This is a genomic window from Pseudomonas sp. SM4 (genome assembly GCF_051913165.1).
Taxonomy (GTDB): Bacteria; Pseudomonadota; Gammaproteobacteria; order Pseudomonadales; family Pseudomonadaceae; genus Aquipseudomonas.
In genome coordinates this window covers 115,344-169,597 of record NZ_JBODOE010000007.1, presented here as the reverse complement: position 1 = coordinate 169,597, position 54,254 = coordinate 115,344, and the positions used below count along the sequence as shown (strand labels likewise).

At 57.2% G+C, this 54,254-nt stretch carries 56 protein-coding genes, 1 tRNA gene and 3 pseudogenes (2 of these 60 cut by a window edge); 31 read left to right on the top strand and 29 right to left on the bottom strand.

Features of this window, described 5'->3' with window-relative positions:
- From ACQ4MY_RS15170 to puuE, 7 genes are all read right to left on the bottom strand, one after another.
- Positions 1-537, bottom strand: partial view of an outer membrane protein OmpK gene (locus ACQ4MY_RS15170; protein ID WP_440095691.1) — the 5' portion only. The gene continues 249 nt to the left of window position 1, outside the view; the window shows 537 of its 786 coding nt (coding positions 1-537); it begins with the start codon at positions 535-537; the stop codon falls past the left edge of the window.
- A gap of 161 nt (positions 538-698) precedes the next feature.
- Positions 699-2,057, bottom strand: a complete 1,359-nt coding sequence (locus ACQ4MY_RS15165) for a nucleobase:cation symporter-2 family protein (protein ID WP_440095690.1) — start codon at positions 2,055-2,057, stop codon at positions 699-701.
- Between the two features lie 169 nt (positions 2,058-2,226).
- Positions 2,227-3,537: a urate hydroxylase PuuD gene (locus ACQ4MY_RS15160; RefSeq protein ID WP_008080894.1), complete on the bottom strand. Its 1,311-nt coding sequence runs from the start codon at positions 3,535-3,537 to the stop codon at positions 2,227-2,229.
- A 51-nt stretch (positions 3,538-3,588) separates the two neighbouring features.
- The gene (locus ACQ4MY_RS15155; protein WP_045123112.1) at positions 3,589-4,092 is read right to left on the bottom strand and encodes an ureidoglycolate lyase; all 504 of its coding nucleotides are present in this window, start codon (positions 4,090-4,092) and stop codon (positions 3,589-3,591) included.
- Positions 4,093-4,218: 126 nt separating this feature from the next.
- On the bottom strand, positions 4,219-5,214 hold the full coding sequence (gene alc, locus ACQ4MY_RS15150; protein ID WP_008080896.1) for an allantoicase: 996 nt from the start codon (positions 5,212-5,214) through the stop codon (positions 4,219-4,221).
- 87 nt (positions 5,215-5,301) lie between these two features.
- Positions 5,302-5,817, bottom strand: coding sequence for a 2-oxo-4-hydroxy-4-carboxy-5-ureidoimidazoline decarboxylase (gene uraD, locus ACQ4MY_RS15145; RefSeq protein ID WP_093441657.1), 516 nt, complete (start codon positions 5,815-5,817; stop codon positions 5,302-5,304).
- Positions 5,814-6,740, bottom strand: coding sequence for an allantoinase PuuE (gene puuE, locus ACQ4MY_RS15140; RefSeq protein WP_034151757.1), 927 nt, complete (start codon positions 6,738-6,740; stop codon positions 5,814-5,816). Before puuE ends, uraD begins: the two co-directional genes overlap by 4 nt.
- 421 nt (positions 6,741-7,161) lie before the next feature.
- Between puuE and uraH the strand changes: the two genes are divergently transcribed.
- Positions 7,162-7,515: a hydroxyisourate hydrolase gene (gene uraH / locus ACQ4MY_RS15135; RefSeq protein WP_008080901.1), complete on the top strand. Its 354-nt coding sequence runs from the start codon at positions 7,162-7,164 to the stop codon at positions 7,513-7,515.
- Positions 7,516-7,697: 182 nt separating this feature from the next.
- Here uraH and ACQ4MY_RS15130 read toward each other — a convergent pair whose 3' ends face one another.
- The 3 genes from ACQ4MY_RS15130 to ACQ4MY_RS15120 all read right to left on the bottom strand — a co-directional run bounded on the left by ACQ4MY_RS15130 (position 7,698) and on the right by ACQ4MY_RS15120 (position 10,508).
- Positions 7,698-8,324, bottom strand: a complete 627-nt coding sequence (locus ACQ4MY_RS15130) for a LysE family translocator (RefSeq protein WP_440095689.1) — start codon at positions 8,322-8,324, stop codon at positions 7,698-7,700.
- 89 nt (positions 8,325-8,413) lie between these two features.
- Positions 8,414-9,763: an NCS2 family permease gene (locus tag ACQ4MY_RS15125; protein WP_440095687.1), complete on the bottom strand. Its 1,350-nt coding sequence runs from the start codon at positions 9,761-9,763 to the stop codon at positions 8,414-8,416.
- Between the two features lie 298 nt (positions 9,764-10,061).
- Positions 10,062-10,508 (bottom strand): MarR family winged helix-turn-helix transcriptional regulator, encoded by a 447-nt coding sequence (locus tag ACQ4MY_RS15120; RefSeq protein WP_400648532.1) that lies wholly within the window; start codon positions 10,506-10,508, stop codon positions 10,062-10,064.
- 82 nt (positions 10,509-10,590) lie between these two features.
- On the opposite strand from ACQ4MY_RS15120, the gene ACQ4MY_RS15115 reads away from it, so the two are divergent.
- A complete protein-coding gene (locus tag ACQ4MY_RS15115; RefSeq protein WP_440095686.1) occupies positions 10,591-11,757 on the top strand; it encodes a PLP-dependent aminotransferase family protein in 1,167 nt (388 codons plus the stop codon).
- A 165-nt stretch (positions 11,758-11,922) separates the two neighbouring features.
- On the opposite strand, the gene ACQ4MY_RS15110 is transcribed toward ACQ4MY_RS15115, so the two are convergent.
- From ACQ4MY_RS15110 to ACQ4MY_RS15100, 3 genes and pseudogenes are all read right to left on the bottom strand, one after another.
- Positions 11,923-12,294 carry a glutathione S-transferase N-terminal domain-containing protein gene (locus tag ACQ4MY_RS15110; protein ID WP_440095685.1) on the bottom strand — a complete coding sequence of 124 codons (372 nt, stop codon included), beginning with the start codon at positions 12,292-12,294 and terminating at the stop codon, positions 11,923-11,925.
- A gap of 104 nt (positions 12,295-12,398) precedes the next feature.
- Entirely contained in the window at positions 12,399-12,944 is a 546-nt protein-coding gene (gene folE, locus ACQ4MY_RS15105; protein ID WP_010456659.1) for a GTP cyclohydrolase I FolE, read from the bottom strand.
- A gap of 22 nt (positions 12,945-12,966) precedes the next feature.
- Positions 12,967-13,224: pseudogene (locus ACQ4MY_RS15100) on the bottom strand (site-specific integrase); the annotation flags it as partial.
- Here ACQ4MY_RS15100 and ACQ4MY_RS15095 point away from each other — a divergent pair.
- Together ACQ4MY_RS15095 and ACQ4MY_RS15090 are read left to right on the top strand one after the other, a co-directional pair.
- A pseudogene (locus ACQ4MY_RS15095) lies at positions 13,207-13,317 on the top strand (DNA adenine methylase); the annotation flags it as partial. The pseudogenes ACQ4MY_RS15100 and ACQ4MY_RS15095 sit on opposite strands and share 18 nt — an antisense overlap.
- Before the next feature lie 288 nt (positions 13,318-13,605).
- On the top strand, positions 13,606-14,226 hold the full coding sequence (locus ACQ4MY_RS15090; protein ID WP_158830640.1) for a hypothetical protein: 621 nt from the start codon (positions 13,606-13,608) through the stop codon (positions 14,224-14,226).
- 166 nt (positions 14,227-14,392) lie between these two features.
- Here ACQ4MY_RS15090 and ACQ4MY_RS15085 read toward each other — a convergent pair whose 3' ends face one another.
- The 3 genes from ACQ4MY_RS15085 to ACQ4MY_RS15075 all read right to left on the bottom strand — a co-directional run bounded on the left by ACQ4MY_RS15085 (position 14,393) and on the right by ACQ4MY_RS15075 (position 16,066).
- Positions 14,393-14,950 carry a Smr/MutS family protein gene (locus ACQ4MY_RS15085; RefSeq protein ID WP_008080915.1) on the bottom strand — a complete coding sequence of 186 codons (558 nt, stop codon included), beginning with the start codon at positions 14,948-14,950 and terminating at the stop codon, positions 14,393-14,395.
- Positions 14,951-15,024: 74 nt separating this feature from the next.
- Complete coding sequence (locus ACQ4MY_RS15080) at positions 15,025-15,345, bottom strand: hypothetical protein (RefSeq protein WP_008080917.1); 321 nt, start codon at positions 15,343-15,345, stop codon at positions 15,025-15,027.
- A 130-nt stretch (positions 15,346-15,475) separates the two neighbouring features.
- Positions 15,476-16,066 (bottom strand): cysteine hydrolase family protein, encoded by a 591-nt coding sequence (locus tag ACQ4MY_RS15075; protein WP_007914026.1) that lies wholly within the window; start codon positions 16,064-16,066, stop codon positions 15,476-15,478.
- A 239-nt stretch (positions 16,067-16,305) separates the two neighbouring features.
- On the opposite strand from ACQ4MY_RS15075, the gene prmB reads away from it, so the two are divergent.
- Positions 16,306-17,214, top strand: coding sequence for a 50S ribosomal protein L3 N(5)-glutamine methyltransferase (prmB, locus tag ACQ4MY_RS15070; RefSeq protein ID WP_440095684.1), 909 nt, complete (start codon positions 16,306-16,308; stop codon positions 17,212-17,214).
- 125 nt (positions 17,215-17,339) lie between these two features.
- Here the strand turns inward: prmB and ACQ4MY_RS15065 are convergent, their stop codons facing one another.
- Positions 17,340-18,131: a hypothetical protein gene (locus ACQ4MY_RS15065; RefSeq protein WP_008080925.1), complete on the bottom strand. Its 792-nt coding sequence runs from the start codon at positions 18,129-18,131 to the stop codon at positions 17,340-17,342.
- Positions 18,132-18,230: 99 nt separating this feature from the next.
- Positions 18,231-19,184 carry an alpha/beta hydrolase gene (locus tag ACQ4MY_RS15060; RefSeq protein WP_440095683.1) on the bottom strand — a complete coding sequence of 318 codons (954 nt, stop codon included), beginning with the start codon at positions 19,182-19,184 and terminating at the stop codon, positions 18,231-18,233.
- Positions 19,185-19,314: 130 nt separating this feature from the next.
- On the opposite strand from ACQ4MY_RS15060, the gene aroC reads away from it, so the two are divergent.
- From aroC to mtnC, 5 genes are all read left to right on the top strand, one after another.
- Entirely contained in the window at positions 19,315-20,406 is a 1,092-nt protein-coding gene (gene aroC, locus ACQ4MY_RS15055; RefSeq protein ID WP_008080929.1) for a chorismate synthase, read from the top strand.
- A gap of 34 nt (positions 20,407-20,440) precedes the next feature.
- Positions 20,441-21,586 carry an MFS transporter gene (locus ACQ4MY_RS15050; RefSeq protein WP_400648562.1) on the top strand — a complete coding sequence of 382 codons (1,146 nt, stop codon included), beginning with the start codon at positions 20,441-20,443 and terminating at the stop codon, positions 21,584-21,586.
- Positions 21,583-22,209, top strand: a complete 627-nt coding sequence (locus ACQ4MY_RS15045) for a methylthioribulose 1-phosphate dehydratase (RefSeq protein WP_008080933.1) — start codon at positions 21,583-21,585, stop codon at positions 22,207-22,209. The genes ACQ4MY_RS15050 and ACQ4MY_RS15045 overlap by 4 nt, the downstream gene beginning before the upstream one ends.
- 94 nt (positions 22,210-22,303) lie before the next feature.
- A complete protein-coding gene (locus ACQ4MY_RS15040) occupies positions 22,304-22,849 on the top strand; it encodes a 1,2-dihydroxy-3-keto-5-methylthiopentene dioxygenase (protein WP_440095681.1) in 546 nt (181 codons plus the stop codon).
- 4 nt (positions 22,850-22,853) lie between these two features.
- Complete coding sequence (mtnC, locus tag ACQ4MY_RS15035; protein ID WP_440095679.1) at positions 22,854-23,537, top strand: acireductone synthase; 684 nt, start codon at positions 22,854-22,856, stop codon at positions 23,535-23,537.
- Between the two features lie 189 nt (positions 23,538-23,726).
- Here mtnC and ACQ4MY_RS15030 read toward each other — a convergent pair whose 3' ends face one another.
- Positions 23,727-24,005: a DUF3509 domain-containing protein gene (locus ACQ4MY_RS15030; protein ID WP_008080936.1), complete on the bottom strand. Its 279-nt coding sequence runs from the start codon at positions 24,003-24,005 to the stop codon at positions 23,727-23,729.
- Between the two features lie 388 nt (positions 24,006-24,393).
- Here ACQ4MY_RS15030 and ACQ4MY_RS15025 point away from each other — a divergent pair, with 388 nt between their 5' ends.
- The 10 genes from ACQ4MY_RS15025 to ACQ4MY_RS14980 all read left to right on the top strand — a co-directional run bounded on the left by ACQ4MY_RS15025 (position 24,394) and on the right by ACQ4MY_RS14980 (position 33,689).
- Positions 24,394-26,232: a long-chain-acyl-CoA synthetase gene (locus tag ACQ4MY_RS15025; protein ID WP_440095678.1), complete on the top strand. Its 1,839-nt coding sequence runs from the start codon at positions 24,394-24,396 to the stop codon at positions 26,230-26,232.
- A gap of 97 nt (positions 26,233-26,329) precedes the next feature.
- Complete coding sequence (locus tag ACQ4MY_RS15020; protein WP_158830633.1) at positions 26,330-26,848, top strand: ankyrin repeat domain-containing protein; 519 nt, start codon at positions 26,330-26,332, stop codon at positions 26,846-26,848.
- 135 nt (positions 26,849-26,983) lie between these two features.
- The gene (locus ACQ4MY_RS15015) at positions 26,984-27,514 is read left to right on the top strand and encodes a hypothetical protein (RefSeq protein ID WP_440095677.1); all 531 of its coding nucleotides are present in this window, start codon (positions 26,984-26,986) and stop codon (positions 27,512-27,514) included.
- Between the two features lie 71 nt (positions 27,515-27,585).
- Positions 27,586-27,777, top strand: a complete 192-nt coding sequence (locus tag ACQ4MY_RS15010; protein ID WP_007914053.1) for a PLDc N-terminal domain-containing protein — start codon at positions 27,586-27,588, stop codon at positions 27,775-27,777.
- A gap of 207 nt (positions 27,778-27,984) precedes the next feature.
- Positions 27,985-28,860, top strand: a complete 876-nt coding sequence (gene speE, locus ACQ4MY_RS15005; protein WP_008080944.1) for a polyamine aminopropyltransferase — start codon at positions 27,985-27,987, stop codon at positions 28,858-28,860.
- Positions 28,861-29,224: 364 nt separating this feature from the next.
- Positions 29,225-29,458 (top strand): hypothetical protein, encoded by a 234-nt coding sequence (locus ACQ4MY_RS15000; RefSeq protein WP_008080946.1) that lies wholly within the window; start codon positions 29,225-29,227, stop codon positions 29,456-29,458.
- Between the two features lie 208 nt (positions 29,459-29,666).
- Complete coding sequence (locus ACQ4MY_RS14995) at positions 29,667-30,014, top strand: ribonuclease E inhibitor RraB (RefSeq protein WP_007914059.1); 348 nt, start codon at positions 29,667-29,669, stop codon at positions 30,012-30,014.
- Between the two features lie 502 nt (positions 30,015-30,516).
- Positions 30,517-31,926 (top strand): circularly permuted type 2 ATP-grasp protein, encoded by a 1,410-nt coding sequence (locus ACQ4MY_RS14990; protein ID WP_007914061.1) that lies wholly within the window; start codon positions 30,517-30,519, stop codon positions 31,924-31,926.
- Between the two features lie 12 nt (positions 31,927-31,938).
- Positions 31,939-32,889 carry an alpha-E domain-containing protein gene (locus tag ACQ4MY_RS14985; protein WP_440095676.1) on the top strand — a complete coding sequence of 317 codons (951 nt, stop codon included), beginning with the start codon at positions 31,939-31,941 and terminating at the stop codon, positions 32,887-32,889.
- Positions 32,886-33,689 (top strand): transglutaminase family protein, encoded by an 804-nt coding sequence (locus ACQ4MY_RS14980; RefSeq protein ID WP_008080952.1) that lies wholly within the window; start codon positions 32,886-32,888, stop codon positions 33,687-33,689. The genes ACQ4MY_RS14985 and ACQ4MY_RS14980 overlap by 4 nt, the downstream gene beginning before the upstream one ends.
- Before the next feature lie 129 nt (positions 33,690-33,818).
- On the opposite strand, the gene ACQ4MY_RS14975 is transcribed toward ACQ4MY_RS14980, so the two are convergent.
- Complete coding sequence (locus ACQ4MY_RS14975; RefSeq protein WP_440095797.1) at positions 33,819-34,640, bottom strand: c-type cytochrome; 822 nt, start codon at positions 34,638-34,640, stop codon at positions 33,819-33,821.
- Between the two features lie 584 nt (positions 34,641-35,224).
- Here ACQ4MY_RS14975 and ACQ4MY_RS14970 point away from each other — a divergent pair.
- The 3 genes from ACQ4MY_RS14970 (at position 35,225) to ACQ4MY_RS14960 (ending at position 39,414) form a co-directional block, all read left to right on the top strand.
- Complete coding sequence (locus ACQ4MY_RS14970; protein ID WP_440095675.1) at positions 35,225-36,430, top strand: acetyl-CoA C-acetyltransferase; 1,206 nt, start codon at positions 35,225-35,227, stop codon at positions 36,428-36,430.
- Positions 36,431-36,455: 25 nt separating this feature from the next.
- A complete protein-coding gene (locus tag ACQ4MY_RS14965; RefSeq protein WP_440095674.1) occupies positions 36,456-38,600 on the top strand; it encodes a 3-hydroxyacyl-CoA dehydrogenase NAD-binding domain-containing protein in 2,145 nt (714 codons plus the stop codon).
- A 91-nt stretch (positions 38,601-38,691) separates the two neighbouring features.
- On the top strand, positions 38,692-39,414 hold the full coding sequence (locus ACQ4MY_RS14960; protein ID WP_440095673.1) for an amidotransferase: 723 nt from the start codon (positions 38,692-38,694) through the stop codon (positions 39,412-39,414).
- An 81-nt stretch (positions 39,415-39,495) separates the two neighbouring features.
- Here the strand turns inward: ACQ4MY_RS14960 and ACQ4MY_RS14955 are convergent, their stop codons facing one another.
- From ACQ4MY_RS14955 to ACQ4MY_RS14945, 3 genes are all read right to left on the bottom strand, one after another.
- Complete coding sequence (locus ACQ4MY_RS14955) at positions 39,496-40,467, bottom strand: magnesium and cobalt transport protein CorA (RefSeq protein ID WP_008080962.1); 972 nt, start codon at positions 40,465-40,467, stop codon at positions 39,496-39,498.
- Between the two features lie 134 nt (positions 40,468-40,601).
- Positions 40,602-41,324: a lysophospholipid acyltransferase family protein gene (locus tag ACQ4MY_RS14950; RefSeq protein WP_440095671.1), complete on the bottom strand. Its 723-nt coding sequence runs from the start codon at positions 41,322-41,324 to the stop codon at positions 40,602-40,604.
- Between the two features lie 216 nt (positions 41,325-41,540).
- Positions 41,541-42,230: a crotonase/enoyl-CoA hydratase family protein gene (locus ACQ4MY_RS14945; RefSeq protein WP_008080965.1), complete on the bottom strand. Its 690-nt coding sequence runs from the start codon at positions 42,228-42,230 to the stop codon at positions 41,541-41,543.
- 296 nt (positions 42,231-42,526) lie between these two features.
- Here ACQ4MY_RS14945 and ACQ4MY_RS14940 point away from each other — a divergent pair.
- Positions 42,527-42,616 (top strand) — tRNA-Ser (locus tag ACQ4MY_RS14940).
- A gap of 412 nt (positions 42,617-43,028) precedes the next feature.
- A complete protein-coding gene (locus ACQ4MY_RS14935; protein WP_440095670.1) occupies positions 43,029-44,822 on the top strand; it encodes a GmrSD restriction endonuclease domain-containing protein in 1,794 nt (597 codons plus the stop codon).
- Between the two features lie 175 nt (positions 44,823-44,997).
- Here the strand turns inward: ACQ4MY_RS14935 and ACQ4MY_RS14930 are convergent.
- A pseudogene (locus ACQ4MY_RS14930) lies at positions 44,998-45,177 on the bottom strand (site-specific integrase); the annotation flags it as partial.
- A gap of 609 nt (positions 45,178-45,786) precedes the next feature.
- On the opposite strand from ACQ4MY_RS14930, the gene ACQ4MY_RS14925 reads away from it, so the two are divergent.
- Positions 45,787-46,638 (top strand): hypothetical protein, encoded by an 852-nt coding sequence (locus ACQ4MY_RS14925; protein WP_440095669.1) that lies wholly within the window; start codon positions 45,787-45,789, stop codon positions 46,636-46,638.
- A gap of 253 nt (positions 46,639-46,891) precedes the next feature.
- Here the strand turns inward: ACQ4MY_RS14925 and ACQ4MY_RS14920 are convergent, their stop codons facing one another.
- Positions 46,892-47,437: a GNAT family N-acetyltransferase gene (locus tag ACQ4MY_RS14920; protein WP_440095668.1), complete on the bottom strand. Its 546-nt coding sequence runs from the start codon at positions 47,435-47,437 to the stop codon at positions 46,892-46,894.
- The gene (locus ACQ4MY_RS14915; protein ID WP_440095667.1) at positions 47,409-47,720 is read right to left on the bottom strand and encodes a DUF1778 domain-containing protein; all 312 of its coding nucleotides are present in this window, start codon (positions 47,718-47,720) and stop codon (positions 47,409-47,411) included. Before ACQ4MY_RS14915 ends, ACQ4MY_RS14920 begins: the two co-directional genes overlap by 29 nt.
- An 886-nt stretch (positions 47,721-48,606) precedes the next feature.
- Between ACQ4MY_RS14915 and ACQ4MY_RS14910 the strand changes: the two genes are divergently transcribed.
- Complete coding sequence (locus ACQ4MY_RS14910) at positions 48,607-48,927, top strand: YbjQ family protein (RefSeq protein ID WP_008080978.1); 321 nt, start codon at positions 48,607-48,609, stop codon at positions 48,925-48,927.
- Between the two features lie 57 nt (positions 48,928-48,984).
- Here ACQ4MY_RS14910 and ACQ4MY_RS14905 read toward each other — a convergent pair whose 3' ends face one another.
- On the bottom strand, positions 48,985-49,269 hold the full coding sequence (locus ACQ4MY_RS14905) for a hypothetical protein (RefSeq protein WP_008080979.1): 285 nt from the start codon (positions 49,267-49,269) through the stop codon (positions 48,985-48,987).
- A gap of 240 nt (positions 49,270-49,509) precedes the next feature.
- On the opposite strand from ACQ4MY_RS14905, the gene ACQ4MY_RS14900 reads away from it, so the two are divergent.
- The 4 genes from ACQ4MY_RS14900 to ACQ4MY_RS14885 all read left to right on the top strand — a co-directional run bounded on the left by ACQ4MY_RS14900 (position 49,510) and on the right by ACQ4MY_RS14885 (position 51,243).
- Positions 49,510-49,698, top strand: coding sequence for a hypothetical protein (locus ACQ4MY_RS14900; protein ID WP_008080981.1), 189 nt, complete (start codon positions 49,510-49,512; stop codon positions 49,696-49,698).
- 326 nt (positions 49,699-50,024) lie between these two features.
- Entirely contained in the window at positions 50,025-50,396 is a 372-nt protein-coding gene (locus ACQ4MY_RS14895) for a glycine zipper domain-containing protein (RefSeq protein ID WP_008080982.1), read from the top strand.
- 137 nt (positions 50,397-50,533) lie between these two features.
- Entirely contained in the window at positions 50,534-50,953 is a 420-nt protein-coding gene (locus ACQ4MY_RS14890; RefSeq protein WP_008080984.1) for a YMGG-like glycine zipper-containing protein, read from the top strand.
- A 122-nt stretch (positions 50,954-51,075) separates the two neighbouring features.
- Complete coding sequence (locus ACQ4MY_RS14885) at positions 51,076-51,243, top strand: hypothetical protein (protein WP_163005296.1); 168 nt, start codon at positions 51,076-51,078, stop codon at positions 51,241-51,243.
- A gap of 77 nt (positions 51,244-51,320) precedes the next feature.
- On the opposite strand, the gene ACQ4MY_RS14880 is transcribed toward ACQ4MY_RS14885, so the two are convergent.
- Complete coding sequence (locus tag ACQ4MY_RS14880) at positions 51,321-51,716, bottom strand: Imm50 family immunity protein (RefSeq protein ID WP_440095665.1); 396 nt, start codon at positions 51,714-51,716, stop codon at positions 51,321-51,323.
- Between the two features lie 2 nt (positions 51,717-51,718).
- Positions 51,719-54,254 carry the 3' portion of an RHS repeat-associated core domain-containing protein gene (locus ACQ4MY_RS14875; protein ID WP_440095664.1) on the bottom strand. The gene runs 2,249 nt beyond the window's last position, so 2,536 of the gene's 4,785 nt are visible here — the last part of the coding sequence; its start codon lies off the right edge, out of view; the stop codon is at positions 51,719-51,721.

Below are 54,254 nucleotides of genomic sequence, written 5' to 3'. Positions count from 1 at the left end.
ATCGGAATTGCCCAGGGGAAAGCTGTAGGACCAGCCCGGCGTGATCTGCCAGACACCGTCGCCGGGGCGCGGGCCTTCGGTCTGGCGGCGGAAGATATTCAGGGTCACGTAGTTGAAACCGGGCACTTTGAGGTCGAAGCCGGGGCCGATCAGATAGGCCTCGCTGTCGCCCTCGCCGTACTCGTAAGTCATGGCGAGCAGCACGTCTTTGATCGGGCCGAATTCAAGCTTCTGGTCGAAGATCTTGCCGAAGGAAAAGCGTGGGGTGAATTCACCGTAGAAGGCGTGGGGGCCTTTGTTCGCATCTTCTTTGCCGTTGTAGAAGATTTTGTCGACGAACAGGAAGTTGTCGCCGTACTTCCATTTATCGGCGTGCTCGAACGTGACCGTCTGCTGGATCGACGGGTTGATCGCGAAATTCTTGCCATACAGGTAGCTGAGGCTGTTGGTCTGCCACAGCAGTAAATCGCCGGCCATGGCTTGACTCGCGGCCAGCAGGCCGCCACTCAACAACACGTTGGTTTGCGTGCGAATCATCTGTTGCTCCCTCTTGTTTTTATTGTTTGAGGCGCAGAGCTGTTTGCCCTTGTAGGAGAGAGCCTGCTCGCGATAGCGGTATGACATTCAACACATCAGTTGACTGAAAAAACGCTATCGCGAGCAGGCTCACTCCTACAGGGGGGACATCGGTGTTGCTGTTAGTGCTGGTGTGCGTGGCAGTCGTTGATCGCCGCGCGCTCTTTGCCGCCGAGAATGTTGAACAGCAGGTTCAGCGTCAGCGCGCTGAGGGTTGCCATGGCGATGCCACTGTGGGTAATCGGGCTCATCCACAGCGGCAGGTGCGCGAAGAACTCAGGGCGCACCACCGGGATCAGGCCCATGCCGATGCTCACCGCGACCAGCAACTGGTTGCGGCGGTCACCGATGTCGGCTTCTTGCAGAATCTTGATGCCGGTGGCCGCGACCATGCCGAACATCGCAATCGCGGCGCCGCCGAGTACTGCCGGTGGAATCGATGCCACCAGGAACGCGGCTTTCGGCAGCAGGCTCAGGACGATCAGCAAGCCACCGGCAACGATGGTCACCGAACGGCAGCGCACGCCGGTCATCTGCACCAGGCCGATGTTTTGCGCGAACGAGGAGTGGGTGAAGGTGTTGAAGAAACCGGCGACAAACGAGGCGCCGGCATCACACAGCAAGCCGCGACGCAGCATGCGCGGGCAGACTTCCTGGCCGGTGATCTTGCCCAGCGCGAGGAACATCCCGGTGGACTCGACGAAGATGATCACCACCACCAGGCACATCGACAGGATCGGCGCGAGTTCGAATTTCGGCATGCCGAAATGCAGCGGGGTGACGAACTGAATCCATGGCGCATTGGCCATGCCGCTGAGGTCGACCATACCGATCACGCCGCACAGGATGTAGCCGAAGCACATGCCGATCAGTACGGAAATGTTCACCCAGAAACCGCGCATGAAGCGGTGCACCAGCAGGATAGTGCCCAACACCAGTGCGGCGATGGCCAGATAAATCGGTGAGCCGAATTGCGCGGCGCCAGCACCGCCGCCGGCCCAATTCACGGCCACGGGGAACAGCGACAAACCGATCGAGGTGATGACCGTGCCGGTCACCAGAGGCGGGAAGAAGCGTACGACCTTGGACATGAACGGCGCGATGATCATGCCGAAGAAACCGGCGGCGATCGTTGCGCCGAAGATGCCTTGCAGGCCGATACCGGGCATGCCGGCCATGGCGACCATGCTGCCGACAGCGGCAAAACTGGCGCCCATCATCACCGGCATGCGAATGCCCATCGGGCCGATGCCCATGGACTGGACGATGGTGGCGACACCGGCGACCAGCAGGTCGGCGTTGATCAGGAAGGCAATTTCTTCACGACTCAGGCCAGCGGCCTGTCCAATGATCAGCGGCACCGCGATGGCACCACCGTACATCAGCAGAACATGTTGCAAACCGACCAGGATCAGTTGCAAAAGGGGCAATCGCTGAATGGCGGGTGCGTCGGGGATGCGCGCTTTGGACAGCTCGGACATGCAACACCTCGGATCTTTTTATTCTTGTGATTAACAGCTGCCGGGTTGCTCACAGCTGTTTCTTTGCATCAGGTAAAAACCGCGTTGCGGCCAATCGCTGGCAAGCCAGCTCCCACACAGGCAGTGCAAAACCCTGTGGGAGCTGGCTTGCCAGCGATGCTTTTACTGCTTAGTTGGTCTGTGCTCCCTGGGCGATCCATGCACCGATCAGGTCACGTTCCTGCTGGGTCATCTGAGTGATGTTGCCCAGTGGCATGATCTGCGTGGTGATGGCTTGCGCCTGGATGCGCGCCGCGTTCTGGCGGATCTGCTCAGGAGTGTCAAACATCACACCCGCTGGCGCTGCGCTGAACAACGGGCTGGTTGGTTTGGCCGAATGGCAAACCGCGCAACGTTCCTGGATCACTGTGTGCACTTTGTCGAAACCCGGGCCAGCATTCGACGCCTGCGCCGGTGCTGCTGCAGGTTCGGCAGGGGCTGCCGGTGCCGCTTCAGCCGGTTTCAAGCCGCCACCCAGTGCCGTTTCCGGCAGCGGTTGGTACTCGATTTTTGCTGGAGCCTTGGCCACTTCCGGCGCGGTCGACATCGGTGCAGGACCGGTGACGTAGGCCAGGGTGATCATGCCCACCGCTGCAACCGGCAGCGTCCAGGCAAACTTGTGGCTGTCGTGACGGGTGTTGAAGTAGTGACGCACCAACACGGCCAACACCGCGATCCCGGCCAGGATCAACCAGTTGTACTGGCTGCCATAGGTGCTCGGGAAGTGATTGCTGATCATGATGAACAGCACCGGCAGGGTGAAGTAGTTGTTGTGACGTGAGCGCAGCAGGCCTTTGGCCGGCAGTGCCGGATCCGGCGTGCGGTTCTCGGCAATCGCCGCCACCAGTGCCCGTTGCGCCGGCATGATGATGCGGAACACGTTGCCGACCATGATGGTGCCGATGATCGCGCCGACGTGCAGGTACGCACCACGACCGCTGAACACTTTGCTGAAGCCATACGCCGCGCCGATGATCAGCACGAACAGAATGAAGCCGAGCAGAGCAGGGCGTTTGCCCAAGGCCGAGTCGCACAGGAAGGAGTAGATGAACCAGCCGAGGAACAGCGAGCCGATACCGATGGCCACGCCTTCAGGGCCGCTCAGTGTGCTGCCCGGAGCCAGCAGGTAGAGCGTAGGGTTGGAGTAGAACACCACGCACAGCAGCGCGATACCCGACATCCAGGTGAAGTAGGCTTCCCATTTGAACCAGTGCAGGTTCTCCGGCATTGCCGGTGGGGCCAGTTTGTATTTTTCCAGGTGATAGATACCGCCACCGTGGATCGCCCACAGGTCACCGGCCAGACCGGTTTTCGGGTTGACGCGGTTGAGGTTGTTCTCCAGCCAGACGAAGTAGAACGACGCGCCGATCCAGGCCACGCCAGTAATCATGTGAACCCAGCGCACGCTCAGGTTCAGCCATTCCAACAGATGTGCTTCCACAGTCTTTACCTCTCGCCTGTCACTCTTGTTGTCGAGTGATCAGACCTTCTCTTATTGGTGGGGGGCGAGGATCAAACGCTCATCCTCTTTGAAAAAATGCTCATCGCAGTTATTGCCTGTGCCACTGCGATCAACCACCAGGAAGTCATCCCGCTTTTCGATCGTCAGCACCGGATGGTGCCAAACGCCGCGATGGTAATTAATGCCCTGCCTGCCGTTGGTGACGAAGGCGCGGACCAAGCCTGATACAGGTTCATCGCCAATTGGCGCGACCACGATCAGAAAGGGGTTGCCGAGCAGCGGTATGAAAGCCTGGCTGCCCAGCGGATGGCGTTCCAGCATGCAAACGGTCAGCGGCATGTCCTGCGCGTCGGCGCGGAAGATGCTTATGATCGCGTTGTCCTCAGGCTGAGCGGTTTCGACCGTCGCCAGTTTATGGAAGCGCATGGTCGAACCGTTGTTGATCATGAAGTGATCGCTGCCGTCGGTTTCGATGACGTCACCGAAAGGGGCGAAGGCTTCTTTGCTCAGCGGTTCAATCTGTAGTGTGCGCATGCTGTTCTTCTTATCCGAATTCTGTGTTGTTAGAACTATCGCCATCGCGGGCAAGCCCGCTCCCACAGTGGACTGTGGCGTTCACAAAACCTGTGGGAGCTGGCTTGCCAGCGATTGGGTTCAAACCTATTTAGCGACCTTGCCGAGAACGCGCAGGCGGCTTACACCACCGTCCGGGAACACGTTCAGGCGGATGTGGGTGATCGGGCCCAGTGCTTTGATCTGCTCGACGAAGGTGTGCTCGGCGTGCATTTCCAGCTTCTGGCTTGGCAGCAGATCGCGCCAGAACAGCGACTGGGTTTCGATCTGGCTGTCAGTACCACCTTTCACGAACGCGCCCTGGATCGAGCAAGTGTCCGGGTAGTTGCCTTTGAAGTGCAGGGTGTCGACGACGATCTTCTCGATCTCGCCCGGGTGACCCAGCGCGACGATGACCCAGTCATTGCCCGGCGTACGACGACGTGCAGTTTCCCAGCCGTCGCCCATGTTGATGCCGCGCCCCGGGTTGAGGATGTTGCTCATGCGGCCGAAGTGTTCGTCGGAGCAGGCGAGGGCGCGGCCACCGTTGAGGGCTGCTGCCAGATCGACTTGCTCGTTATCGCCAACCGCCGACCAGTCGCGATGCGGCACACCGTACACGCGCAGACGGGCAACACCGCCGTCCGGGTAGATGTTGAAGCGCAGGTGGCTGAACGCTTGGTCGTTGCTGATTTCGTGGTAGTGGTGGCTGTTGCCCTGCAGCTCGACGGCCGACAGCACTTCAGTCCACTGGGTGTTTTCGTCAGGCTCGCCCGAGGCCAGGAAGCACGCTTCCAGAGAGGCCGATGGCGGGAAGTTGCCGGTGAAGAATGAAGTGTCGATGTCCACGCCTTTGATCGAGCCCGGTACGCCCAGACGGATCACTGCGCTGTCGAAGCCTTCGAAGCGCTTGCGGCGCGATTCCCAGCCGTCCATCCACTTGCCGTTGTCATCGAACACGCCCTCCTTCCATACGGCCGGGGTCGGTTGGAACAGACGATTGGCGTCTGCGAACCAGTCATCGGTGACCGAGATGATTTTGGTGCCCAGACGGGCATCGGCCAGGTTGACGAATTTTTCGAAAGGTACGGCGTAAGCTTTCATTCTTCTTGTCTGCCTTTAAATAAGTGGCTGGGGATGCTTGCGAGGCCCTGGGCATTCTCCGCGTCTGACATGCTCGGGCCAGGCTTGCTAAAGAGTCAGTAAACGGAACAGGGCAATCTTGTTGATCTCCGCCAGCGCGCACTTGAACTCGGTGTCTTGCGAGTTGTGAATGCGCGTTTCGAACGCCGCGAGGATCTGATGCCGGTTGCTGCCTTTTACCGCCATGATGAAGGGAAACTTGAACTTGGCTTTGTAGGCGTCGTTCAGCTCGGTGAAGCGCTGGAACTCTTCGGCCGTGCATTGGTGAATACCGGCGCCAGCTTGTTCATTGGTGCTGGCTTCGGTCAGTTGGCCCTGGACGGCAGCTTTGCCGGCCAGGTCCGGGTGAGCGTTGATCAGTGCCAGTTGACTGGCGTGATCGGCGCTCAACAGGATGTCGCTCATGCGCTGGTGCAGGGTTTCGATCTCGTCGATCGAAGCGTCCACGCCCAGGTCGTAGGCCTTCTCGGCCACCCATGGCGAATGTTCGTAGATGTCGGCGAAAGCGTTGACGAAAGCGTCGCGGCTCAGGGTCGACGGTTGCAGGGTTTGAAAGCGGCTCATTTGGCGGCCCCTTGGTACGGCTGGGTTTCGTGCCAGTGACGCGCGATGTCGACGCGACGGCTGAACCACACCTGTTCATGACTTTTGGCGTATTCGATAAAGCGTTTGAGCGAGGCGATGCGACCCGGACGGCCGATCAAGCGGCAGTGCAGACCGATCGAGAGCATTTTCGGTGCTTCAGCGCCTTCGGCGTAGAGCACGTCGAACGCGTCTTTGAGGTATTCGAAGAAGTCGTCACCCTTGTTGAAACCCTGCACTTGCGTGAAGCGCATGTCGTTGGTGTCGAGGGTGTACGGGATCACCAGATGCGGCTTGCCGGTCGGGTTGTTCGGTTCCCAGTAGGGCAGGTCATCGTCGTAGGTGTCGCAGTCGTAGAGGAAACCACCTTCTTCCATGACCAGGCGACGGGTGTTCGGGCCAGTGCGGCCGGTGTACCAGCCCAGTGGGCGCTCGCCGGTGATTTCGGTGAGGATGCGGATCGCTTCGAGCATGTGCTCGCGTTCCTGCGCTTCGTCCATGTACTGATAGTCGATCCAGCGATAGCCGTGGCTGCAGATTTCGTGGCCGGCATCGACCATCGCACGGATCACGTCCGGGTGGCGCTGGGCGGCCATGGCGACGGCGAAGATGGTCAGCGGAATGTCGAATTCCTTGAACAGTTTCAGGATCCGCCAGACGCCGGCACGGCTGCCATACTCGTAAAGCGATTCCATGCTCATGTTGCGCGCGCCTTGCAGCGGCTGAGCAGCAACCATTTCAGACAGGAAGGCTTCGGATTCTTTGTCGCCGTGCAGAATGTTGCGCTCGCCGCCTTCTTCGTAATTGAGTACGAAGGACAGGGCGATGCGGGCATTGCCCGGCCAGTGTGGGTGAGGAGGGTTACTGCCGTAACCGATCAGGTCGCGTGGGTAGTCAGCGCTCACTGCAGTCTTCCTTCTTATTCGTTGACAGATGTGTGTGGCGGCCTGGCAGGCTGGCGTCACAGCGATGGGCTGATTGTATACAACTTTAATCGCAATTTGTAAGCCTGAATTTTCGCATTTTTCACCGACTGTCATCTTTTGCTGTTAATGGCTTGAGCCTGCAAGAAACCTGCCTGACCAGTCAGCTAATGGATAGGAGGTTCAATGAATAGGCGTATGGCTGGCCAATCGGCGGGAAAGCCCCGAATGGCGGGGGTGGTGTGAAAAATGTCGTTTTTATTGTGTACAATTTTTTTGAAAAGTGTCTTAATCAGTCGCTCGCCGCAGCTTTTCGTGCTCCGAATCGGTGCGGTCTCCTTTTCAACTGACTTCGGGAGGCGCGAAGTCTGACTGCTTCCACGCAGGCAGGCGCGCAGAATCAATGGGACGTTTGACAACACACGTTTTGGACGCTGCACACGGTTGCCCGGGCAGTTCGATCAAGGTCGAGCTGTACCGCGTTGAAGGTTCGCAACTGGAATTGGTCGCCAGTGCCGTAACCAACAGCGATGGCCGGGTCGATGCACCGCTGCTGCAAGGCGATGATTATCGTACCGGCGTTTATCAGGTTCAGTTTCACGCGGGCGATTACTACCGCGCCCGCGGTGTTCAGTTGCCGGAACCGGCATTCCTGGACGTGGTTGTACTGCGCTTCGGCATCTCTGCCGAACAGGATCACTACCATGTTCCGTTGCTGATTTCGCCGTACAGCTATTCCACGTACCGGGGCAGCTGACCCCAAGCAGCTGCCCCCACCGGGAAGCGACTGCGCATATAGCTTCTTTGGTCTTTCGCCCGCCCACACTGCGGGCTTTTTTTTGCCTGTCTTAAAGTCAAATGATCGCAGCCTGCGGCAGCTCCTACAGATTGAAGTGCAATCCCATGTAGGAGCTGCCGCAGGCTGCGATCTTTTGCTCTTTAACGGCTCAACAGGGATGCAGCGCCAGCACCACTGAACAATCCGGCACTGATTCGGTTGAACCAACTCTGACCTTTACCGCCGCGCAAATACCGCGCCGCGCCATGCGCACCCAGCCCATAAGCCAGTTTGCAGCACAGATCGAGCACCACCCACGTCGCAATCATGATCAGCAACTGCGGCAAAAACGGCTGCTGCGCGCTCAGAAACTGCGGCAGAAATGCGGCGAAAAACAGAATGTCCTTCGGATTGCTCGCGCCCAGCACAAACGCACGCCCGAACAAGGTGCGAAAGCGCGGAGTCGGTGCCGCCTGAGGCACTTCTGCACCCACTGACGGCTGACGCGATTGCTGCCAGCTCTGCCAGGCGAGGTAGAACAAATACAGCGCACCGACGATTTTCAGCGCACTGAACAACTGCTCCGACGCCAACAGCAGGGCGCCGAGCCCCAAAGCCGACGCACTGAGCAAACAGATCGAGGCAATCACGCCACCCAAAAATGCCGGGTAAGAACGGCGCAGACCGTAATTCAGACTGTTGCTGATCATCAGCAATGACAGCGGCCCCGGAATCAGGATCACCACCAACGCAGCGCCGCTGAACAGCAGCCAGGTTTCCAGACTCATCACTTTCCTCCTTTTTTGTTGTATTGAAAAATGCACAAAAGCCCCACCCGTGAGGGTGAGGCCGTTTTGAAGCCTGAACCGCGTAGCGCTTACAGGAAGATGAACTTGGCGATGAAGATCGCGCAGAGCACCCACAGGCTCACGGAAATTTCCTTGTACTTGCCGGTACCGGCCTTCAGCGCCACGTAGGTGATGAAGCCCAGTGCGATACCGTCGGCGACCGAAAAGGTTAGCGGCATCATGATGGCGGTGACGATAGCCGGGATCGCATCAGTGGCTTCGTCCCACTCGATGTGGGCCATGCCGCCCATCATCAGCATCGCTACATAGATCAGTGCACCGGCGGTGGCGTAAGCGGGAATCATGCCGGCCAGCGGTGCGAAAAACATTGCCGCTATAAATAGCACACCTACGGTGACTGCGGTAAGACCAGTCCGACCACCAGCGGCCACGCCGGCAGCACTTTCTACGTAGCTTGTTACTGGAGGAACACCGACCACGGCGCCGAAAACACTGGAGGCACTGTCGGCTTTCATCGCGCGGGAGAGGTTTTCGATACGGCCGTCAGCGTTGACCAGATTGGCGCGTTGGGCGACGCCCATCAGGGTGCCGGCGGTGTCGAACATGTGTACGAAGAGGAAGGCCAACACCACGCTGATCATGCTGACGTTGAATACGCCAGCGACGTTCATCGCCATGAAGGTCGGCGCCAGACTTGGCGGCGTCGACATGATCCCTTCGTAATGCACGATGCCCAGGCCCCAACCGGCCAGGGTCACGGTGATGATGCTGATGAGGATTGCGCCGAAGATTTTGTGGTAGCTGAGGATCGCAATCATCAGGAAGCAGATGGCGGCGAGCAGCGGGCCGGGCTCACGCAGGGAGCCGAGCTTGATCAGCGTCGCCGGACTGTCGACGACGATGCCAGCGGTTTTCAGGCCGATCAGACCGAGGAACAGACCGACACCGGCACCCATCGCAAAGCGCAGGCTGACCGGAATACTGTTGAGCAGCCACTCACGAATCCGCGAGAAGGTCAGGATCATGAACAACACGCCGGAAACAAACACCGCACCGAGCGCGGTTTCCCAGTTGTAGCCCATGGTGCCGACCACGGTATAAGTGAAAAATGCGTTGAGGCCCATGCCCGGCGCCAGGCCGACTGGCCAGTTGGCGTACAGGCCCATCAACAGGCAGCCCAGCGCAGCGGCGATACAGGTGGCGACGAACGCCGCACCGTGGTCAATCCCGGCATCGGCCATGATGTTCGGGTTGACGAAGATGATGTAAGCCATGGTGATGAAGGTTGTCAGACCGGCAATCAGCTCGGTCTTCACCGTGGTGCCATGCAAGCTGAGTTTAAACAAGCGCTCCAGCAGGCCAGTGCGTAATGGCGGCGAGAGATCCAGCGTCGATGCTTCGGATTTGCGGCTTTCCACAGCGAGTACTCCTCAAGAGTTTTATTGTTATTTCCAGGGCCGGACCCATGAGGGGTGGCAGCGGCCCTTTGAGGCACTTGCGAATTTGTTGACCATGCGGTCAGGAACTCGCACGCTGTGGATTATGCTTTTGTGTACAAATAAAGCAAATATTGTTTTTGGTTTTGTTTACGAAAGTTCCGTCGTTAGTGATATATCGCCCTTGAGGACCCCATCGCTGGCAAGCCAGCTCCCACATTGATCTGTGGCGTACACAAAACATGTGGGAGCTGGCTTGCCAGCGATGAGGCCCGAACAGTCAATCGAGAACTGCCTGACTGTTCCCCAGCGCCAGATTCACCGCCAACCACCCATTCACCGCCGCCTCCCCAGCCTCGGCAAACACCCGCTCCAGCAACTTCACCTGTTCACGCCGCAACGCCTGCTCGAACTTCGCGCCTTCGGCCGTCAACGCCAGCAGCCGCTTTCGCTTGTCCGTCTCCGAGGCCACGCTGTCCACCAGGTGCATTTCCTGCAACTGCCGCAACGGCATGTTCAGCGCCTGTTTACTCACGCCGAGCAATCCCAGCAATTCCTTCACATTCAAATTCGGGTACCGCGCGATGAAAAACACAATGCGCTGATGCACCCGCGACAACCCGCGGCGCTCGAGCATTTCGTCAGCCTTGGCGGTGAAGGCCTGATAGCCGAAGAAAAACGCTTCCATCGCCTGTTGTTGGCTTGCAGGGTTTTTAAGGTCAAGCATGTTGACGTACTCGCTCAAGCTGTCGTAATTTCAGTCAATCAGTTTGACTTATTTTTCGTCCGCCTCGCTACCGGTGACCCCCATGGCTTTTTCCGAACGTGTCTCGCGCCTTAAAAGTTCTTTGATCCGTGAAATTCTCGCCGCCGCCCAGCGCCCCGAGGTGATGTCGTTCGCCGGAGGTTTACCCGCCGAAGCCATGCTGCCGAAAGTCGAATGGGCCGACATGCCGCTGGCGCTCGGTCAATACGGCATGAGCGAAGGCGAGCCGGCGTTGCGCGAAGCGTTGGCGGCTGAGGCGAGGGCGCTTGGCCTGCAATGCGAGGCGAGTCAGGTATTGGTGGTCAGCGGCTCCCAGCAAACCCTCGATCTGGCGGCCAAGCTGTACATCGACAAGGGCACGGAAATCCTGCTCGAAGCGCCGACCTATCTTGCTGCGTTGCAAATCTTCCAGCTGTTCGGCGCCGACTGCCTGACCGTGCCGCAAGAGTCCGATGGCCCGAACCTGGCGCAACTGCGCAGTCGTCTCGAACAACATCGTCCGGCGTTCATCTACCTGATCCCGACGTTCCAGAACCCGTCCGCCGTGCGTTACAGCGAAGCCAAGCGCGCAGCGGTCGCAGCGCTGCTCGACGAGTTCGGCGTGACCCTGATCGAAGACGAGCCTTACCGTGAATTGACCTTCGATGGCGGCAGTGCCAAACCAATTGCCGGACGTTTGCAGAAATCCAGCTGGATCTACACCGGCACCGTGTCAAAAACCTTGCTGCCGGGTTTGCGCGTGGGCTATCTGATCGCCAGCCCGGATCTGTTTCCGCATTTGCTTAAACTCAAGCAATCGGCGGATCTGCACACCAACCGTATTGGTCAGTGGCAGGCGCTGCAATGGATTGACACTGAGAAATATCAGCAGCATTTGAGTGAATTGCGTGGGTTCTACCGTCAGCGGCGCGATGCGTTTCAAGCGGCGCTGGAAACGCATTTTGCTGATCTGGCCGACTGGAACATGCCACAGGGTGGGCTGTTTTTCTGGCTGACGTTGAAGCAACCGCTGGATACGCGAACGTTGCTCAATGAGGCGCTGGCCAATGACGTGGCGTTTATGCCGGGGGAGCCGTTCTTCCCGGAGCCGGAGAAACATCATGGGCATTTGCGTTTGAATTTCAGCCATATCGATCCGGCGCGGCTGGATGAAGGGCTGAAGCGATTGGCGGCGGTGGTGCGCCAGGCGCAGATCGATAAAGCAGCGTGAAAAAAATAAACCGGCTCATGGGCCGGTTTATTTTTGTCTGATATTAGTGTTGGCCAAGAGGGCCTCATCGCTGGCAAGCCAGCTCCCACAGGTTTTGTGAACGCCACAGATCACTGTGGGAGCTGGCTTGCCAGCGATGGGACCATCAGCAACTGCGCCCAACCATCAGACCGCCGCGAAGCGCTTATCCAGATAATCAATAATCACCTTCGACTCATACATCCAGGTCGTCTGTCCATTCTCGTCAATGCGCAAGCAAGGCACCTTGATCCGGCCACCCTGTTCCAGCAGTGCCTGACGATCCTGCTCGTTATTCTTCGCATCCTTCAGCGCCACCGGCACATTCAGGCGACGCAAAGTACGGCGGGTTTTCACACAGAACGGGCAGGCGTGGAACTGATACAACGTCAGATCCTTGGCCGCCGTATCCACCTGAGCCTGCGCAGCAGCGGGGCGTTTTTTCTTGCCCGGACGGGTGATGAAGTCGATGAAGATAACCAGTTGGCCGAGGCCGACACGAAGCGCTTTGACGAACACGTTGAAAGCCTCACGGTGCAAATAAAGAAAGGCGCGCAGCTTACCCGATTTTTCACGGGCGAAAAAAAACCGGCGATGAATGCCGGTTTTCTTCGTGCTGCGTTTTACTTGATCAAGCTGAGAAACTCGCTGCGGGTCGCCGCGTTTTCGCGGAACTCACCGAGCATCACCGAAGTGATCATCGACGAATTCTGCTTCTCGACACCGCGCATCATCATGCACATGTGCTTGGCCTCAATCACCACGGCCACGCCCAGCGCGCCGGTCACCTGCTGGACCGCATCGGCGATCTGGCGGCTGAGGTTTTCCTGGATCTGCAGACGGCGGGCGTACATGTCGACGATCCGCGCGACCTTCGACAGGCCCAGCACTTTGCCGCTCGGAATGTACGCAACGTGCGCCTTGCCGATGAACGGCAGCAGGTGGTGTTCGCACAGCGAGTACAGCTCGATGTCCTTGACCAGCACCATTTCGCTGTTGTCGGAGCTGAACAGGGCACCGTTGGTGACCTCTTCGAGCGTCTGTTCATAACCGCGGCAGAGGTACTGCATGGCTTTGGCGGCACGCTTCGGCGTGTCGAGCAGGCCCTCGCGGGAGACGTCCTCGCCCAGTTGGCCGAGGATCGCGGTGTAGTTCTGTTCCAGTGTCACAGGGGCTGATTCCATAAGGGTTTCAGAGGGGTACTGTTTCTGTCTGTACCAATTTTGTGCCAATCAAGCTGTTTTCGAGCTTACCGAGTTCACCCCAGTCGGTGCTGGAATTGATTCGTCGGGCATAAGTCGATAGCAACATCTGAACGCTATGACCGAGCTGAGTGGCAATAAACGCAGGGTTCATACCCGCCATGAAGCACATGGTAGCGTATGTGTGTCGGCAGTTGTATGGCCGGCGGGCGCGAATCCCCAATTCGATCAGCGCGGCCTGGAAGAGTTGGTCCGCCAGTTCGAATGGGGGCTCAGTTCGCGACAGGTGTTTGAATGGCAGAAAATAACCTGCTCCGAAACGCTCACCGCCATCCAGCGCACCAGAGTAGATCGCTCACGTCAGCGATTTTATCGAGTAAAATCCTGAACCGTCATTTTTGCTATGGCAGCACTTGCCATTCTCGCTGCCTCTAATGACCCGTAAAGGTGTCACTGACGCAACGGCCACACCCTGTAAAGAAGCCAGAGAGCTGCTGCGTGTCGAGGCTGAGCCTTGGCGTTCACAGGCAAAAAATGCTGGGTAAAAGATTCATTTAAAACAACGGCCCGAAGGGGCCTTTTGCATGACCAGGATGCGATTTTCGCGCCTACTAGCCAAAGGAAAATCATGAAAAGTTCAATCAATGATATGGCATTTACTGAGCGTCGCCGCGTGCCTGTGAGAGCTCTGTTAGGTGGCATTTTATTCTTGGTTATGGCGATCCAGGGATTCCGTATGGAGTCCAATGGTATCGCTGGGCTGCTGTTGGTGTGTTCGATATGGTACTTGGGCATGGCGTGGCTGAACCGCAACGCGGGTTCGCAAACGTTGATGATCCTCAAGGACAAAGGCATCTGGTTTTTCAATGCTGATGGGTTAGTTCCCTACACATCGATTGAAGCTACAGAGGTCGAGTCGTACAGCGGGATAGCTCAGATGCAGCTCAATACGGTACTTCATATCATTGCCGAAAAGGCTGACACCCTGCCGAACTTTAATGACAGCCGGTGGAAGATCTTTTTCAAGATGCCAAGTGCGCGTAAGGGCAAAGGCTTTCGCAAGCATCTTGTCGTGTTCAACTATGGTGGTCTGCGCGACGAAGACGGCAAAAACGTCGACTATGAGAACCTTGAAGAAGAACTTACGTATCGCATCGAGAAGGCTCATCAAGAGGAACACGAGCTGAGCAATTCAGTTTATGTGCCCTCATCGTCAGCCAACGATGCGCTGTCGCCTGTCACTCATTGAATCGCGCTTAACGCGGCGGGCGCTGGCAGTGGGTGCAAAGCCGACTGCCGAAAGCTGCCGTTCAGCTCCGTGATTCGAACATCTTGAGTAAAGAAAAAGCCCCGCATTTGATTAACCATGCGGGGCTTCAGTGGGGCAGCGAAGGCGAATCTCAGAGCTAACGGGATTATTCGTCGCGGCCTTCCATCATCGTGCGCTTGAGCATCACATAAACCGCGCCGGCACCGCCGTGTTTCGCTTGGCATGAGCAGAAACCCAGCACTTGCGCATGTTGGCGCAGCCAGGTGTTGACGTGGCTTTTGATCATCGGCCGTTTGCCGTCCAGGCGCACGGCTTTGCCGTGGGTGACGCGCACGCAGCGGATTTCGAATTTTGTCGCCTCAGCGAGAAACGCCCAAAGGGTTTCGCGGGCCTTTTCGACACTCATGCCGTGCAGGTCGAGGCTGCCTTCAAACGGAATCTGGCCGACCTTGAGCTTGCGCATCTGACTTTCCTGCACGCCGTCGCGCGACCACATCAACTCGTCTTCCGGGCCGACGTCGATCACGAACTGATCGGACAGACCATCAACGGTGGTGGTTTCGGTGCGCACGGTGGCCGACTGGCGCAGCTTGGCAATCTGTGCGCGGTCAGTCTTGGGTTTGCCGGTATCGGCGCGATCGTGCTTGATCGGCTTGACGCCGCGCAGCTCGTTTTTGAACAGGGAAAAATCGTCGTCTTGCATGTCAGCCTCCGCGAAGGGCGGCCAGTTTACCCAAGTCGAAACAAAACGGCCCGGCAAAAAGCCAGGCCGGTGATTCAGTCGTGTTTTTTCATCAGGTGCGGGGACATGTTCAGCTCCCGCGATTGCCGTGCGCGACGGCGGCAGCGACGCCACAGCGCGACACCGAAATACACGAACAGCAAACCGACCGCCAGAATGATCGCCGAACCCATCGGTGTAGCGTTCAAATCACCGAGCGCCGGTGGGTGCCCGATCAGGCTGGCAGCGCCGGCCAATGCCAGCAGCACGCCGAACGTGGCCAGAATGGCCGCGATCGCCGCGCCGAAGCGAAAACGCCAGTTGCTTTGGCCTTTGGGCCGCAAGCGGCGTGCGTCAAATCCATCGGATAACTTCATTCCGACCTTCCTCAATGGGTATCGGCCCTTCGACCGGGAGTTGACCGGGTTGTTCCTGAGGCTATGGCATTTGCGGCAAATGAAAGGTTTTTGCGGATGAGCGGCGCGGTGAGCCGCTCATCAGAGCGGATCAGATCAAGTCTTGCGTCAAGGCGAGGGTGGCGAAGTTGTCGGCCATGATCGCCATTTCGGCTTCCTGCACAACTGCGGCGCTGAGCACGCGGCCCTTGAACGGCAGGTCGCGAGTAGCGCAGGCGTCTTCCACCAGGGTGCAGCGGAAACCCAGGTTCTTCGCCGCGCGCACGGTGGTGCTGACGCTGGAATGGCTCATGAAACCGCAGACGATCAAGTCCAGCGAGCCGAGGTTTTGCAGGCGATCCAACAGCTCGGTGCCATGGAATGCGCTCGGCAGCAGTTTGCCGATGATGGTTTCATCACCTTGCGGCTCCAGGCCGGGGATGAATTCGCCGCGTTCGCCCTGCGGGTCGAACAGGCCACCGACGGTGCCGAGGTGACGCACGTGCACGATCGGCCGACCGGCTGCACGGGCTGCGGCAACCACTTGTTTGATGTTCGCGACGGCCGCGTCCATGCCGCTCAGGGCCAGCGGGCCACTGAGGTATTCTTTCTGGGCATCGATGATGACCACGGTGGCATGGCTCAGTGTGGCCGCTGCGTAACCGCGACCGCTGAGTTGAAACATCGTTTTTGGAACGGACATTCTGGGGCTCCTTGGGGTGGGGCTTTTGCGACATTGTCCTCTGGCTGAGCGCTTCTGTGAATCGCTACCATCGTAGACACCGTCGTTATTGGCCTGCAGCCTTGTCAAGTTACACGTTCTGTTCAATAGCTGATGCAAAAAACAGAAAACTCCTACCGTCGCCTCGGAATTTTTCCTGCGTCGTCGTCACGCGTTTTGGCTGGTAGAATCGCCAGTCGTTTTTTCTGGAGTTCTGCCCCGTGATCACTTCCCGACTTCGTACCCTGCGCGACCACATCCGTTGGGCCGTCAGCCGCTTCCATGGGGAGGATCTGTTTTTCGGCCATGGCACTGACAATGCCTGGGACGAAGCCCGGCAGTTGGTACTCGGTGCCTTGCACCTGCCATGGGAAATCGCCGACAGCTACCTCGATTGCGCGCTGGAAGACGACGAACTGGTCAACCTGCAACGCCTGCTCAAACGCCGCATCGAAGAACGCATTCCCACCGCTTACCTGTTGGGCGAAGCGTGGTTCTGCGGCATGTCGTTTATCGTCGACGAGCGCGTGTTGATCCCGCGCTCACCGATTGGCGAACTGATCGAAAACCACTTTGCCCCGTGGATCGGCACTGAGCCGGCGCGCATTCTCGACCTGTGCACCGGCTCCGGCTGCATCGGCATTGCCTGCGCCTACGAGTTCGAGAACGCTGAAGTGGTGCTGGCGGATCTGTCGTTCGAAGCGCTGGAAGTGGCCAATCAGAACATCGAGCGTCATGGTGTCGATGAGCGCGTGTACACAGTGCAGGGCGATGGTTTTGATGGTTTGCCGGGTCAGCGTTTCGACCTGATCGTGTCGAACCCGCCATACGTTGATGCAGAAGATTTCGCCGACATGCCGGATGAATATCAGCATGAGCCGGAGCTGGGCCTGGCCTGTGGTGACGATGGTCTGAACCTGGTGCGCCGCATGCTCGCCGAAGCGGCGGATCATCTGACCGAGAAGGGCTTGTTGATTGTCGAGGTGGGCAACAGCCAGGTACACGTTGAAGCGTTGTACCCGGAAGTCGATTTCGCCTGGCTGGAGTTCGAGCGTGGCGGGCATGGCGTGTTCATGCTCACGGCGGAGCAGTGCCGCAACCACCAGGCCCTGTTCGCTTCCCGCGTCTGACCCTTAAAAGCATCGCGGGCAAGCCCGCTCCCACAGGTTTTTGTGTGTACCGCAACATTCGGGTACGGCGCAAAACCTGTGGGAGCGTGGCTTGCCCGCGATGGGAGCGCCTCGGTCTTGAATCTTTACCGGTGTGTGGCAATCCAGATCAACAGCCCCGCCTGAAACACCGCAAACGCCACCAGACAGGTAATCGTGAACCGCAACCCGGCGTCTTCACGCTTGAACTTGCTGACCTTGTCTTCCTGCTTCTTCAGCTTCACTTCCTGCTCGGCCAGATTCTGCTCGGCCTGCTGCAGCATCTGCGCCGCTTCAAGAATCTCGACGATCTGCAGCTTTTCGCTGTTCCAGTCGCCGAGCAAATCGCCGACCAGCACATCCTTGACGCTACCCTTCAAATGCTGGGCATCGGCATACACCACATCAAAACCGTGCACGCGCAGAAAATGATCGCGACGCAGGCGCGTGTCTTCGTTCAGCGCGTCCTTGTTGTTCAAGTCCATGCCGTCGACGGTGTAGGCGGGCCAGCGCTTTTTCGCCCAGGTGATGCCTTGTGCGGCCATGAAACGGCCGATCCCGCGATTCAGCGGTTCGATCTGCAAGCCGCTGTCCGGGCCGAAACTCACACGCTTGGTGGTGTGATCGACCCACACATCGAGATGATTCTGCTCTTTGCGAACGCGCTGGCTCGGCAGTTTGATCGCCATGCGCATCAGGCTTTTTTCTTTGCTGTTGCGCTCGGCGTAGCCGAATTCGACAAAGCGCAGAGGCCGGCCGCCGGTATTGCGGTCGGTCTGCAGCGGGGCCAGGCGGAGCATCTTGTGGTGCTCGACGTGGACATCCGCCCACGGCAGCTCGGCCGCTGGCGATGCGTCTTTTTCAGCGGTGGTGTCGGGTGAAGTCTGGGTATCAGTCATAACGGCGAGATCCTGTCCAAGCCCTGCTTGCCGCCAGCCATAGCGCTGGCGACAAAGGCTTATCGGCCGTTTTTTGCAGGACTGGAGGGCAAACAGCGTTTAACGGGTGCGAAGTCCGTCAATAAACTCGATGATTCTGCTGCCCAGTTCTGCGGCCAGCGGCAAATTCGGGTCCTTGTACGAGGCCAATTGCCGCTTCATGTCGTTGTGCACGATGCGCATGACGTGGTTCATGCCTTCGATGACCACCAGTTCGGCGTCCGGTTTGGCAGCCTTGAGCAGCTTGGCGTCATCAACGCCGACCTGAATGTCGTTGCTGCCTTGAACAATCAGCGCCGGCATCTTCAGTTGCGCAAACGCCCTGGCCGGATCCTGACGGAACAGCGAAATCAGATACGGCTGCACGCTCGGGCGGAAAATCACCTGCAACGGTTGTGGAACATCGTCATCGGTGTGGCCGGCCTTGAGGCTGTCGAGCAATTCATTGCTGCGCAGCATCAGCGGCGGCGGCAGGCTGCGCGCCAGTTGTTCACGCAGGACCTGATCGATCGGCCGGGCAGTGCCGGACAGGGAAATCAGCGCCGCCGCCTCGGCATTCGGCGCGGCCAGCGTGGCGATCATCGCGCCTTCACTGTGGCCAAGCAGAATCAGCGGGCCGAAACGCGGATCAGCCTTGAGCTTGCGCGCCCAGGCCTGCGCGTCGGCCACGTAGGCCTCGACCGACAAATTACGCTCGTCCGGCGTCGCCGCCAGGCTGGCGGCCACGCCGCGCTTGTCGTAACGCACGCTGGCGATGTTGTGTTTGGCCAGCACCCACGCCAGTCGTTTGAGGCTGTCGTTGCGCCCGCCGTCGGGGTTGTTTCCGTCACGGTCTGTAGGGCCGGAGCCTGAAATGATCAGGACAACCGGCACCGGCTTGTCGGACTTTGGCAGCAACAGTGAGCCGAAAAGCTCACCGGTGCCAGTATCCAAAGTTACCGGGCGTTGTAAGACCGTCGCTTGGGCAAAGCCCGTAAACAGGGTAAGACTCAAGATCAAAACTCGCAGCATCATCACGCCATCATTCGCCAAGATGCCGGTTGGACTCACCCGCACCACTAAGGTTCGAGGATGAACTACTCGGTTAGCCTGCGTATACTGGCGCGCATCACGAATTTGGGTTTGATTTCACGGAGCGTCCTGCATGTCCGGCAATACCTACGGCAAGTTGTTCACTGTCACCACCGCGGGCGAAAGCCATGGTCCGGCGTTGGTCGCCATTGTCGACGGCTGCCCGCCGGGCCTGGAGATCTCCCTCGAAGACCTGCAGCGCGACCTCGATCGCCGCAAGCCAGGCACCAGCCGCCACACCACCCAGCGTCAGGAAGCCGACGAAGTCGAAATCCTTTCCGGCGTGTTCGAAGGGCGTACCACCGGTTGCTCGATCGGCCTGCTGATCCGCAACACCGACCAGAAGTCCAAGGACTACTCGGCGATCAAGGATCTGTTCCGCCCGGCCCACGCCGACTACACCTACCACCACAAATACGGCGAGCGCGACTACCGTGGCGGCGGCCGCAGCTCGGCGCGCGAAACCGCGATGCGCGTGGCAGCCGGTGCGATAGCCAAGAAATATCTGGCCAGCCAAGGCATCGTCATTCGTGGCTACATGAGCCAGCTCGGCCCGATCGAAATCCCGTTCAAGACCTGGGATTCAGTGGAAGAGAACGCCTTCTTCAGCCCGGATCCGGACAAGGTTCCTGAGCTTGAGGCCTACATGGATCAATTGCGTCGCGACCAGGACTCGGTCGGGGCGAAGATCACCGTTGTTGCCGAAGGTGTGATGCCGGGTCTGGGCGAGCCGATTTTCGACCGCCTCGACGCAGAACTGGCGCACGCGCTGATGAGCATCAACGCGGTGAAAGGCGTGGAGATCGGCGCCGGTTTCGCTTCGGTCGCCCAACGCGGCACCGAACACCGCGATGAAATGACCCCGCAAGGTTTCCTCAGCAACAATGCCGGCGGCATTCTCGGCGGCATCTCGTCCGGTCAGCCGATCGTTGCCCATCTGGCGTTGAAACCGACGTCGAGCATCACCACCCCGGGCCGTTCGATCGACATCCACGGCAACCCGGTCGACGTCATCACCAAGGGCCGTCACGACCCGTGCGTCGGCATCCGCGCCACGCCGATTGCCGAAGCGATGATGGCCATCGTGCTGATGGACCACCTGCTGCGTCACCGTGGCCAGAACGCCGATGTGCGCGTGAGCACGCCGGTGCTGGGTCAGCTTTGATGGCAGGCTCTAAAGCCGTCGCGGCATAACTGGCGTGGCGGCGCTCCCTTACTGGCGGCTGTCCAGTTTCTATCTGTTCTATTTCGCCTTGCTGGGTTCGACAGCGCCGTTTCTGGCGCTGTACTTCGATCACCTCGGTTTCAGTCCGGCGCGAATCGGTGAACTGGTCGCGATCCCTATGTTGATGCGCTGCGTAGCGCCAAACATCTGGGGCTGGCTCGGCGACTACACCGGCAAGCGCCTGGCCATCGTGCGCTTCGGCGCCGTGTGTACGCTGCTGACCTTCTCGTTGATTTTCGTCAGCAAAACCTACGCCTGGCTGGCAATGGTCATGGCGCTGCACGCATTCTTCTGGCACGCGGTGCTGCCGCAGTTCGAAGTCATCACCCTCGCGCATTTGCAGGGGCAGACCTCGCGGTACAGCCAGATTCGCCTGTGGGGGTCGATCGGTTTCATCATCACCGTGGTCGTGCTCGGTCGTCTGTTCGAATGGCTCAGCCTCGACATCTACCCGGCGGCGCTTGTACTGATCATGGCTGGCATCGTCCTCAGCAGTCTGTGGGTGCCGAACGCGCAACCGCCGCAAGGCAACCGGCCGAGCGGCGAGGGTTTCCTCAAGCAGCTGCGCAATCCCGGCGTGCTGGCGTTTTATGGCTGCGTGGCGCTGATGCAGATGAGCCACGGCCCGTATTACACCTTTCTGACCTTGCACCTCGAACGACTTGGTTACACGCGCGGCACGATCGGCATGCTCTGGGCCGTGGGCGTGGTCGCCGAAGTGCTGATGTTCATGGCGATGAGCCGGATTCTTGCGCGGTTTTCCCTGCGCCGCGTATTGCTGGCGAGTTTTCTGCTGGCGGCGCTGCGCTGGTTGCTGCTAGGTTCGTTCGCCGAGTTTCTGTGGGTGCTGTTGTTCGCACAGGTTCTGCACGCGGCGACCTTCGGCAGTTTTCACGCCGCTGCCATCGCTTTCGTGCAACGTAGCTTCGGCGCGCGCCAGCAAGGGCAGGGCCAGGCACTGTATGCGGCACTCGCCGGCACCGGCGGTGCGCTCGGCGCGTTGTATTCCGGTTACAGCTGGAATGCCCTCGGCGCGACATTGACCTTTAGTATTGCCAGTCTCGCGGCACTCGCCGCTGCCGTTATCATTGCCACACGTATGCAAGAGGACAGGCCATGAGCCTTACGCGTGAACAGCTCGCCCAGCAAATCGTCGACGCCGGGCGTTTTCTTTATGGTCGCGGCTGGTCGCCGGCCACCAGCAGCAATTATTCGACGCGCCTGTCGCCGAGCGAAGCGCTGCTGACGGTGTCGGGCAAGCACAAGGGCCAGTTGGGTCTGGACGATGTGCTCGCCACCGATCTTTCCGGCAACAGTCTGGAACCGGGCAAAAAGCCCTCCGCCGAAACCCTGCTGCACACTCAGCTGTATAGCTGGCGTCCGGAGATCGGCGCGGTGCTGCACACCCATTCGGTCAACGCCACGGTACTGTCGCGCCTGACGCCGGAAGACTTTATCGAGTTCGAAGATTACGAACTGCAAAAAGCCTTCAGCGGTGTTTCGACCCACGAATCGCGGGTGCGCGTGCCGATTTTTGACAACGATCAGGACATTGCGCGCCTCGCCGCCAAGGTGCAGCCTTGGCTCGACGCCCATCCCGATTGCGTCGGCTATCTGATTCGCGGCCACGGCCTCTACACCTGGGGCGCGCAGATGAACGACGCGCTGCGGCAGATCGAGGCCTTTGAATTTCTGTTTGAATGCGAGTTGAAAACCCGCAGCGTCATGAACCGCCAAGGCTGACTTCACCAGAAGTAGCCCATTTGCCTGATGAAATGCTGTGCCCGACCGGTCTGCAAGAACCGGACGGCAAGGCCGATACCGAGGAATTGCCCCAATGAGCAGCCTGTCCGTCTATCACGTCTCCAGCCCCGACATTCCCAACAAAGTGCTGACTCACTTTGAAGACATCGCCTCGACCCTGGCCGAGCAGGGCGTGCGCTTTGACCGCTGGCAAGCCACGGCGAAGATTCAGCCCGGCGCCACCCAGGAAGAAGTGATCAGCGCTTATAAAGAGCAGATCGACATACTGATGACCGAACGCGGTTACATCACCGTCGACGTCATCAGCCTTAATAGCGACCATCCGCAAAAAGCCGAACTGCGCGCCAAGTTTCTCGAAGAACATCGGCATGGCGAAGACGAAGTACGATTCTTCGTCGCCGGCCGTGGGCTGTTTACCCTGCACATCGACGATTATGTCTACGCCGTACTCTGCGAGAAGAATGATCTGATCTCGGTACCGGCCGGCACCAAACACTGGTTCGACATGGGCGAGCATCCGCACTTCGTCGCGATCCGCCTGTTCAACAACCCTGAAGGCTGGGTTGCCAATTTCACCGGCGAAGACATCGCCGGTCGTTTCCCGCGTCTGGAGGACTGATTCGATGTCGATCAAAGCCATTGTCACTGACATCGAAGGCACCACCAGCGCGGTGAGTTTCGTGTTTGACGTGCTGTTTCCCTACGCGGCCAAACACCTGCCGGACTTCGTTCGGCAGAACGCCGGACGTGCCGACGTCGCCGAACAACTCGATGCCGTGCGCCGTGACAGCAATGCACCGCAAGCCGATGTTGAGCGGGTTGTTGAAATTCTCTTGAGCTGGATCGAGGAAGATCGCAAAGCCACGCCGCTCAAGGCCTTGCAAGGCATGGTCTGGGCGCAGGGTTATCACGCCGGGCAGTTAAAAGGGCACGTTTACCCCGACGCGGTCGAAGCGCTGCAACGCTGGCACGCTGCGGGTTATCAATTGTTTGTGTATTCGTCGGGCTCGATTCAGGCGCAGAAACTGATTTTCGGCTGCTCGGAGGCGGGGGATTTGACGTCGTTGTTCAGCGGCTACTTCGACACCACGTCGGGGCCCAAGCGTGAGGCGCAGTCTTACACCAACATCCAGCAAGCCATCGGCGTTGAGCCGGCTGAGATTCTGTTCCTCTCCGACATCGTCGAAGAACTCGACGCCGCACAAGCGGCCGGCCTGCAAACCTGCGGCCTGGCCCGCGAAGGCGGCGAGCTGGGCAGCCACATCACCGTCGACACCTTTACCGCCATCGAACCCGAAGCCTTCTAACCACACAAAACCCTGTAGGAGCTGCGGCACGCTGCGATCTTTTGATCCTGATATTTAAAAAACAAGATCAAAAGATCGCAGCGTTCCGCAGCTCCTACAGTGAGTCCGCGATGAAGTAGTGAAAGCGCACAAAAAACAGGCCGTGAAGCGAGCGCTCCACGGCCTGTTTTGTTTAAGGCGGTTTAAAACTTACAGCGAGTGATACGTCGGCAGAGCAAAACGCTGCTGGCTTTGCAGCATGGCGATTTGCGGCAGCTCACTGGCTTGTTCCGCGAGGTCACGACGGATTGCGCTGATCGCCCACGACAGTTGGTCGCCAGCATGCAGTTGTTGATAAGTCAGTGCACGCTTGAACACTTTGCCATCGCTGCTGCGCAAGGTCAGCAGGATCCCGCCATCGGGACGTGGCGCAGTGGTGACGTCGAAGTTGGAGAACAGGGAGGTAAATTTTTCTTGGATCAGGCTCATGTCTTTCAGCTCCGTATGCACTTGAATGGCAAGCATGCAGAGGAGGTTGCAGAGTTTGTGCCAGCATTTGATTAAAAAAATATCGTTATAAATCAATGGCTTGAAAATAATGGTTTTTCAAGGCGTCGTGCAATCTGCATGAGTGGCCATCGTGCATCCTGCATTTTGCGGGATCGTGTTCATTTCTACGGAACCAAACGCTGACCCGGGGATCAGCTCCGCGCCCGCCACGTCAGCGGATACAAAACATTGCAAAAACCGCGTGTACAGCCCGAGAAGCGCTGACGTATTTTCGATCTCGGCCCGCGCTCGGATGCGTCGGTCGTATCAGCCTTTGCCCGACAATAAAAACACCGGCCTGCACGTCAAGGTCGAACGGGGAGCTTCCATGAGTCACGCGCCAAGCGACACGATTACCTGGGGCATGATGCTCCGCAAGCTGCCGATGATTGCCAAAGCCATCCCGCGGGTGGTCAAAGGCATGAAGGTGGCCAACGTCACGGATCCGACACAGAGTTGTGGCCTTGGCTGGACCTTCGAGCAAGCGACCCTGCGCAATCCGCACGGGCCTGCGTTATTGCAGGGCGATGTGTCGCTGACGTATGCACAGGTCAACCAGTGGGCCAACCGCATCGCTCATTATCTGAGCGGGCAGGGCATCGGCAAGGGCGACGTGGTCGCGGTGTTTATCGAAAACCGTCCGGAATTGCTGGTGACCATTCTGGCGCTGGCCAAGGTCGGGGCGGTCAGCGCATTGCTCAACACCTCGCAAACGCGCGACACGCTGATCCACAGCGTGAACCTGGTGGCGCCGGTGGCGATTGTTGTTGGTGAAGAATTGCTGCCCGCATTTGCCGCCGTGCGCGAGCAAGTGTCGATTGTGCCCCAGCGGGTCTGGTTTGTGGCCGATCAGGACACTTACAGCCATCCGGGCATCGCGCCCGACAGCTACGTCAATCTGATCAGCGCCAGTGCCGACGCCTGCAGCGATAATCCGCCGAGCAGCCAGCAGGTGTTTTTCGACGACCCGTGTTTCTACATCTACACCTCAGGCACCACCGGCCTGCCCAAAGCCGGGGTGTTCAAGCACGGCCGCTGGATGCGCAGCTCCGCCAGTTTCGGCCTGATCGCCCTCGATATGGGCCCTGACGACGTCGTTTATTGCACCTTGCCGCTGTACCACGCCACCGGTCTTTGCGTGTGCTGGGGCTCGGCGGTCAACGGCGCCTCGGGCTTCGCGATCAGGCGCAAGTTCAGTGCCAGCCAGTTCTGGAACGACGTGCGCCGCTATCGAGCGACCACCATCGGATACGTCGGCGAATTGTGCCGTTATCTGGTCGATCAACCGGCCAGCGCCGACGACAACCGCCACGAGGTGCGCAAGATGATCGGCAACGGTTTGCGCCCCGGTGCCTGGGCCGAGTTCAAGACACGCTTCGCGGTGGATCACATCTGTGAGCTGTACGCAGCGAGCGACGGCAATATCGGTTTCACCAACGTCCTCAATTTCGACAACACCATCGGCTTCTCGCTGATGGCTTGGGAGTTGGTTGCCTACGACCATGACAGTGGCGAGCCGATCCGCAGCGACGACGGCTTTATGCGCAAGGTCGGCAAGGGCAATCAGGGCCTGTTGCTGGCGCGGATCGACGAGAAAGCGCCGCTGGACGGCTACACCGATCCGCAGAAAACCGCCAAGGTCGTGTTGAAAGATGTGTTCAGCAAGGGCGACCGCTTTTTCAACACTGGCGACCTGCTGCGCAACATCGGCTTCGGCCATGCGCAGTTTGTTGATCGATTGGGCGACACCTATCGCTGGAAGGGAGAGAACGTCTCCACCACGGAAGTTGAAAACCTCTTGCTGCAACACCCGCAGATCTCCGAGGCCGTGGCGTATGGCGTCGAAATACGCAACACCAACGGGCGCGCCGGCATGGCGGCCATCACGCCGTCCGAGTCCCTCGCGACGCTGGATTTCGCCGCGTTACTGAGCTTCATCCGTGAACGCATGCCGGCGTATGCGGTACCGCTTTTCCTGCGGGTGAAAGTGAAAATGGAAACCACCGGTACCTTCAAGTACCAGAAAACTCGCTTGAAGAACGAAGGTTTCGATCCCGGCCAGACAGGTGACGATCCGATCTTCGCCTGGCTGCCGGGCAGCGAGACTTACGTACAGGTGACCGATGCAGTGTTGGCTGAAATCAATCACGGCAAGTACCGTTATTGATTGTGGCTATAGATCATCTTGAGAAAAAGGGGGTGACAGTTTTCGTCTCGCTCGGGAAACTGTCGGCTTTCCGATTGACCGAAAGTGGAGTTGCCCCATGTCCGACCAAAGCCGCCAGATGACCCCTGAAGAAGCTGCCGAATTCACCGAGCAGGTTTTCAACAAGGCGCGCGACGGTGATGCCGAGATGCTTGATCGCCTGGTCAGCGCCGGTTTGCCGGTCAACCTGAAGAACAGCAAGGGCGACACGCTGCTGATGCTCGCCAGTTATTACGGTCATGTTGACGCCGTGAATGTGCTGCTTAAACACCAAGCCGATCCGGAAATGCGCAATGGCAACGGCCAAAGCCCGATTGCCGGTGCGGCGTTCAAAGGTGACCTGGCGGTGGTCAAGGCGTTGGTCGAGGCGGGTGCCGAGATCGAAGGTTCGTCGTTTGATGGCCGTACCGCGCTGATGATGGCGGCGATGTTCAACCGTGTTGAAATCGTTGATTACCTGCTCGGCAAAGGCGCCAATGCACAGGCCAAGGACGCCAATGGCGTGACGGCACTCGATGCGGCCCGCACCATGGGCGCGGTTGATACCACTGCGCAGCTGGAAAAATTGTTGGGTTGATAAGGTCAAAAGATCGCAGCCTGCGGCAGCTCCTACACTGATCCCTCTGTAGGAGCTGCCGCAGGCTGCGATCTTTTGCTTTGTGCGCTATCCTCCGCGCCCTGAAATTTCACCTTCGCCACAGGATCCGCCCTCATGAAAGCCGCACTCGTCGAACTCATCAGCAAAATCAGCTCCGGCTGCATGGGCGAGGACGAGATCCTGAGCGTGGCCGATGAAGCGGCGCAAGCCTACGCTGATTCCGACGCCTTCCTGGCCGCCAACCCGGACATCAACTACGACGACACCTTCCCGATCCCGTTGGGCGAGTGGGTGGTGGTCGGCAGCCTGCCGGAAACCGTGCTGTTCCAGGCCGACACCTACGTCGATTTGTTTGCGCAGATCGTCGCCTCGTTCGGCCCGGGCGTGGATTTCAACCTCAAGCCCAAGCAACTGGCGAAAACCGAAGCCCTGACCGCGCTCAACCGCATCCAGGTGCAGATGAGCAGCATGAACAAGGAAAACGGCGGTTACACGCTGATGAACTTCAGCCAACTGCTCGACGATGAGCTGCAAATGGTGCTGGTCTTCGGCAACGATGTGCCACGGGTGCTGGAGCTGTGCGCCGAAGTCGGCATCGCCGCCGCGCCAGCGCTGGAAGCCCTGAAGATCGCCGTTCACGTCTGAGTGCAATAAAAGGGAACCCTGCGCGCGACCGTCTATCCTAAAAGTGCATGCCACTATTCTGGAGCGACACCATGGGTTCCACGTTCAACGGTCTGATTGGCCTGATCATCCTCGCCCTCGACATCTGGGCCATCATCAACGTACTGAAAAGCGGCGCGACCACCGGGATGAAAATCGTCTGGGTGCTGCTGATCATCCTCCTGCCAGTGCTGGGCCTGATCATCTGGGCAATCGCCGGACCGCGCGGCAACGTCCGGATCTGACCGCACCTATGTAGGAGCTGCCGCAGGCTGCGATCTTTTGATGTTGATTGTAAAAAAACAAGATCAAAAGATCGCAGCCTGCGGCAGCTCCTACAGGGATTATGGTTGTGAGGTTCGACCTGTCATCTTCGGCAACGTAGAATGCGCGCCTTTCCCGGGCAATCATCCCCACGATTGACGCCCGCGCATTCATCGGAGCACTTCACCATGACCGTCACCAAAACCAGCGAGTACCTGGAAACCCTCTACGAAGGCTACGGCCAGCGTTTTCGCATGGAAAAACTGCTGCACGAAGTGCGCACCGAACACCAGCACCTGGTGATCTTCCAGAACCCGCGCATGGGCCGTGTGATGGCGCTGGACGGCGTGATCCAGACCACCGAAGCCGACGAATTCATCTACCACGAAATGCTCACCCACGTGCCGATCCTCGCCCACGGCAGCGCCAAGCGCGTGCTGATCATCGGCGGCGGTGACGGCGGCATGCTGCGCGAAGTGACCAAGCATGCCGGTGTCGAGCACATCACCATGGTCGAGATCGACGGCACCGTGGTCGACATGTGCAAAGAATTCCTGCCGAACCACTCCAGCGGTGCTTACGACGATCCACGGCTGAACCTGGTGATCGACGACGGCATGCGTTTCGTCGCCACCACCACGGAAAAATTCGACGTGATCATCTCCGACTCCACCGACCCGATCGGCCCGGGCGAAGTGCTGTTCTCGGAGAACTTCTATCAGGCCTGCCACCGCTGCCTGAATGAAGGCGGCATCCTCGTGACCCAGAACGGCACGCCGTTCATGCAGATCGACGAAGTGAAAACCACCGCCGGTCGCCTGAAAAGCCTGTTCCCGGACTGGCACTTCTACCAGGCGGCGGTGCCGACCTACATCGGTGGTTCGATGACATTTGCGTGGGGTTCAACCAACCCGGCCTACCGCAAGCTCAGCCGGGAAACCCTGCAACAGCGCTTCATCGGCAGCGGCATCGTCACCCGCTATTACAACCCGGAAATCCACATCGGCGCGTTCGCCTTGCCGCAATACGTGCTGCAAGCGATCAACAAGCCAAGCAACGACTGATCCCACCGCAAGCTCCCCATTGAGGGAGCTTTTGTGGCGAGGGGATTTATCCCCGTTGGGATGCGAAGCATCCCCAAAATCAGCACCCACGGTCTTCCTGATACACCGCGTTTGCTGATTTCACGACTGCTGCGCAGCCGAACGGGGATAAATCCCCTCGCCACAGGTAAATCCCCTCACCACAGGTAAATCCCCTCACCACAGGTAAATCCCCTTACCACAATGGTTGCGTGCAAAATTCGCGGTGCATCTCCACGATGTCATTTTTTTCATGTTCGTGCGTTGTAATCCTTTTGAACCAACTTTCGGCGCACCAGTCGATTTAGGTGTAAGCCCATTTGCGGGTTTGATCGAGGAGGCACCGATGCAAAAGTGGAAAGTCACTTTCGTGGACGATCATGGTGAAATTGTCGATGAGGTGTTCGAGCGCGCGGAATGCCCCAGTGACGATGAGGCCGCTCAACTGATCAAGGCGAAGCTTCTGCCCGTGGCCGCCGCACTGGATCTGAACGATCTGGAAGGGCGCACCCCCGACGCCGGGGCGAAAAGCCTGAAAACCCAGAACAGCATTGAAATCCGCAGCATCACTCCCGTCTGACATTCTTCCTGTCACCTTGACACCAGGCCTTGGCAGCAGCTCTGACTTGGGGCTACTCTGCAAGCGAGATCAGCGAACGGATCGCTAAGGTCTGGTCTTGTCAGCTACATGCTTGTTCCCGCGTGCAACCACGTTGCCGTCGTACTTTGGCCTGAGGCCCGGGGCGGGAATACGGAAAGTCTATCCATCTATGTGAGGGGGACGATTCATGAGCACAGCCTATCAAGAAGACATCAGCAGCAATGTTCTGCGCCGCATGAAAGAAGGCGGTTTCGATTTTTCCCGATTCCATCCCATCGAGTTCTACGCCATTTTCCCGGACGAGGAGCGGGCGCGCAGGGCGGCAGGCAAATTTCGTGGTGAGTCCATCAATGCCCAGGTCAGCGTGCGCGATGACGGCGCGTGGGCGCTGGAATTGAGCAAAGTGATGTATGCGACGTATGACGATATTGGCGATTTCGAGCAGGGTTTCTCTGCCGTGGTCGAACCGCTGGGCGGCATTATCGAAGGCTGGGGCGTCAAGCAGGAGGTGCGCAACCGCCACCGTTTGAACTGATCTCCGTTTATTTTCAAAGTCAACAGATCGCAGCCTTCGGCAGCTCCTACAGGTGATCAATGTAGGAGCTGCCGGAGGCTGCGATCTTTTGCTTTTGCTTTCAAAACATTTCCAAAAGGCAAAAAAAAGCCACCGGAGAGGGTGGCTAAAAGGGAAGACCGATAAGCAGAGGAAACCGGTCAGGGTTAAGGCTGGGCGGGTTGCCGGGGCAGTCCAGGTCAGTTGAGCTGAGCACTTCGCAATGCTGTGAGCGGCTAAGTTTTGCAGCGAATGCGCGGATTATCCGCAAGCGGCGCCGGGCAGTGAAATCAACTCTGACTATGCTGGTGATAGGCGATGCAGTGCGTCGCAATGAAGCGGGGGCAATCAGGTTGGGGCAATTGCCGCACAGGAATGGTGCGGTCTCTCTGGCGTGAATATCCAACCGATTGAAATCAAAGCGTTTATGCCGATGGCACGGGCCTTGCGAAGGCCTGTAGGTCCGGGTGACAAGGAGTACGGCATGATCCGCACCTATTTTGATGAGATGTACGACGCCGGCGGCCAGGTTCGCCCGCATTATCGGGAGTTCGCCCGATGGCTGGCCGACACGCCTGACGAGCTGCTGGCCCAACGGCGACGCGAGGCCGATCTGCTGTTCCATCGCGCCGGGATTACTTTCACGCTCTATGGCGACGAGCAGGGCACCGAGCGGCTGATTCCTTTCGATACCATTCCGCGCAGCATCCCCGCCAGCGAGTGGCGGATCGTCGAGCGCGGCTGCATCCAGCGGGTCAAGGCGTTGAACATGTTTCTCGCCGACCTCTATCACGAGCAACGCATCATCAAGGCCGGGATCATTCCCGCCGAACAGGTGCTGGCCAACGAGCAATACCAGTTGGCGATGCAAGGCCTGGATCTGCACCGCGATATCTATTCGCATATCTCCGGCGTCGATCTGGTGCGCGATGGCGACGGCACGTATTACGTGCTCGAAGACAACCTGCGGACGCCGAGCGGCGTCAGCTACATGCTCGAAGACCGCAAGATGATGATGCGCCTGTTCCCGGAGCTGTTCGCCGCGCAACGCATCGCGCCGATCGATCACTACCCGAACCTGCTGCTCGACACCCTGAAAAGCTCCAGCCCGATCGATGACCCGAGCGTCGTGGTGCTGACGCCGGGGCGCTTCAACAGTGCATTCTTCGAGCATGCATTTCTTGCGCGGGAAATGGGCGTGGAACTGGTCGAGGGTGCGGATCTGTTCGTGCGTGACGACAAAGTCTTCATGCGCACCACCGACGGCCCGAAAGCGGTAGATGTGATCTACCGCCGGCTCGACGACGCCTTCCTCGATCCATTGGCGTTCAACCCGGACTCGATGCTCGGCGTGCCGGGTCTGCTGTCATCCTATCGCTCCGGCAACGTCGTGTTGGCCAACGCCATCGGTACCGGCGTGGCCGATGACAAATCGGTGTACCCGTTTGTCACCGACATGATCCGTTTCTACCTCGATGAAGAACCGATCCTGAAAAACGTGCCGACCTGGCAATGCCGCAACCCGTCTGAACTTTCCCACGTGCTGGCCAATCTTCCAGATCTGGTGGTCAAGGAAACCCAAGGCTCCGGCGGTTACGGAATGCTGGTCGGGCCGGCGTCGACGAAGGCCGAAATCGACGCCTTTCGCGAACGTATCAAGGCAAAGCCCCACGCGTACATCGCGCAACCGACGCTGTCGCTGTCGACCTGTCCGACCTTTGTCGAAAACGGCATTGCGCCGCGCCATATCGACCTGCGCCCGTTTGTCTTGTCCGGGCGCGAAACCCGCGTGGTGCCCGGCGGTTTGACTCGCGTCGCGCTGCGCGAAGGCTCGCTGGTGGTGAACTCATCACAGGGCGGCGGAACCAAGGACACCTGGGTGGTCGAGGATTGAAGGAAGCTTGCCATGTTAAGTAGAACTGCCTCGGATCTGTATTGGATGTCGCGTTACCTGGAGCGGGCGGAAAACCTCGCACGGATGCTCGACGTCAGTTATTCGCTGTCGCTGATGCCGCAGGACGGTCGCGGTGATGGCTTGCACGAACTGGCAATGCCGCTGTTGATCACCGGCACCCTTGAGGATTATCTGGAGCGTCACGGCGCGCTGCATGCCGAACGCTTGCTGCACTTTTTCGCCCTCGACGCGGCCAACCCGGCGAGCATCTACAGCTGCCTCGGCGCCGCGCGAGCCAGTGCCCATGCAGTGCGCGGACGCATCACGGCGGACATGTGGGAGAACATCAACGCGACATGGCTGGAGATTCGCGGGATCGCCGAACAGGGCCTCAGCCGCTACGGCATGAGCCGTTTCTGCGAGTGGATCAAGGAGCGTTCGCACCTGTTTCGTGGTGCGTCGTACGGCACGATCATGCGCAACGATGCGTTCCGTTTCATTCGTCTCGGCACGTTTATCGAGCGCGCGGACAACACGCTGCGGCTTCTCGATGCCCGCTACGAAATGGCTGGCGATCAAGCCGAAGCGGTGAGCGATGGCACCGCCCACGCGTACTACCAATGGAGTGCCTTGCTGCGTGCGCTGTCGTCGTTCGAGGCCTACACCGAGATCTACCGTGATGCGCCGGGCGCGCGGCACGTCGCCGAGTTGCTGCTGTTGCGCGCCGACGTGCCGCGTTCGCTGCGCGCCTGCACCGAAGAGATCGACCAGATTCTCGCGCAACTGCCCGGGGCCAACGGTCTTCCCGCGCAACGCTTGGCCGCCGAGATGGACGCGCGCCTGCGCTACACCGGCATCAACGAAATCCTCGAGGAAGGCCTGCATGCCTGGCTGACCGAATTCATCCCGCTGGTGCGCCAGTTGGGTAACGCCATTCACAGTTCCTACCTGGAGGCTGCATGAGACTTTCCATTAGCCACGAGACCACCTATCACTACGAAGATAAGGTGCGGGCGAGCATCCAGTACCTGCGGTTGACCCCCCACGACAGTGAGCGTCAACATGTGCTGAGCTGGCAACTCGACCTGCCGCGTCCGGTGCGCGCGCAACTCGATCCGTTCGGCAACATCCTGCATGTGCTGACCATGGACGAACCGCACGAAGCGATCATCATCGGTGCGCGTGGTCAGGTTGATATCGATGAATTGCGCGAGGCTGAACACGAGAGCCAGTCGGCGCTGCCGTTTCTGCGCTTTACCCGGTTGACCGAGGCCGATGAGGCTTTGCGCGCATTCGCCGAGAAGTCCTGCAAGCAGCGGCGCGACCGCACGGCGTTGATCGATCTGATGCACGGCTTGAATCAGCACATGACCTACACGCCGGGCTCCACCGAGGTCGACACCAGCGCCGCTGAAGCCTTCGCCGGGCGTGCCGGGGTTTGTCAGGATCACACCCACGCGTTTCTGGCCTGCGCACGCAGTCTGGGCGTGCCATCGCGTTACGTGTCGGGGTATTTGTACAGCGAAGATTGCGAGCATCTGGCCAGCCATGCCTGGGCCGAAGCGTGGCTGGATGACGCGTGGTACAGCTTTGACGTGACCAACGAACTGGCGCGGCCGGAGCGGCATTTGAAGCTGGCGGTGGGTCTGGATTACCTCGACGCCTGCCCGGTGCGCGGCATGCGCCGGGGTGGTGGGTGTGAGCAGATGCACGCGAAAGTATTCGTCTCACCCACCCCGATCATCTCCGTGCAACAACAGTAGATCCGAGGTACCGCAATCGCTGGCAAGCCAGCTCCCACAGGATTACCGCTGATTCAAAGTCAGCGCATAACCTGTGGGAGCTGGCTTGCCAGCGATGAGGCCAGAAATAGCCACCCAAGGCTCAAGGTTTCAGGGCTTAATTTTGCGTCCGGCCATGTGCTTGAGATAACCCACAAGCAAATCCAGATCCCCGTCCGGCAACACCTCTGCCGAAAACCCCGGCATCTTCGCCTGCGGCCACTGACGCAAACTCTGCGGATCACGAATGTAGCGCTTCAGGAAATCCGCCCCGAAATACTCGGTCGGGTTATACGGAATATTCAGATCCGGCCCGAACTGCGCATCCCCGGCACCGTTCAATCGGTGACACGCCAGGCAATTCTTCTGAAATAACGCAAAACCCAGATTCACCGGATCATCTTTCCTCAACGCCGGATCAGGCAGCAGGGCAGGGAAGCGCTCCGCCACCGGCGCCATGCGCTTGATGCTCGCCACTTCAAACGGCCACTGCTCGGGGCTGATGTTGCCCGCCTGCGGATTCGTCCACACCAGATAAAACGGTCCGGCGCTGTGCTTGTCTTTCGACAACGGTGGCCACGGATGCGCCGGATCTTCAATCGCCAGCCAGGCTCGGGCGCCTTCGCCATTGAGCAATGGCGCCGCCGCCAATTCCGCAGCAAAGCCGTCCAGTGCGACTGCTTGCAGATGATCCTCGGGTTTAATCCCGGTCAATAACGCGGCCACCGGCACGGCGCGATAGACCATGTCCTTCTTGTAGGACACGTCGTTTTTGATGGTGATGCTTTGCACCTGAGGATGCTTGAGCAACTCCTCGGTCTGCCAGGTGCGACTGTTTTCGCCCAGTTGCAAGTGCAACTGCGCGGCAGACAAGGGCATGCTCAGCAGCAGGGCCCCGAATACGATGAGCGCTTTCAAATGATCGCCGTCCATGTCGTGGAAGTGCGCAAAGGTTGGCACAGCCACGCTGGCCCGGGTAGCGGGCCAGTCACATATTCAGTGGCGATAGATATACCTGCCGCTCGATTCAGCCGATGACCTTGGTCAGATTCGGCAAAATCAACAACAGCGTCGTGGCGAAAAGAATGAGCCCTGCTTGACGAACTTTCGGTTGTTTGAACATGGCTTGACCGCCTTTATTGTTATTTCCTGATGCCTGCCTGCATATCCATGACGGCAAGCGGTGCACTTCCTGTTGAAGGACGCCGGCCTCGGCAAAACCCGACGACTCTGACGTACAAGTACTACCTTAGGGCCCGCGTCACGCTTGGCTTAGATCCATTTCATATGGAGCTTTAAGAAATTGCGATTAAAAAGGCATGAGGCGTATTGCCAGCTTCTTTGCCGCCCGCTGGCTAGACAACTCGCCGACCTGAACCGGTTCACCCGACGCCCGATGACCGTCCGTCTGAGCGTGTGCGTCAACCGCATTGAGCGCTGTGGTCATTGAATCCACGACCGCACGGGTCAAGAGTGAAGGCACAAGCAATCACTCACCGCACAGGTTCGAGGACGTCATGACCCAAGCTTTGATTTTCGATGCGTTACGCACGCCCCGCGGCAAAGGCAAGGCAGACGGCGCCCTGCACAGCGTCAAACCGGTGAATCTGCTGGCCGGTTTGCTGACCGCTTTGCAGGAACGCACTTCGCTGGACACCAGCCAGGTCGATGACGTGGTGCTCGGTTGCGTCACGCCGATTGGTGATCAGGGTTCGGACATCGCCAAGACCGCCGTGCAAGTGGCTGATTGGGACGTCAGCGTCGCGGGCGTGCAGATCAACCGCTTCTGCGCTTCGGGGCTGGAGGCGGTGAACCTCGGCGCGATGAAAGTGCGCTCCGGTTTCGAAGACCTGGTGGTGGTCGGCGGTGTCGAGTCGATGTCGCGGGTGCCAATGGGCAGCGATGGCGGTGCCTGGGCGCTGGATCCGCAGACCAACCTGCACAGCCACTTCACCCCGCAAGGCGTTGGTGCGGACTTGATTGCCACCCTCGAAGGCTTCAGCCGTCATGACGTCGATGCCTACGCGCTGCATTCGCAGCAGAAAGCCGCACGGGCGCGGTCGGACGGCTCGTTCAACAAATCGCTGGTGCCGGTGCAGGATCAGAACGGCATCATCCTGCTCGATCATGATGAATTCATTCGCGCCGAATCGACCCTTGAAGGCTTGGGCAAGCTCAAGCCGAGTTTCGAAATGATCGGGCAGATGGGCTTCGACGCGACCGCGCTGCGGGTCTACAGCCATGTCGAGCGAATCAATCACGTGCACACGCCCGGCAACAGCTCGGGGATCGTTGACGGTGCGGCGCTGATGTTGATCGGCTCCGAGGCCAAGGGGCGGGCGCTGGGCTTGCAACCTCGGGCGCGAATCGTCGCCACGGCGGTCACCAGTACCGACCCGACCATCATGCTCACCGGCCCGGCGCCGGCCACCCGCAAGGCATTGGCCAAGGCCGGGCTGCGCGTCGAAGACATCGACCTGTTCGAGGTCAACGAGGCGTTTGCCTCGGTGGTGTTGAAGTTCATCAAGGACATGGCCGTCGACCCGGCCAAGGTCAATGTCAACGGCGGCTCCATCGCCATGGGCCACCCGTTGGGCGCCACCGGTTGCGCGATCCTCGGCACCCTGCTCGATGAACTGGAAGCGCGGCGCCTGCGCTATGGCCTGGCGACGCTGTGCGTCGGCGGCGGCATGGGCATTGCAACCATCATCGAACGCCTCTGAGCCCCGAAATTCAAGGAACCTTGTTATGAGCGAAGCCATTCGTTACGAAAAAGCTCAGGACGGCATTGTCGTGCTGACCATCGACATGCCGGGCCAGAGCGCCAACACCATGAACGCCGTGTACCGCGAGGCCATGGCCGCGTGCGTCGCCCGACTGCTGGCGGAAAAAGACAGCCTTGCCGGCGTGATCATTACCTCGGCGAAGAAAACCTTCTTTGCCGGCGGCGATCTCAATGAGCTGATCAAAGTCGGCAAGCCCGAAGCCAAAGCTTTCTACGACATGGTGCTGACCCTCAAAGGGCAACTGCGCACCCTGGAAACCCTCGGCAAACCGGTGGTCGCGGCGATTAACGGCGCGGCGTTGGGTGGAGGATGGGAAATCTGTCTCGCCTGCCATCACCGCGTGGCGCTGGACGATGCGTCGGTGCAGCTCGGTCTGCCGGAAGTGACACTCGGCCTGCTGCCGGGCGGCGGCGGGGTGGTGCGCATGGTGCGCATGCTCGGGATCGAGAAGGCGCTGCCGTACCTGCTGGAAGGCAAGAAAGTGCGGCCGCAACAGGCCTTGCAGGCCGGTTTGATTGATGAGCTGGCGGCGGATCGCGACGAGTTGCTGGCCAAGTCGCGCGCGTGGATCGTCGCCAATCCGACGGCGGTGCAGCGTTGGGATGTGAAGGGTTATCAGATTCCCGGCGGTACGCCGTCGAACCCGAAAGTTGCGCAAATGCTGGCGATTGCACCGTCGATTCTGCGCAGTAAAACCCAAGGGACAATGCCGGCACCGGAGAAAATTCTCTGCGCGGCGGTGGAAGGCGCGCAAGTGGATTTCGACACTGCGCACCTGATTGAAACCCGTTATTTCACCGAGCTGACCACTGGGCAGATTTCAAAAAACCTGATCGGCACGTTCTGGTTTCAGCTCAACGAAATCAATGCCGGTGGTTCGCGGCCTCAGGGTTTTGCGCCTTATAAAACACAGAAGGTTGGCGTGCTCGGTGCCGGGATGATGGGCGCCGGGATTGCGTTTGTCAGTGCTTCGGCGGGGATCGAGGTGGTGCTCAAGGACATCAACCTCGCGGCTGCCGAGAAAGGCAAAGCGCACTCGGCGGCATTGCTGGACAAAAAAGTCACCCGTGGCCAGATGAATGCTGCGCAGCGTGATCAAGTGCTGGCGCGGATCACACCGTCCGAAAGCGATGCCGATCTGGCCGGGTGCGATCTGATCATCGAAGCGGTGTTCGAGGATCGTGAGCTCAAGGCCAAGGTGTCTCTGGCCGCGCAGCAGGTGGTCGGCGCAGATGCGGTCATTGCTTCCAATACATCGACCTTGCCGATCACCGGACTGGCGAGCGCCGTGCCGGATCAAAGCAAATTCATCGGCCTGCATTTCTTCAGTCCGGTAGAAAAAATGCCGCTGGTGGAAATCATCAAAGGCGCGCAAACCAGCGACGAAACCCTCGCGCGCGGTTTTGATTTCGTCCTGCAAATCAAGAAAACCCCGATCGTGGTCAACGACAGTCGCGGTTTCTTCACCTCGCGGGTTTTCGGCACCTTCACCAACGAAGGCATCGCCATGCTCGGTGAAGGCGTCAGCGCACCAATGATCGAGACCGAAGCACGCAAGGCCGGGATGCCGGTCGGGCCTCTGGCGATCTCCGACGAAGTTTCCCTCAGCCTGATGAGTCATATCCGCAAGCAAACGGCCAAAGACCTACAGGCAGAAGGGAAACCGCTGATTGAGCACCCGGCCTTCGCCGTGATTGACTTGCTGCTCAACGAATACAAACGTCCGGGCAAGGCTGCTGGCGGTGGTTTTTATGGATATCCGGCGGGTGGCCAGAAGTATTTGTGGCCGGAACTGAAAACGCGTTTCGAGAAGGCCGACGGGCAGATCTCGCCGAAGGACGTACGTGATCGGCTGTTGTTCGTGCAAGCCATCGAAACCGTGCGTTGCGTGGAGGAGGGCGTGCTGACCTCGACGGCGGACGCCAATATTGGCTCGATCTTCGGCATCGGCTTCGCAGAATGGACCGGCGGTGCGTTGCAGTTCATCAATCAATACGGCGTGAAGGACTTCGTCGCCCGCGCGCAGTACCTGGCCGAGCAATATGGCGAGCGTTTCGCCCCGCCAGCGCTGCTGCTGGACAAAGCGGCAAAGGGTGAAATGTTCTAACGGGAGGCGCACTCCGGGGCTTGCCTTGTCAGGGCGTTTCAAGGCAGGCTCTGGGGTGTTCATTATTCCCATCACGTGTCAGGTATTTTTTATGTCGCTACGCATCTGCATTCTGGAAACCGACATCCTGCGTCCGGAACTGGTCGATCAATATCAGGGTTATGGGCAGATGTTCCAGCGCCTGTTCTCGCAGCAACCGATTGCCGCCGAGTTCACCGTCTACAACGTGATGCAGGGCGAATACCCGAGCGACGACCTGACCTTTGACGCGTACCTGGTCACCGGCAGCAAGGCCGACTCGTTCGGTACCGAGCCGTGGATTCAAACACTCAGGGAATACCTGCTGAACCGTTACGAGCGTGGCGACAAACTGCTTGGCGTGTGCTTCGGCCATCAATTGCTCGCATTGCTGCTCGGTGGCAAGAGTGAGCGGGCGACGCAAGGCTGGGGCGTCGGCACCCACAACTACAAACTGGCGGCGAAGGCGCCGTGGATGAGCCCGGTGCGTGAGGAGCTGACGCTGTTGATCAGCCACCAGGATCAGGTTACTGCACTGCCGGAAAACGCCACGGTGATTGCTTCCAGCGATTTCTGCCCGTTTGCCGCGTACCACATCAATGATCAGGTGCTGTGCTTCCAGGGCCATCCGGAGTTCATTCACGATTACTCGCGGGCGCTGCTCGATTTGCGTCAGGAAGCACTGGGTTCGCAGATCTACAGCAAGGGTGTGGCCAGTCTTGAACAGGAACACCATGGCGCGACGGTTGCGGAATGGATGATGCGGTTTGTGGCGCACAAGCCTGAGGTCGCTTAATAGCAGATCAAAAGATCGCAGCCTTCGGCAGCTCCTACACTGAAATCCCGTAGGGGCTGCCGAAGGCTGCGATCTTTTGATTTACAACCACCCAGACTTCTTGAAACTCGCCCACAAACTCACACATCCCACCGTAATAAACCCCAGCACACCGAAATAGCCGTAATGCCAGCTCAGCTCCGGCATGTTCTGGAAGTTCATCCCGTAAATCCCCGCCACCGCCGTGGGAAACGCCAGAATCGCCGCCCAGGCAGCAAACTTGCGCTGCACCACGCTCTGCCGAGACGCTTCCAGTAACACACCGATCTCGATGGTCTGGCTGGCAATGTCGGCCAGAGTGCTCAGGTCTTCCATTTGCCGCGTCACGTGAATCTGCACATCGCGGAAGTACGGGCGCATGTTCTTGTCGATAAACGGAAAGCTGAGCTTCTGCAATTCCTCGCCAATCTCGACCATCGGTGCTGCGTAACGACGCAGGCGCACGACATCGCGGCGCAAGCCATGCAGCTTCTGAATATCGCGCTCGTTCAAAGCGCTGCACAGCACGTTGCGCTCCAGCTCATCAATCTCGGCATGAATCGCTTCGCCCACCGGCTGATAGTTCTCGATGACGAAATCGAGCAACGCATAGAGGACGAAGTCTTCTCCGTGCTCCAGCAACAGCGGCCGCGCCTCACAGCGTTGACGGACATGGGCGTAGGACGCCGAGTGACCGTTGCGTGCGGTGATGATGTAGCCCTTGCCCGCGAAGATGTGCGTCTCGATGAACTGCAGAACGCCGTTCTCACGGATGGGCGAGTAGGTGACAATAAACAAAGCGTCGCCAAAGGTTTCCAGCTTTGGTCGGCTGTGTTTCTCCAGGGCGTCTTCGATGGCCAATTCGTGCAGGTTGAACTGACGTTGCAGATTGAACAGTTCCTGAGCGTCCGGCTCTTCCAGACCGATCCAGACAAAGTGACCGGTTTTCGCGGCCCAAGCAGCACCTTCATCGAGGGTAATATTGGTGACTTTCTTACCCGCGCTGTACACCGCAGCAGCAACAACTCGACCCATGGTGGTGATTCACTTCTTTTTGGCAAATGGCAGGGAATGCAAGGCTTCAGCTTAGCCGTGTCGCTGCTTCAGAGTCAGTGAAATCTGCACAGTTCACCGGGCAAAAGAAAACCCGCACAGGGCGGGTTTCGTTTTCAGGCGGCTTGTAGCTGCCGATCCATCGATTCGATGCACTCGCGCATCTGCTCACGGCACTGATCGATCAGCATGGGCATGTCATCCATGGTCAATCCGGCTGTAGGAATCGCCGGCAGCGAGCGTATGAGAATTTTCCCGCTGCGCCAGCGATTCAGGCGCATGTGTTTGATGTAACTGCTGACGCACACCGGCACGATCGGCACACCCGCGGCAATCGCCATCTGGAACGCGCCTTTCTTGAATGGCAGCAAGTCTTCGCCAAGGTTACGCGTACCTTCCGGGAACACCCAAATCGAGGTGTCTTCATTCTGCAGGGTATTGGTAGTGGTCAGCATCGACTGTCGCGCCTTGTGCGCATTGCCACGGTCGATCAACACATTGCCGGCCAGCCAGAACAACTGCCCGAACAGCGGTACCCACTTCAGGCTCTTCTTACCGATGCACACGGTGCGACGAGGTACGACGTTGCCGAACACGAACAGATCGTAGTTGGATTGGTGGTTGGCGATGATCACGCAACTGTCGGGCTTGTTCATCAAACCGCTGACATCGGACTTGACCCGCAGGCGCAAAATGCACATCGCCGGGACCGCGTAGAGGCGGGCGCACAGTCGGCTGTTGTCCGGATTGAAAGGGCGGCATATCCCGAGGATCACCCCAAGGATGCCCGCCAGAATAAAGTGCAGGCCCATCAATAACATACGAAACACGAACAGCATTTTCAGGCCCCACCGGGACAAAAGGTGGCGCAGTGTACGGATGTGCACTGTTTTCGGCAATTGCCGCTATAGAGTCCGGAGATAGGCGATGTTTAAGCGCATGTTTCAGAGTTGCTTGTCAGACCCGTCCTAGAGCCGCTACGGCGTTTTCAACCGAGCGTGTAAGAAAAAGCCCGACACGAGGGTCGGGCTTTTCTTCAATGCTTGAGCCTGGGCTTAACCCAGATGCTCCTGATCCTGGACGATGGCGTTATCGAGGGTTTCCAGCAGCGCCTTGCGCACCTTCAGCTTGGTATTTTTGTGCGCGAGCATGTTGATCTTCTTCAGCTGGCGCGCGGCAGCAAGGGCGGCACCTTGCAGTTCCTCGGCGGACACCACCTTGTCGAGGAACCCGGCATCCACAGCACTTTTCGGATCAAACATCTCGCCATTGATCACTGAGCGGTGAAACGCCGAACGACGTAGGCGATCACGCGCCAGCTCGATCCCGGCGTGGTGCATGGTCATGCCGATCTGCACTTCATTCAGGCCGATGCTGAACGGGCCATCGACGCCGATGCGGTAATCCGCCGACAACAGAATGAAAGCACCTTTGGCCACGGCGTGACCCGGGCAAGCAACAATCACCGGGAACGGGTGAGAGAGCAGGCGACGGGCCAGCGTCGACCCCGCAGTCACCAGCGCCACCGCTTCTTTAGGGCCGGCTGTCATCACCTTCAGATCATAGCCGCCCGAGAGAATGCCTGGCTGACCGGTAATGATCACGATGGCACGATCAGTCACCGCTTGGTCCAGCGCCGCATTAAAGGCCGCAATCACGTCCGGGGAAATGGCATTGACCTTGCCGTTGCTCAAGGTCAGGGTCGCGATACCGTCTTCGAGGTGGTAGGAAATCAACTCACTCATGACGCTATTCCTTGTAAGAAAGATGGGCAGACGTTACCCACCGCCGCAGGTCAGGTAAAGCGCCGTGACTGACCCGCCAGTCACCGATTCGCGGCTGATCCGGCGTAGCTCGCCATTTTGCTTCTATATAGAAGGGGCACAGTCACCGGAGATTGGCCGGTTTGCCATGGGCCGTCAGCAGCGCAAACGGCTTTTTCTCTTAAGCGCATGAAAATTCTGCAAAAAAAGTTTGCCATCGGAAAAGCTTTCGACTACATTAGCGCGCCTCGACAGACAGAACATGTTTGAAGAGATACGGTGAAGTGTCCGAGTGGCTTAAGGAGCACGCCTGGAAAGTGTGTATACAGGAAACTGTATCGAGAGTTCGAATCTCTCCTTCACCGCCACATTCAGTAAACACAAACCCCTGATTTTCCTAGAGAAAGTCGGGGGTTTGTGGTTTTTGGCGTCTGAAAAAAGGCCATATGGGACTGAGATGGGACTGGAAGTCGTTTATGTTGATTCATTTGCTTGACCTAGCTGCCCTCAATGTCTCGATCTAGTTTACGTTCGTGCATGATGGTGTTGAATGCAGCGCTTCTTCATTTTGGCCACGTTCGATTTATCGGTAGAAATCACCGTTCGGGTGGTGATAATGACCAGATTGTGATGGCTCCTTGAATTTGGCTGGGTACGCGCTGACGTGTTTAATATGTCATTTGCGTACGGTTGGGGATGTAGGTAATAGACCATGCTCCTACTGCTTTGCTTGATAAAGTAGTGAGCTTCGAAAGGAAGCTAAATTTACTGGAGGTTGATATGGCTTCACCACAGCAAGAGCTAATTGTCAGGGGCGAGCAGGTAGAGCGTATTTACATAAATTATGTAGATAGAAAGTACGTTGTGAATAGACGCTATCAGCGGAAGCTGATCTGGACCATTGAAGAAAAGCAAAACTTTATTGACTCTATAATTAGTGGATTTCCTGTACCTATTATCTTGCTCGCGGACCCTCAAGATAATCCAGCGGGTCAGTTAGAAATTATTGATGGCATGCAGCGAATGGACGCAATTACGTCATTTATTAGTAATGACTTTGCTGTCGATGAAACTTATTTTGATTTGAATACGTTCGCTACAACTAAGGATATGCTGGATCGGGGTGTCTTGGTGCAGCGCACTCCATTGATGGCGCGGGAGAAATGCCTCTCGATAGCTGCTTACCCGGTTCCGCTTTCTATTTACGAGTTTGCTGATGGCGAATCAGTTGATGAAGTGTTTAGGCGAATTAACTCTGGTGGCCGTCAACTGTCTCGTCAAGAACTAAGAGTGGCAGGTGCTACAAACGCTTTCGCTGATTGCGTGCGCGTAGTGTCTTCAAGAATTCGCGGTGATACTTCTAACGGTGTTACGCTTTTCTTGAATGAAATGAAAAAAATCAGCATTACTAATCGAGATCTATCATACGGGATCAATGCAGATAATGTGTTTTGGGTGTATCACGGGATCTTAACGAAAGATCATCTTCGGCAGAGTCGAGATGAAGAGCTTGTGGCCGACGTGATTGCCTATATGGTATCCGATGGGCCAGTAGCATCCAGGACTGAGTTGTTCGATGATTATTATGGTGCAAGAGTACCCCTCGAAGGTGGGAGTCTTGATAGATTCCGATCCATGGATCAGGCGATTCGACGTCGAAACCCTGATTTAGTAGACCTTGATTATCAGCGTACTCATGATGCCCTTGTTTTAATGTTGGTTCAGGCAGGGGTATCTTTCTACCAGCTATTATTCCCTGCTAGCGGAGTAGGCAATCCTATACCTCGATATTTTCAAGCTGTATTCTTGGCTATGCATGACTTGATAGTCAAAAAGGGCATGGTTGTAGCGGATAGGGCCGGCGCGATCGCTGCTTTGACCAACAAAGGCAAGCATATTGTAATTCAAGAAGGTGGTCGATGGGGCGCAGAGAATAGGGCTGCAGCGGTTAATACTGTTGTTGGTATTATTCAGCAATATTTCGAAATTGATTTGAATCCGGATCCTGCGAAAGTTCACTGGGTGACTAAGCTGCAGAATTTACTTACGAACTCTAAGACTGAGCAAGCTGCATTTGACTTTAAGCAAGGCTTTTTGGAGCTTTCTGATAATCCTAAGTTTGATGACGGGTCGTTTGACAAGATTTTGGAGACCTGTGCTGCAATTGCAAATATTCAGAAAGGACATAAGGGATATGTGGTCGTAGGTGTTGCTGATAATGCTCAAACTGCTTTACGTGTAAGTAAGCTCTTTGGGGTTGATCCACTTTTGTTTGGGGAATTTCATGTTACAGGCGTCGAGCATGAAGCTAAATTCCTAGGTAAGGATTTGGATCAGTTGTTTCAGATGATAACTGATCGCATAAATCGTTCTGAGCTTTCTGAGCCGTTGAAATCTTATGTTGGCACACATATGAAATGTGTAAGCTACTTTGATAAGACGGTTTTTGTCCTTGAGGTAGAAGGGCAGCAACAGCCATCGCTGTACAAAAAGACATACTTCTCCAGGCGTGGCACGCAAGTCATTGAATTGGGGCACGAAGACTTTCCAGCCTTGTTCTCAAGGTTCCGGTAGTCTATAGAGTCTTCAGGAGTGCGCCCTTTTAGAGGGCGCGTTTTTTTTTGCCGGGCGTTTCTCCTTACGGCAATTCTTTCTGCTGAAACTTTAAAAGGAAGATGGCGCGGATAATTCGCTATACAGCACTCGTATTTACTTGCAGTAGCATCATTCGATATATCTTCAGCGCCAACTACAACATCCCGACAACATCTGGCCCATCCTCATTTATCCACATTCCGTAATGCTGGCGGATCATGTTGCCGTTGGTGTGACCCATCTGTTCCGCAATCCAGTCGATCGACGCCTCGCCGGTGGTCAGCAACTGACTGGCATAAGTATGCCGGCACTGCCCAGGCCCCCGATAACGCACCAACTGGTTCCGACTTCAGAAATGGAAACCAGTTCATACTTCGGTAGTAGTAACGCTCGGTTGAGTGATCGGGAGATGTTGCCAATGTTCTGGATCAATAATGGGATTCAGTATGGTGCATTCTTGATTTTTGGATATTCTAAATTTGATAAGTGATTTTATTTAGAGGTTTTTGGGCCGTATTGTATTTCATGGTTTTGGGTAAAATTCGACATTGTGCCTGCTAACATTCTTGGCTCCATTTCTAACAAAGGTGGAGCTTGTTCGGGTGCTGGGAGAAGATGCCGCTAGCTTCCGCTCTCTTGCACCTTGCGCGCATCGCCGTTATCGGCATTGCACTCAGCGACATTGAGTGCATCGCTGGCTGCAAAAATGCGCAGTCTCGGTGGTGCTAGAAAGGACGGGCCGCGCGCACGCTGTCAGCGTGAGCAGCGGACATTAATCCCTAATAAATATTGCTGAAACTCCTTGAAAATGTCAAACGGCCATCATAATCTGTAGTTACGTGAGCCGGTCATCTTTTGGTATAGCAGATTCTAATCTGAAGGTATATGAGGTTTTTACGGTTAATCAATTTGACGACGGTGAAGGCTGTTGTAAGAGGCAGGAATGGAAGTAAAAGAGCTTCTTGTTGTTTTCGAAAAAATGTATCTGCAAGAAAATGAAATCAAGGAGAAAATCACTATCAGGGTGCAGATAGTATTTACTTTGATACTTGCAGTGATAACGGTTTCTAGCTATATGCTACGCATGCTTGATCTGGATCGTTATGTTTTTGTTGGTGCTACAATAATTGCGTCGTTAGTTATTTTTTTTGCTAGTTTGGGAGTCTCGTTAAATTACGCTATTAGGGCGTTTTGGGGTAATACTTTCAAACAAATGCCACCGGCTCTTGAGGTGAAAGGTTATTGCAGTGCGTTGGTAAGCTATAATGAAGAGGTTGAAAAGGCAATACAGGAGGGTGATGGTGATGGGGGTAGTGTCCAAGCGGTTGATGTAAGGTCTGAAGTGGATACCTATTTAAGCAATGCTTATGAGGAGTGTGCGACCCATAATTCTGAAGTTAATCAAGAGCGCTCCAGGAAGGTGCACGAAGCGTTTAAATTGTTGTTGTGTTCTTTCGTGCCTTTGGGTGTTGCTGGCGTTTTGTTTGTTGGCTTTGATATGGATGTCTCATCACCTCGGAAAAATTATCAGGTAATAGACAAATATGTAGGTGATCAGATAGGCAAGGTGGAGCGCGGTATTGCCATTATTGCCGATCATGCAGAAAAATCAAAGGGGGTTAAAATGAGTGACAAAGACAAAAGTAATACAGATTCCGCGAAACAGCCTACAAGTACTCCTGCGCCTATAAAGACCAGTGGTCCTACTAAGCCTGATGCCCCACGAGTGCGAATCGTGCTAGAAGATGATAGAAGTCAATCTTTCGAGGTGAACGATGAGTGGCGACAAAAGTGATAAAATAGCGGTAATCAGAGATAAGCCTAACCCTCCTAAATTGCCAAAGCCGCCGCCTGTGCGATATGTAAAAGACGAGAAGCCAAGGCCTAAGCGTTAAAAATAAAAGGCTGTACGGGTCTATCGGTCTGAGAGGCCCGTACAGAGTATATTTTGTGGCTTCGCTATCAATGGAGTTCTGGCTGGCAGAGTTACATTGATAGCGACATAGGCAAGCCTGCTGTTACAAGTACAGGCGAATCAGTCATTGATGCTAAGAAGCTGCAATAGCCTTCAGGATCACTTTGATTCCGATCAACATTGGCGTGCTTTGATTAGTATCTGGCTCGTCAATGATTTTAAATCCAAGCTCCTCATAAAATGAGACGGCATTGGGTGCTGCATCCAGGTAGACACCCTTGATCGGGACTTCTTTATGGACCCGTGCCGCTTGCTTGAACGCTTCCATCAGGAGTGTTTGGCCTATGCCCCAACCCTGATATTTTATGTCTACACCCAGCATCACCAGCCGTACCACAGGGATGCGCGAAGGCAGGTTGGTGTCGTCGATACCGTTTTGAGCCAACTTCTTATCGATATCAGACACGGTCAGCGTACAGAACGCTACGATTTCCAGTGTTGGGGCGATGGCACCAATTGCACTGATGTTCTCGCTTTTAAGAGCGCGTTTGAAACTGCCCTTGTAATACGAATCGATCACATCAACTCCGCAACTAAAAGTCTTGGAGAATTTGTATTTGTCAAAATTGACCAGCAGGTTGCGGTCAATTTCACATTTTGGCGTCTCTTCTGTTCTCATGTTGTCCCCTCATTAGTCTAAGCAGCGCATCAGATGGCGCGGCGGTTTCATCCTCCAGGAGGATTTTTTGTATACGCGAAAAGGCTCTTTCTGAGGCCTCTATTTTTTTATGGCTTTCTATAATTGCTTTTGCTTTTTCAAAGGCGGATGCAATGATGAAAGACGTCATATCTAGCCCTTGAAGCGATGCCGCTCTTTTTATTAGATCTTTTGCAAAGTCTGTGGTTTTGATTTCAAGTCGTGCGGTTTTTGTCAGCTTCTGTGTTTTGTTTAAAGTTGTCATGTTTAATACCTACTAAATGGTGATGCCTATTCCCTTTCAAAATTTTTGTCATCTTCGTTTTCTTACTCTCTTAGGCCATCTAAACGTCATGGTCGCTCCTCTCGTTCTAGGGTTTCTAATTCTCGTGTCTAAAATTTATATTATTTTTCTACCAGCCGTACGGATGCTAGCCGTACGTACGGGGATAGTCAATCCCCGTACGGATGATGTCCGTACGTATAACGAATCAGTCGGCTCTGATTAACCCCCGTCCAACCCACTCCGCCACCTGCGTAACAACGGCATTTCCGGCACCGAAAGCCTCTGCAAGGTTGGCCGCATCCAGTCCGAGGCAAAACCCATCATCTTCAGCCGCTCGCTGCCGCTCGCTCCCGCTCAGCCATCTGATCCCATCCGTTCGTGTGAGCGACGAGAGTGGTACAACCCATAGCGATCTGGGATCCGGCTTTGCTGGCCAATAGAGTATTGGCAGCCCAGGCATCCGCGGGGCGTGGCCACTGCTGCGATTGAGACGCTGGAGGTATTGCGTCCACTGGCGCGGCGTCAGCCAGGAACCCAAAACAATCCGCTGCGTTCGCCGCGCAGTCCCCGGGTGTCTCGATTACTTTCTCGGGCGCCGGCGATGCTGATGTCCTGGCAGGGAATCCTGCGGTGAGGATGTCGACGGAGCAGAGGTTGTGAGCGCCGCAGTGGCGCACGTCTTCAAATTCCTGTGCATGGGATTCGAATCTCTCCTTCACCGCCACATTTAGTACACAAAACCCCTGATTTCGAAAGAAGTCAGGGGTTTTGTGGTTTCTGGTGTCTGGAATTTATCAGGCGGCGGATTGGAGTTGCGTTGAGCATTACAATCAGCGCTTTTATTCATCAGTAAAAGGACGACACCATGATCATTTCAACGACTCAATCCATTGAGGGTCGCCAGATCACCGCCTACCTGGACATTGTCAGTGCGGAATCGGTGCAGGGCGTCAATGTGATCCGCGACATGTTCGCCGGTATGCGCGACTTTTTCGGTGGACGTTCGCAGACGCTGGAGCGGGCGTTGAAGGAGGCTCGTGTGCAGGCGACGGAAGAACTTCGCGAGCGGGCGCGCGCTTTGCAGGCGGATGCGGTGGTCGGGGTGGATTTCGAGATCAGCATGCCCGGCGGCAAGGGCGGGATGGTTGTGGTGTTTGCGACGGGGACGGCGGTGAAGTTGCGCTGATGGGGTGTCAGGCCTGTGAGCCCATTCAAAAGTCGAATGGGCTCTTTAGGTTGGCGATCAGCCCTGTGGCTTGAGGATCACCAGACCTTTATCGTCATAGGTCAGCGGCGTGTCGATAGCGACCAGCGGAGGCGTATCGGAGGGTTGGCTCGGTTGCACCGGCTGGCTCGGATGGTAAATGACGCCAGGCTGCAGAACTGGCGTATCCGGCCCCGGATTTTTGATGGTGATTTCGCCGGAAGCGATCTTGTCCTTGAGTTTTTCCGCACCAGCCTTGCCGGCTGCGATTTGTTCGTCCGTGAGCTTTACGACGGGCAGATTCGGGAATCCGTTGATTTGCATGTTCTCTCCTTGAGATTCATTTGTATGAAAAAGGGCAACGGCCTGTCTCCGCAATTCTTTAGTGATGTGGGACCAATGGTTTATTCGCCCGTCTATTTTTTGTAGGCCATTCGTCGGGCATCAGACGATCTGAATAACAAGTCCAGGAATGACCGGCTAGTCTCAAAAGCCTTGGAGGTCGATATTTTTTCAGGCAAAAGGGTTTTTGCCGGTGTCGACTGATGGCGAAGGGGCGAAGGTATGACTGATCCGTATATCGAAGACGATGGCGCTGAATTTTCCTTCAACAACTGCGTACGGTGCGGCCAGACCGAGTACCAGGCAGGTTTTGGCGAGGACCCGGTGCAGACCGGCAAGATCAAATCCACGGCGCCCAAGGGGCCGAAAGCCAAATTTCTTCCGAAGGTCGCAACTCGTGCCCGAAAATAATTGCGCAATGAACGACCCCGTCAAATGAGCGGGGTTTTTTGTCCCTGATGAATGGAGGGGAACAATCCCTGCAGACGACGAAATGGTTCGGAAGGTTTTCACAAACTTTTCACGTTGATCGAAGTAGGGTGAAGCCATCCGTTAGAAAGCAAGTCTCCAGCCCGTCTCCCCAGCGGGCTTTTTTTTGCCTGTCATAAAACCTTTTCCAGAATCGCTGTCCAATCGGCGCCACGTGCGCGCAGGTCTCTGAATTCGTCTGGACTTTTGCGCCCCGAGAGCATTAAATCCCGGCCCTTTTTGTCATCCCAATTTTTGAGGTTTTCTTCATGCGTTTAACTCTGCCTGCTCTGGTTCTGGGCCTTCTGGTTGCTCAAGGTGCAATGGCTGCCGGTGACGGCACCGCTGCGCTGGGCGGCGGCCTGGGTGGCGCGCTGGGTAATGTGCTCGGTCAGAAAATGGGCGGTAGCACCGGTGCCGCAGTGGGTGCCGGCGTTGCAGGCGCGGCGGGCAGTGCACTGACGGCTCGCAAGGGCAGCCGCACCAAAGCAGCCATCGGCGGTGGTGTCGGGGCAGCCGGTGGTTCGGTAATCGGCAACAGCTTGGGCGGCCGGACTGGCGCCACCATCGGTGCAGGACTGGGCGGTGCAGCGGGCGGTGCGGTCGGCAGCAATCTGGCCAAAGGTCACAAGCGTCACTGAGACTGATCGTCGTCAAGAAAAAGCCCGGCTCAATGCCGGGCTTTTTCGTTGCTGAACGTTTTTCCCACAAGCGTCTCCAATCTCACATAGGCCCTTGCTTGGGCGGACTGTCCCGATTCGGGAACTGTGAGGTTCATATGCGATTGTCATTATCTGCACTGTTTTTCGGATTGCTGGTGACGCAAGGCGCGATGGCTGCCGGGGATGGTTCGGCAGCCGTCGGCGGCGGGCTCGGTGGCGTACTGGGTAACGTGGTTGGCGGCCAACTTGGCGGCAGCACAGGTGCGGCGGTCGGTGCAGGTGTAGGCGGCGCGGCCGGCGGTGCGGTCGGGGCGAATAAACGCAATCGCACCGAAGCCGCGATTGGCGGTGGCCTCGGCGCTGCGGGTGGCTCAGTAATCGGTAATAGCCTCGGCGGATCAACGGGTTCGGCGGTCGGTGCAGGATTAGGTGGCGCGGCTGGTGGTGCGGTCGGCAACAACCTGGGGGACGACGGCGGATCCCACTCCGGCGGCGGCCACAAACACAAGAATAAACACAAGAACCGTCATCATTGATCAGCGGTTCAACAGAAACCCGGCCTCGTGCCGGGTTTTTCGTTTTTGCAGGTAGGACTCAGGAACGATTGGCTGCAGGGCTTTTCGAACGTCATACACTTCCCCGAAAAAAGAGGTTTGCCATGACTCCCGAAACCGAAGGCAAGGAAGAAAAAGGCCCGAGCGGGCTGCCGTTTATCAATGATCCCGGGAACGAGGATCCGGGTTCGTTGATGGATGATGCGACGGTGCCGCTGAATGATTCGGATGAGGCGGATATGGAGTATGAAGAGGATGAGGATGAGCAATAACCGATTGTTAGTGGTTTCCTGACAGTTTGAAAAGGCGAGTCTTCAGGGCCTGTTTCAGGCCCTCGAGAAAATCTTTGCTAGAGAGGTGTCGCAGTTAAGTAGACGCTAGGCTCCCGTAATCTTAATGATGATGCAGTGAAGTTTATTTCTGAAGCGCTTGATGTAGCCAAGATTGAATATCTTTCATCTGTTTTATTAATGCTTAATTTCAGAATTTCTTTCGCCGGGATGTTGGTGGCTTTCAGGCATTTAATATCGCTAAAAGTTATTCCGATACGGCAAGCGTTGTATTGTGTGGATTGCCATTTGATCGGAGGCTTGTCTGGAAGCTCCTTGATGTCGAATGCTAGTGTCAGTGTTGAAAGGTTGTTGTCGATGTTTAAGGCGAAAAGTTTTATCTCGTCGATCTCAATTGTTTCACTAAATATTATGTTGAAAAATTTACTTCCTTCCATTTCATTCCAGTATTTCATGGTCACCTTCTGAAGGGGTAATGTTCATTTGTATTATCAATCTTGCCATTTCGTGGATCGTCAGCTGGTCGGACATTTATGTGGGGCGCTTGATCGCCTTTATTATTTCTGTCTCCAAATTTGTGTCCTGCGGAGTGATCTTGCAGGATTAGCTTGAAACCATCCTCACGGGTGTATCCATATACTCTGGTTATAATAGGTATTCCGCTACTGTTTAGTATATTTTTCCCGTTTTTATCGGTCATGTTGACGTAGGAATACTGACTTGGCTTGCCACTAACATCATCAATTTGTGTGTCCGGCTGCTGTCCCTTTGGAATTCCAGCATCAACTTTTGCTTGCCTGAAAGCGCCTCGCCTAGAAACCTCCGGAAGTTCAACTCCATCAGGATTCGGACACCCAAGCGATTTTCGCCCCTTGGGAGGACAATTGGAACTCAACCCCAACGGATCCACCCACCCCGTCGGATTCGGCGTGTACTGATACTGATTAATCCCACCCGCCAGCTTCACCGGATCCGGCGTCAGATACCGCCCCAACCTCGGGTCGTAGTACCGGTGCCGGTTGTAATGCAGCCCACTTTCCCCATCGAAATACTGCCCCTGAAACCGCAACGGTTGATCGAGATAGTCTTCGGCCGCCAGGGTCAGCGCCGCGACCTTGCCGTACGCGTCGTACTGCGCCGACCAAACGATTTCCCCGCTGTAATCGGTCAGCTCCAGCGGCGTACCGAGGTGATCGAGTTGGTAATAAAACGGGCAGGCCTTTTTCGGGCCTTTGCCGTCGAGCATGGCCAGCGGGCGGAAGGTGCCGGGTTCGTAGACGTAGCTGCGGTATTCGTTGGGGCTGCTTTCGGCGACGAGGTGGTCGCCTTGCCAGAAGAACTCGGTGGTGACGCCGTCGACGGTTTTGCGGATGCGGCGGCCGAAGGCATCGTATTGGTAGGACGCGGTTTTGCCGTCCGGGCGGGTCAGGCCGATCAGGCGGTGCTGGCAGTCGTAGCGGTATTCGGTGACCAGTTTGTGCGCGCTGCCGCGGCGTTCGCGGATCAGGTTGCCGAAGGCGTCGTAGTCGTAGTGGCGGTCGCCCTGCATCAGCAGGCGGTTGCCTTTAATCCGGCTCGGGCCGGTGCCGTCCTGTGTCAGCAGGTTGCCGGCCGGGTCGTGGGCGAAGCTTTCCGGCAGTTCGTCGCGCGAATGGCGGACGCGGATCAGGCGGTCGAGGGCGTCGTAACCGTAGGTGCGCTGGCCATGGCGGGTGTCGGCGATGTGTTCAAGGTTGCCGTTGGCGCTGTAGGCATAGTCGCGCCGATACAGTGACTGGTGTTCATGGCCTACGGTATGGGCCAGCAATCGGCCCTGATCGTCGTAGGAATATTCGCTGAGCAACAGGCCTTGCTGACGCTGCTGTTCGCGTCCGGACTGGAAGGTGTGCGTGGTCAGTTGCGCGCCGTTGAGGTCGATACCGCTCAGCGCGCCGCCCTTGGTGTAGCGGTAGTCGAGCTTGCTGTTGTCCGGCAGGCGCAGTTGTTTGAGCTGACCGCAGGCGTCATAGGCATACCGAAACGTGCCCCAGCCTTGGTGCTCGGTAATCAGCCGATCCTGACGGTCGTACTCGAAAGCCAGCGGGTGGTTCTGGCCGTCATCGACGCCGATCAAACGGCCGAGGCGGTCGTATTGGTAGCTGACCCTGATCCCGTCGGGCAGGGTTTTGACCAGAAGACGCCCGGCAGCATCGCGTTTATAGGCGGTGACTAACTGTGAGCCGTCGTCGCCAAACTCGGTCTTCTCCAGCAGGTGCCCGTTGAGGTCATAGGCATACGCGGTACGTTGGCCGTCAAAGCCGGTTTCCTGTCGGATCAATCCGGTTGGCGTGTAGTCCAGCAGGTATCGCTCGCCGGACTCGTTTTCGATCTCGGTGAGCAATAGTTGCGCATGGTCGTAGCGGTACTGCACCCGCGTGCCGTCGGGGTTGATCCGCCGCGAAACCAGGTGCAGCTCATCGTCGTATTCATAACGGGTGATGCGCCCGAGTTCATCACGCTCGGCAGTAACCTGGCCGTAGGCGCCGTAGCTGTAGGCGCGAGTCGCGCCTGTGGGAAATGTCGTCTGCGCCAGTCGGCCAACGGCGTCCCACTGCTGACGGGTCACCGCACCGTGTTCGTCAACAACAGTCGTCCGCCGTCCCTGCGCATCGTAGGAAAAGCGTCGTACGCCACCCTCAGGCAACGTTTCCTCGGTCAGTTGGCCAAGGTCATTCCAGACCCAGCGATGCCGGCTGCTGTCCGGGTAACGGATTGACAGCAGCTGCCCGCGAATATCGTAGTAGTAATGGGTGACCTGTCCGTCGGGATCGACGGCTTCGGTGACATCACCTTCGGCATTGCGCCGGTAGATCCAGGTTGCGTCGCCCCGGCTGCGTTTGTGCAGGAAACCGTTGCGATATTCGTAGGACGTTGGCGCGTCATCCGGCGGAATCAGTGCAATCAGCCGTCCGATTTCGTCGTAGTGATATTCGGTTATGGCCCCCAGCGCGTCC

What these genes read in the sequence shown, in the direction of transcription:
- ACQ4MY_RS15165 (WP_440095690.1), bottom strand. Translation starts at nt 2,057, where the DNA reads ATGTCCGAGCTGTCCAAAGCGCGCATCCCCGACGCACCCGCCATTCAG.
- ACQ4MY_RS15155 (WP_045123112.1), bottom strand. Translation starts at nt 4,092, where the DNA reads ATGCGCACACTACAGATTGAACCGCTGAGCAAAGAAGCCTTCGCCCCT.
- alc (WP_008080896.1), bottom strand. Translation starts at nt 5,214, where the DNA reads ATGAAAGCTTACGCCGTACCTTTCGAAAAATTCGTCAACCTGGCCGAT.
- uraD (WP_093441657.1), bottom strand. Translation starts at nt 5,817, where the DNA reads ATGAGCCGCTTTCAAACCCTGCAACCGTCGACCCTGAGCCGCGACGCT.
- uraH (WP_008080901.1), top strand. Translation starts at nt 7,162, where the DNA reads ATGGGACGTTTGACAACACACGTTTTGGACGCTGCACACGGTTGCCCG.
- ACQ4MY_RS15130 (WP_440095689.1), bottom strand. Translation starts at nt 8,324, where the DNA reads ATGAGTCTGGAAACCTGGCTGCTGTTCAGCGGCGCTGCGTTGGTGGTG.
- ACQ4MY_RS15120 (WP_400648532.1), bottom strand. Translation starts at nt 10,508, where the DNA reads ATGCTTGACCTTAAAAACCCTGCAAGCCAACAACAGGCGATGGAAGCG.
- ACQ4MY_RS15115 (WP_440095686.1), top strand. Translation starts at nt 10,591, where the DNA reads ATGGCTTTTTCCGAACGTGTCTCGCGCCTTAAAAGTTCTTTGATCCGT.
- ACQ4MY_RS15090 (WP_158830640.1), top strand. Translation starts at nt 13,606, where the DNA reads ATGAAAAGTTCAATCAATGATATGGCATTTACTGAGCGTCGCCGCGTG.
- ACQ4MY_RS15085 (WP_008080915.1), bottom strand. Translation starts at nt 14,950, where the DNA reads ATGCAAGACGACGATTTTTCCCTGTTCAAAAACGAGCTGCGCGGCGTC.
- ACQ4MY_RS15080 (WP_008080917.1), bottom strand. Translation starts at nt 15,345, where the DNA reads ATGAAGTTATCCGATGGATTTGACGCACGCCGCTTGCGGCCCAAAGGC.
- ACQ4MY_RS15075 (WP_007914026.1), bottom strand. Translation starts at nt 16,066, where the DNA reads ATGTCCGTTCCAAAAACGATGTTTCAACTCAGCGGTCGCGGTTACGCA.
- ACQ4MY_RS15065 (WP_008080925.1), bottom strand. Translation starts at nt 18,131, where the DNA reads ATGACTGATACCCAGACTTCACCCGACACCACCGCTGAAAAAGACGCA.
- ACQ4MY_RS15060 (WP_440095683.1), bottom strand. Translation starts at nt 19,184, where the DNA reads ATGATGCTGCGAGTTTTGATCTTGAGTCTTACCCTGTTTACGGGCTTT.
- aroC (WP_008080929.1), top strand. Translation starts at nt 19,315, where the DNA reads ATGTCCGGCAATACCTACGGCAAGTTGTTCACTGTCACCACCGCGGGC.
- ACQ4MY_RS15045 (WP_008080933.1), top strand. Translation starts at nt 21,583, where the DNA reads ATGAGCCTTACGCGTGAACAGCTCGCCCAGCAAATCGTCGACGCCGGG.
- ACQ4MY_RS15040 (WP_440095681.1), top strand. Translation starts at nt 22,304, where the DNA reads ATGAGCAGCCTGTCCGTCTATCACGTCTCCAGCCCCGACATTCCCAAC.
- mtnC (WP_440095679.1), top strand. Translation starts at nt 22,854, where the DNA reads ATGTCGATCAAAGCCATTGTCACTGACATCGAAGGCACCACCAGCGCG.
- ACQ4MY_RS15030 (WP_008080936.1), bottom strand. Translation starts at nt 24,005, where the DNA reads ATGAGCCTGATCCAAGAAAAATTTACCTCCCTGTTCTCCAACTTCGAC.
- ACQ4MY_RS15025 (WP_440095678.1), top strand. Translation starts at nt 24,394, where the DNA reads ATGAGTCACGCGCCAAGCGACACGATTACCTGGGGCATGATGCTCCGC.
- ACQ4MY_RS15020 (WP_158830633.1), top strand. Translation starts at nt 26,330, where the DNA reads ATGTCCGACCAAAGCCGCCAGATGACCCCTGAAGAAGCTGCCGAATTC.
- ACQ4MY_RS15015 (WP_440095677.1), top strand. Translation starts at nt 26,984, where the DNA reads ATGAAAGCCGCACTCGTCGAACTCATCAGCAAAATCAGCTCCGGCTGC.
- ACQ4MY_RS15010 (WP_007914053.1), top strand. Translation starts at nt 27,586, where the DNA reads ATGGGTTCCACGTTCAACGGTCTGATTGGCCTGATCATCCTCGCCCTC.
- speE (WP_008080944.1), top strand. Translation starts at nt 27,985, where the DNA reads ATGACCGTCACCAAAACCAGCGAGTACCTGGAAACCCTCTACGAAGGC.
- ACQ4MY_RS15000 (WP_008080946.1), top strand. Translation starts at nt 29,225, where the DNA reads ATGCAAAAGTGGAAAGTCACTTTCGTGGACGATCATGGTGAAATTGTC.
- ACQ4MY_RS14995 (WP_007914059.1), top strand. Translation starts at nt 29,667, where the DNA reads ATGAGCACAGCCTATCAAGAAGACATCAGCAGCAATGTTCTGCGCCGC.
- ACQ4MY_RS14990 (WP_007914061.1), top strand. Translation starts at nt 30,517, where the DNA reads ATGATCCGCACCTATTTTGATGAGATGTACGACGCCGGCGGCCAGGTT.
- ACQ4MY_RS14985 (WP_440095676.1), top strand. Translation starts at nt 31,939, where the DNA reads ATGTTAAGTAGAACTGCCTCGGATCTGTATTGGATGTCGCGTTACCTG.
- ACQ4MY_RS14980 (WP_008080952.1), top strand. Translation starts at nt 32,886, where the DNA reads ATGAGACTTTCCATTAGCCACGAGACCACCTATCACTACGAAGATAAG.
- ACQ4MY_RS14975 (WP_440095797.1), bottom strand. Translation starts at nt 34,640, where the DNA reads ATGGACGGCGATCATTTGAAAGCGCTCATCGTATTCGGGGCCCTGCTG.
- ACQ4MY_RS14970 (WP_440095675.1), top strand. Translation starts at nt 35,225, where the DNA reads ATGACCCAAGCTTTGATTTTCGATGCGTTACGCACGCCCCGCGGCAAA.
- ACQ4MY_RS14965 (WP_440095674.1), top strand. Translation starts at nt 36,456, where the DNA reads ATGAGCGAAGCCATTCGTTACGAAAAAGCTCAGGACGGCATTGTCGTG.
- ACQ4MY_RS14960 (WP_440095673.1), top strand. Translation starts at nt 38,692, where the DNA reads ATGTCGCTACGCATCTGCATTCTGGAAACCGACATCCTGCGTCCGGAA.
- ACQ4MY_RS14955 (WP_008080962.1), bottom strand. Translation starts at nt 40,467, where the DNA reads ATGGGTCGAGTTGTTGCTGCTGCGGTGTACAGCGCGGGTAAGAAAGTC.
- ACQ4MY_RS14950 (WP_440095671.1), bottom strand. Translation starts at nt 41,324, where the DNA reads ATGCTGTTCGTGTTTCGTATGTTATTGATGGGCCTGCACTTTATTCTG.
- ACQ4MY_RS14945 (WP_008080965.1), bottom strand. Translation starts at nt 42,230, where the DNA reads ATGAGTGAGTTGATTTCCTACCACCTCGAAGACGGTATCGCGACCCTG.
- ACQ4MY_RS14935 (WP_440095670.1), top strand. Translation starts at nt 43,029, where the DNA reads ATGGCTTCACCACAGCAAGAGCTAATTGTCAGGGGCGAGCAGGTAGAG.
- ACQ4MY_RS14925 (WP_440095669.1), top strand. Translation starts at nt 45,787, where the DNA reads ATGGAAGTAAAAGAGCTTCTTGTTGTTTTCGAAAAAATGTATCTGCAA.
- ACQ4MY_RS14920 (WP_440095668.1), bottom strand. Translation starts at nt 47,437, where the DNA reads ATGAGAACAGAAGAGACGCCAAAATGTGAAATTGACCGCAACCTGCTG.
- ACQ4MY_RS14915 (WP_440095667.1), bottom strand. Translation starts at nt 47,720, where the DNA reads ATGACAACTTTAAACAAAACACAGAAGCTGACAAAAACCGCACGACTT.
- ACQ4MY_RS14910 (WP_008080978.1), top strand. Translation starts at nt 48,607, where the DNA reads ATGATCATTTCAACGACTCAATCCATTGAGGGTCGCCAGATCACCGCC.
- ACQ4MY_RS14905 (WP_008080979.1), bottom strand. Translation starts at nt 49,269, where the DNA reads ATGCAAATCAACGGATTCCCGAATCTGCCCGTCGTAAAGCTCACGGAC.
- ACQ4MY_RS14900 (WP_008080981.1), top strand. Translation starts at nt 49,510, where the DNA reads ATGACTGATCCGTATATCGAAGACGATGGCGCTGAATTTTCCTTCAAC.
- ACQ4MY_RS14895 (WP_008080982.1), top strand. Translation starts at nt 50,025, where the DNA reads ATGCGTTTAACTCTGCCTGCTCTGGTTCTGGGCCTTCTGGTTGCTCAA.
- ACQ4MY_RS14890 (WP_008080984.1), top strand. Translation starts at nt 50,534, where the DNA reads ATGCGATTGTCATTATCTGCACTGTTTTTCGGATTGCTGGTGACGCAA.
- ACQ4MY_RS14885 (WP_163005296.1), top strand. Translation starts at nt 51,076, where the DNA reads ATGACTCCCGAAACCGAAGGCAAGGAAGAAAAAGGCCCGAGCGGGCTG.
- ACQ4MY_RS14880 (WP_440095665.1), bottom strand. Translation starts at nt 51,716, where the DNA reads ATGAAATACTGGAATGAAATGGAAGGAAGTAAATTTTTCAACATAATA.